This is a genomic window from Spirillospora sp. NPDC000708, assembly GCF_040299565.1.
Taxonomy (GTDB): domain Bacteria; phylum Actinomycetota; class Actinomycetes; order Streptosporangiales; family Streptosporangiaceae; genus Spirillospora.
On the sequence record NZ_JBEPCJ010000003.1, the window covers coordinates 74,996 to 129,398 of the forward strand.

Annotated in this window: 56 protein-coding genes and 1 tRNA gene (1 of these 57 only partly in view); 25 read left to right on the forward strand and 32 right to left on the reverse strand. The window is 73.4% G+C overall.

From position 1 onward, the window contains the following. The 4 genes from ABT299_RS03265 to upp all read right to left on the reverse strand — a co-directional run. Positions 1-443 (reverse strand): HAD domain-containing protein (locus tag ABT299_RS03265; RefSeq protein WP_500249618.1); only part of this gene is annotated, 443 nt, incomplete at its 3' end. 51 nt (positions 444-494) lie between these two features. Then, positions 495-1,025 (reverse strand): PH domain-containing protein, encoded by a 531-nt coding sequence (locus ABT299_RS03270; protein WP_151540952.1) that lies wholly within the window; start codon positions 1,023-1,025, stop codon positions 495-497. A 148-nt stretch (positions 1,026-1,173) separates the two neighbouring features. Continuing rightward, on the reverse strand, positions 1,174-1,434 hold the full coding sequence (locus ABT299_RS03275) for a hypothetical protein (protein WP_190863158.1): 261 nt from the start codon (positions 1,432-1,434) through the stop codon (positions 1,174-1,176). Between the two features lie 223 nt (positions 1,435-1,657). Further along, entirely contained in the window at positions 1,658-2,296 is a 639-nt protein-coding gene (gene upp / locus ABT299_RS03280; protein ID WP_190863156.1) for a uracil phosphoribosyltransferase, read from the reverse strand. An 85-nt stretch (positions 2,297-2,381) separates the two neighbouring features. On the opposite strand from upp, the gene ABT299_RS03285 reads away from it, so the two are divergent. Together ABT299_RS03285 and ABT299_RS03290 are read left to right on the forward strand one after the other, a co-directional pair. After that, positions 2,382-2,753, forward strand: a complete 372-nt coding sequence (locus ABT299_RS03285; RefSeq protein ID WP_190863228.1) for a hypothetical protein — start codon at positions 2,382-2,384, stop codon at positions 2,751-2,753. A 196-nt stretch (positions 2,754-2,949) separates the two neighbouring features. After that, positions 2,950-3,435, forward strand: coding sequence for a tRNA adenosine deaminase-associated protein (locus tag ABT299_RS03290; protein ID WP_190863154.1), 486 nt, complete (start codon positions 2,950-2,952; stop codon positions 3,433-3,435). Between the two features lie 4 nt (positions 3,436-3,439). Here the strand turns inward: ABT299_RS03290 and ABT299_RS03295 are convergent, their stop codons facing one another. Beyond that, positions 3,440-4,738 (reverse strand): alkaline phosphatase family protein, encoded by a 1,299-nt coding sequence (locus ABT299_RS03295; RefSeq protein ID WP_500249619.1) that lies wholly within the window; start codon positions 4,736-4,738, stop codon positions 3,440-3,442. A gap of 161 nt (positions 4,739-4,899) precedes the next feature. Between ABT299_RS03295 and ABT299_RS03300 the strand changes: the two genes are divergently transcribed. The 3 genes from ABT299_RS03300 (at position 4,900) to ABT299_RS03310 (ending at position 5,922) form a co-directional block, all read left to right on the forward strand. Then, positions 4,900-5,337: a tRNA adenosine deaminase-associated protein gene (locus ABT299_RS03300; RefSeq protein WP_190863150.1), complete on the forward strand. Its 438-nt coding sequence runs from the start codon at positions 4,900-4,902 to the stop codon at positions 5,335-5,337. Between the two features lie 49 nt (positions 5,338-5,386). Beyond that, positions 5,387-5,824: a tRNA adenosine(34) deaminase TadA gene (gene tadA, locus ABT299_RS03305; protein ID WP_500249720.1), complete on the forward strand. Its 438-nt coding sequence runs from the start codon at positions 5,387-5,389 to the stop codon at positions 5,822-5,824. 10 nt (positions 5,825-5,834) lie between these two features. Next, positions 5,835-5,922 (forward strand) — tRNA-Ser (locus ABT299_RS03310). An 80-nt stretch (positions 5,923-6,002) separates the two neighbouring features. Here the strand turns inward: ABT299_RS03310 and ABT299_RS03315 are convergent. From ABT299_RS03315 to ABT299_RS03330, 4 genes are all read right to left on the reverse strand, one after another. Continuing rightward, a complete protein-coding gene (locus tag ABT299_RS03315) occupies positions 6,003-7,679 on the reverse strand; it encodes a serine/threonine-protein kinase (protein WP_500249620.1) in 1,677 nt (558 codons plus the stop codon). Between the two features lie 122 nt (positions 7,680-7,801). After that, positions 7,802-8,683, reverse strand: coding sequence for an EamA family transporter (locus tag ABT299_RS03320; RefSeq protein ID WP_500249621.1), 882 nt, complete (start codon positions 8,681-8,683; stop codon positions 7,802-7,804). Next, the gene (locus ABT299_RS03325) at positions 8,683-9,348 is read right to left on the reverse strand and encodes a B3/B4 domain-containing protein (protein ID WP_190863143.1); all 666 of its coding nucleotides are present in this window, start codon (positions 9,346-9,348) and stop codon (positions 8,683-8,685) included. The genes ABT299_RS03320 and ABT299_RS03325 overlap by 1 nt, the downstream gene beginning before the upstream one ends. A 166-nt stretch (positions 9,349-9,514) precedes the next feature. Then, positions 9,515-9,979: a MarR family winged helix-turn-helix transcriptional regulator gene (locus ABT299_RS03330; protein ID WP_500249622.1), complete on the reverse strand. Its 465-nt coding sequence runs from the start codon at positions 9,977-9,979 to the stop codon at positions 9,515-9,517. Positions 9,980-10,066: 87 nt separating this feature from the next. Between ABT299_RS03330 and ABT299_RS03335 the strand changes: the two genes are divergently transcribed. Beyond that, the gene (locus ABT299_RS03335) at positions 10,067-11,269 is read left to right on the forward strand and encodes an alpha/beta hydrolase (protein ID WP_500249623.1); all 1,203 of its coding nucleotides are present in this window, start codon (positions 10,067-10,069) and stop codon (positions 11,267-11,269) included. A gap of 151 nt (positions 11,270-11,420) precedes the next feature. Next, positions 11,421-11,873 (forward strand): iron chaperone, encoded by a 453-nt coding sequence (locus ABT299_RS03340; protein ID WP_387025667.1) that lies wholly within the window; start codon positions 11,421-11,423, stop codon positions 11,871-11,873. Positions 11,874-11,948: 75 nt separating this feature from the next. On the opposite strand, the gene ABT299_RS03345 is transcribed toward ABT299_RS03340, so the two are convergent. Beyond that, positions 11,949-14,741 carry an ATP-binding protein gene (locus ABT299_RS03345; RefSeq protein ID WP_500249624.1) on the reverse strand — a complete coding sequence of 931 codons (2,793 nt, stop codon included), beginning with the start codon at positions 14,739-14,741 and terminating at the stop codon, positions 11,949-11,951. Positions 14,742-14,877: 136 nt separating this feature from the next. Here ABT299_RS03345 and ABT299_RS03350 point away from each other — a divergent pair, with 136 nt between their 5' ends. Together ABT299_RS03350 and ABT299_RS03355 are read left to right on the forward strand one after the other, a co-directional pair. Beyond that, complete coding sequence (locus ABT299_RS03350) at positions 14,878-15,360, forward strand: pyridoxamine 5'-phosphate oxidase family protein (protein WP_500249625.1); 483 nt, start codon at positions 14,878-14,880, stop codon at positions 15,358-15,360. A 109-nt stretch (positions 15,361-15,469) separates the two neighbouring features. Beyond that, positions 15,470-16,054, forward strand: coding sequence for a helix-turn-helix domain-containing protein (locus ABT299_RS03355; protein ID WP_500249626.1), 585 nt, complete (start codon positions 15,470-15,472; stop codon positions 16,052-16,054). A gap of 28 nt (positions 16,055-16,082) precedes the next feature. Here the strand turns inward: ABT299_RS03355 and dnaN are convergent, their stop codons facing one another. The 4 genes from dnaN to ABT299_RS03375 all read right to left on the reverse strand — a co-directional run bounded on the left by dnaN (position 16,083) and on the right by ABT299_RS03375 (position 20,407). Next, positions 16,083-17,234 carry a DNA polymerase III subunit beta gene (gene dnaN / locus ABT299_RS03360; protein ID WP_190863215.1) on the reverse strand — a complete coding sequence of 384 codons (1,152 nt, stop codon included), beginning with the start codon at positions 17,232-17,234 and terminating at the stop codon, positions 16,083-16,085. A 153-nt stretch (positions 17,235-17,387) separates the two neighbouring features. Further along, entirely contained in the window at positions 17,388-17,897 is a 510-nt protein-coding gene (locus tag ABT299_RS03365; RefSeq protein ID WP_500249627.1) for a methylated-DNA--[protein]-cysteine S-methyltransferase, read from the reverse strand. A 15-nt stretch (positions 17,898-17,912) separates the two neighbouring features. After that, positions 17,913-19,385 carry an AlkA N-terminal domain-containing protein gene (locus tag ABT299_RS03370; protein ID WP_500249628.1) on the reverse strand — a complete coding sequence of 491 codons (1,473 nt, stop codon included), beginning with the start codon at positions 19,383-19,385 and terminating at the stop codon, positions 17,913-17,915. Between the two features lie 50 nt (positions 19,386-19,435). Then, positions 19,436-20,407, reverse strand: coding sequence for a DMT family transporter (locus ABT299_RS03375; RefSeq protein ID WP_500249629.1), 972 nt, complete (start codon positions 20,405-20,407; stop codon positions 19,436-19,438). A 219-nt stretch (positions 20,408-20,626) separates the two neighbouring features. Here ABT299_RS03375 and ABT299_RS03380 point away from each other — a divergent pair, with 219 nt between their 5' ends. Beyond that, a complete protein-coding gene (locus tag ABT299_RS03380; protein ID WP_190863124.1) occupies positions 20,627-20,989 on the forward strand; it encodes a nuclear transport factor 2 family protein in 363 nt (120 codons plus the stop codon). A gap of 60 nt (positions 20,990-21,049) precedes the next feature. Here ABT299_RS03380 and ABT299_RS03385 read toward each other — a convergent pair whose 3' ends face one another. Together ABT299_RS03385 and ABT299_RS03390 are read right to left on the reverse strand one after the other, a co-directional pair. Continuing rightward, positions 21,050-21,811, reverse strand: a complete 762-nt coding sequence (locus ABT299_RS03385) for an SDR family NAD(P)-dependent oxidoreductase (RefSeq protein ID WP_190863122.1) — start codon at positions 21,809-21,811, stop codon at positions 21,050-21,052. A 58-nt stretch (positions 21,812-21,869) separates the two neighbouring features. After that, the gene (locus ABT299_RS03390; protein ID WP_500249630.1) at positions 21,870-23,276 is read right to left on the reverse strand and encodes an MFS transporter; all 1,407 of its coding nucleotides are present in this window, start codon (positions 23,274-23,276) and stop codon (positions 21,870-21,872) included. 92 nt (positions 23,277-23,368) lie between these two features. Between ABT299_RS03390 and ABT299_RS03395 the strand changes: the two genes are divergently transcribed. Continuing rightward, on the forward strand, positions 23,369-24,259 hold the full coding sequence (locus tag ABT299_RS03395; RefSeq protein WP_500249631.1) for a helix-turn-helix domain-containing protein: 891 nt from the start codon (positions 23,369-23,371) through the stop codon (positions 24,257-24,259). Positions 24,260-24,303: 44 nt separating this feature from the next. Here ABT299_RS03395 and ABT299_RS03400 read toward each other — a convergent pair whose 3' ends face one another. After that, positions 24,304-24,675, reverse strand: coding sequence for a YrdB family protein (locus ABT299_RS03400; RefSeq protein WP_387025687.1), 372 nt, complete (start codon positions 24,673-24,675; stop codon positions 24,304-24,306). Positions 24,676-24,722: 47 nt separating this feature from the next. On the opposite strand from ABT299_RS03400, the gene ABT299_RS03405 reads away from it, so the two are divergent. Continuing rightward, the gene (locus ABT299_RS03405; RefSeq protein ID WP_500249632.1) at positions 24,723-25,862 is read left to right on the forward strand and encodes a methyltransferase; all 1,140 of its coding nucleotides are present in this window, start codon (positions 24,723-24,725) and stop codon (positions 25,860-25,862) included. A 10-nt stretch (positions 25,863-25,872) separates the two neighbouring features. Here the strand turns inward: ABT299_RS03405 and ABT299_RS03410 are convergent, their stop codons facing one another. After that, positions 25,873-26,727: a helix-turn-helix transcriptional regulator gene (locus ABT299_RS03410; protein WP_190863111.1), complete on the reverse strand. Its 855-nt coding sequence runs from the start codon at positions 26,725-26,727 to the stop codon at positions 25,873-25,875. Positions 26,728-26,891: 164 nt separating this feature from the next. Between ABT299_RS03410 and ABT299_RS03415 the strand changes: the two genes are divergently transcribed. Both ABT299_RS03415 and ABT299_RS03420 read left to right on the forward strand, forming a co-directional pair. Then, positions 26,892-27,668 carry an alpha/beta fold hydrolase gene (locus tag ABT299_RS03415; RefSeq protein WP_500249633.1) on the forward strand — a complete coding sequence of 259 codons (777 nt, stop codon included), beginning with the start codon at positions 26,892-26,894 and terminating at the stop codon, positions 27,666-27,668. 92 nt (positions 27,669-27,760) lie between these two features. Next, positions 27,761-28,549 carry an SDR family NAD(P)-dependent oxidoreductase gene (locus tag ABT299_RS03420; RefSeq protein WP_190863107.1) on the forward strand — a complete coding sequence of 263 codons (789 nt, stop codon included), beginning with the start codon at positions 27,761-27,763 and terminating at the stop codon, positions 28,547-28,549. Between the two features lie 5 nt (positions 28,550-28,554). Here ABT299_RS03420 and ABT299_RS03425 read toward each other — a convergent pair whose 3' ends face one another. Continuing rightward, positions 28,555-28,944: a nuclear transport factor 2 family protein gene (locus ABT299_RS03425; RefSeq protein ID WP_190863105.1), complete on the reverse strand. Its 390-nt coding sequence runs from the start codon at positions 28,942-28,944 to the stop codon at positions 28,555-28,557. A gap of 89 nt (positions 28,945-29,033) precedes the next feature. Here ABT299_RS03425 and ABT299_RS03430 point away from each other — a divergent pair, with 89 nt between their 5' ends. Beyond that, the gene (locus ABT299_RS03430) at positions 29,034-29,492 is read left to right on the forward strand and encodes a MarR family winged helix-turn-helix transcriptional regulator (protein WP_387025698.1); all 459 of its coding nucleotides are present in this window, start codon (positions 29,034-29,036) and stop codon (positions 29,490-29,492) included. Next, positions 29,489-29,995: a GNAT family N-acetyltransferase gene (locus ABT299_RS03435; protein ID WP_347256943.1), complete on the forward strand. Its 507-nt coding sequence runs from the start codon at positions 29,489-29,491 to the stop codon at positions 29,993-29,995. Before ABT299_RS03430 ends, ABT299_RS03435 begins: the two co-directional genes overlap by 4 nt. Positions 29,996-30,001: 6 nt before the next feature. Here ABT299_RS03435 and ABT299_RS03440 read toward each other — a convergent pair whose 3' ends face one another. Continuing rightward, the gene (locus tag ABT299_RS03440; RefSeq protein WP_500249634.1) at positions 30,002-31,498 is read right to left on the reverse strand and encodes an alpha/beta hydrolase; all 1,497 of its coding nucleotides are present in this window, start codon (positions 31,496-31,498) and stop codon (positions 30,002-30,004) included. A 201-nt stretch (positions 31,499-31,699) separates the two neighbouring features. Next, the gene (gene dnaB / locus ABT299_RS03445) at positions 31,700-34,243 is read right to left on the reverse strand and encodes a replicative DNA helicase (RefSeq protein WP_500249635.1); all 2,544 of its coding nucleotides are present in this window, start codon (positions 34,241-34,243) and stop codon (positions 31,700-31,702) included. 335 nt (positions 34,244-34,578) lie between these two features. On the opposite strand from dnaB, the gene ABT299_RS03450 reads away from it, so the two are divergent. Further along, positions 34,579-35,898, forward strand: a complete 1,320-nt coding sequence (locus ABT299_RS03450) for an MATE family efflux transporter (RefSeq protein WP_387025704.1) — start codon at positions 34,579-34,581, stop codon at positions 35,896-35,898. Positions 35,899-35,972: 74 nt separating this feature from the next. Further along, the gene (locus ABT299_RS03455; RefSeq protein WP_190863092.1) at positions 35,973-36,161 is read left to right on the forward strand and encodes a hypothetical protein; all 189 of its coding nucleotides are present in this window, start codon (positions 35,973-35,975) and stop codon (positions 36,159-36,161) included. 30 nt (positions 36,162-36,191) lie between these two features. On the opposite strand, the gene ABT299_RS03460 is transcribed toward ABT299_RS03455, so the two are convergent. The 6 genes from ABT299_RS03460 to ABT299_RS03485 all read right to left on the reverse strand — a co-directional run bounded on the left by ABT299_RS03460 (position 36,192) and on the right by ABT299_RS03485 (position 39,591). Further along, a complete protein-coding gene (locus tag ABT299_RS03460) occupies positions 36,192-37,184 on the reverse strand; it encodes a peptidoglycan recognition protein family protein (RefSeq protein WP_500249636.1) in 993 nt (330 codons plus the stop codon). A gap of 336 nt (positions 37,185-37,520) precedes the next feature. Then, on the reverse strand, positions 37,521-37,967 hold the full coding sequence (gene rplI / locus ABT299_RS03465; protein WP_208265726.1) for a 50S ribosomal protein L9: 447 nt from the start codon (positions 37,965-37,967) through the stop codon (positions 37,521-37,523). 17 nt (positions 37,968-37,984) lie between these two features. Then, positions 37,985-38,221 carry a 30S ribosomal protein S18 gene (gene rpsR, locus ABT299_RS03470; RefSeq protein WP_019631633.1) on the reverse strand — a complete coding sequence of 79 codons (237 nt, stop codon included), beginning with the start codon at positions 38,219-38,221 and terminating at the stop codon, positions 37,985-37,987. Positions 38,222-38,309: 88 nt separating this feature from the next. Continuing rightward, positions 38,310-38,882, reverse strand: a complete 573-nt coding sequence (locus tag ABT299_RS03475) for a single-stranded DNA-binding protein (RefSeq protein ID WP_190863089.1) — start codon at positions 38,880-38,882, stop codon at positions 38,310-38,312. A 37-nt stretch (positions 38,883-38,919) separates the two neighbouring features. Further along, a complete protein-coding gene (gene rpsF / locus ABT299_RS03480; protein ID WP_151540987.1) occupies positions 38,920-39,210 on the reverse strand; it encodes a 30S ribosomal protein S6 in 291 nt (96 codons plus the stop codon). A 216-nt stretch (positions 39,211-39,426) separates the two neighbouring features. After that, complete coding sequence (locus ABT299_RS03485; RefSeq protein WP_190863087.1) at positions 39,427-39,591, reverse strand: hypothetical protein; 165 nt, start codon at positions 39,589-39,591, stop codon at positions 39,427-39,429. A gap of 258 nt (positions 39,592-39,849) precedes the next feature. Here ABT299_RS03485 and ABT299_RS03490 point away from each other — a divergent pair, with 258 nt between their 5' ends. The 3 genes from ABT299_RS03490 to ABT299_RS03500 all read left to right on the forward strand — a co-directional run bounded on the left by ABT299_RS03490 (position 39,850) and on the right by ABT299_RS03500 (position 41,693). Then, entirely contained in the window at positions 39,850-40,158 is a 309-nt protein-coding gene (locus ABT299_RS03490; protein ID WP_387025713.1) for a hypothetical protein, read from the forward strand. 106 nt (positions 40,159-40,264) lie between these two features. Next, positions 40,265-41,032: a deoxyribonuclease IV gene (locus ABT299_RS03495; protein WP_387025715.1), complete on the forward strand. Its 768-nt coding sequence runs from the start codon at positions 40,265-40,267 to the stop codon at positions 41,030-41,032. A 277-nt stretch (positions 41,033-41,309) separates the two neighbouring features. Then, positions 41,310-41,693, forward strand: a complete 384-nt coding sequence (locus ABT299_RS03500; RefSeq protein ID WP_433144348.1) for a DUF4190 domain-containing protein — start codon at positions 41,310-41,312, stop codon at positions 41,691-41,693. 25 nt (positions 41,694-41,718) lie between these two features. Here ABT299_RS03500 and ABT299_RS03505 read toward each other — a convergent pair whose 3' ends face one another. Next, positions 41,719-42,192, reverse strand: coding sequence for a barstar family protein (locus ABT299_RS03505; RefSeq protein ID WP_190863077.1), 474 nt, complete (start codon positions 42,190-42,192; stop codon positions 41,719-41,721). Positions 42,193-42,487: 295 nt separating this feature from the next. On the opposite strand from ABT299_RS03505, the gene ABT299_RS03510 reads away from it, so the two are divergent. Beyond that, positions 42,488-43,003 carry a hypothetical protein gene (locus ABT299_RS03510; RefSeq protein WP_500249637.1) on the forward strand — a complete coding sequence of 172 codons (516 nt, stop codon included), beginning with the start codon at positions 42,488-42,490 and terminating at the stop codon, positions 43,001-43,003. Positions 43,004-43,097: 94 nt separating this feature from the next. After that, positions 43,098-44,024, forward strand: coding sequence for a MerR family transcriptional regulator (locus ABT299_RS03515; RefSeq protein ID WP_500249638.1), 927 nt, complete (start codon positions 43,098-43,100; stop codon positions 44,022-44,024). Between the two features lie 62 nt (positions 44,025-44,086). Here ABT299_RS03515 and ABT299_RS03520 read toward each other — a convergent pair whose 3' ends face one another. The 4 genes from ABT299_RS03520 to ABT299_RS03535 all read right to left on the reverse strand — a co-directional run bounded on the left by ABT299_RS03520 (position 44,087) and on the right by ABT299_RS03535 (position 53,056). Beyond that, positions 44,087-45,529, reverse strand: a complete 1,443-nt coding sequence (locus tag ABT299_RS03520) for a glycosyltransferase family 87 protein (RefSeq protein WP_500249639.1) — start codon at positions 45,527-45,529, stop codon at positions 44,087-44,089. Positions 45,530-45,707: 178 nt separating this feature from the next. Further along, a complete protein-coding gene (locus tag ABT299_RS03525; protein WP_500249640.1) occupies positions 45,708-48,083 on the reverse strand; it encodes a transglycosylase domain-containing protein in 2,376 nt (791 codons plus the stop codon). Between the two features lie 730 nt (positions 48,084-48,813). Next, a complete protein-coding gene (locus ABT299_RS03530; RefSeq protein ID WP_500249641.1) occupies positions 48,814-51,372 on the reverse strand; it encodes a transglycosylase domain-containing protein in 2,559 nt (852 codons plus the stop codon). Positions 51,373-52,657: 1,285 nt separating this feature from the next. Next, positions 52,658-53,056: a DUF5318 family protein gene (locus ABT299_RS03535; RefSeq protein ID WP_500249642.1), complete on the reverse strand. Its 399-nt coding sequence runs from the start codon at positions 53,054-53,056 to the stop codon at positions 52,658-52,660. Between the two features lie 169 nt (positions 53,057-53,225). Between ABT299_RS03535 and ABT299_RS03540 the strand changes: the two genes are divergently transcribed. Together ABT299_RS03540 and ABT299_RS03545 are read left to right on the forward strand one after the other, a co-directional pair. Continuing rightward, a complete protein-coding gene (locus ABT299_RS03540) occupies positions 53,226-53,846 on the forward strand; it encodes a PadR family transcriptional regulator (protein ID WP_151545906.1) in 621 nt (206 codons plus the stop codon). A gap of 112 nt (positions 53,847-53,958) precedes the next feature. Then, positions 53,959-54,403 carry the beginning of an inositol-3-phosphate synthase gene (locus tag ABT299_RS03545; protein ID WP_190857600.1) on the forward strand. The gene runs 635 nt beyond the window's last position, so only the first 445 of its 1,080 coding nucleotides appear in the window; the start codon lies at positions 53,959-53,961; its stop codon lies off the right edge, out of view.

The window sequence follows — 54,403 nt, forward strand, 5'->3', positions numbered from 1 at the left end:
TCGGACGGGTCCGGCCAGTCGACCACCGCCAGCTCCGGCAAACCCAGCCGGGGGGCTATGCATTCGTTGGCGTCGGCCGTCCAGGTCGTCGCCCAGCCGACGAGGGTCCGCGTCTTCCAGTGCAGGCCGGCCCGCTCGTCCAACTCGTCCGCCTCGGACGGGTCCGGCCAGTCGACCACCGCCAGCTCCGGCAAACCCAGCCGGGGGGCTATGCATTCGTTGGCGTCGGCCGTCCAGGTCGTCGCCCAGACCACCTCGCACGGCAGGGCCGCCAGGCGCGGGCCGTGCGCGGGATCGAGCCTTGACAGAAGCGGATGCGCGGCGGTTTCCCGCGTTTCTGGACGATCCGTCTCATACGTCGGGTACGGCCGCGGCGAACCGAACGGAATGAGCGGACCGTCGACGTCGAGGAACAGCAGCGGACGCCGCACCGAACCGGTCATGACCGGACCGTAGCGCCCGGAATCGGGCGGCTGCGGGAGGTGTGCCCGGGGTCAGTCGTCGGCGGTGGCGTTCTTGTTCGGGAAGATCATTTCGCAGACCTCGAGGTAGAGCTGCTCCGGGTACGGCAGGTACGGGACGTTCGACAGCGCCTGCTCCTGGCCCGCGGACTCCAGGACGAACTCGCCGTAGCCGAGCATCCGGCCCGCGATCGTCCGCTTGAAGCTCATGTCGGTGACCTTCGCCAGCGGCATCATCGCGACCTTGCGGGTGATCAGGCCGGTGGTCAGCAGCATCCGCTGGTTCGTGATCACGAAGTAGTCGACCGACCATTCGGCGACCCGCCAGACGAACCAGGCGAGCAGGATCAGCCACGCCCACCAGATCCAGCTGATCACCGTGCCCGCCTGGCTGGCGACGGTGTTGCTCAGCACGCCCGCGACGATCAGCCCGCCGAGGACGAGCCCGACCGGGACCATCAGCACGGCCGGATGCCGGCGCACCGTGATCACCTGGTTCTCGTGCGGGAGGAGGTACTTGTTCACCGAGGCCGGGGCCGAGTCCCCCGGGGTCACCAGCCTCATCGCGGCCTCGGGCCGGAGCGGCGCCCATCGGGCGGGGCCGCCGCGGCCCTCGTCATGTGCTTGCTTGCGGGCACGGCTGCCTCCCGGAGCGTCGACCCACGGACCCCGGTTCAGTTTCGCACAGCCGCAACCCCCGGCAAAGCAAGGGCTATGGCGCGTTGTCGAGAGAAGATCGGCGCGCCCGGCGGCGCTTCTCGGCGGCGACCGTGGCGAGCACCTCCAGGTGCCGGCGCGCGATCCGCTCCACGAGGTCCGGCGAGGCTCCCCCGCACACCTCGTCCGCGCCGTGCCGCGCGGCGGACACGCACCGTTCCACGGTGTCGGACTGGTGGACTCCTTCGAACTCCTCGGTGAGCCGCTCGCCGATCGCGGCGTAGCGCGGCAGGTCGCCATCCCCTTGGTGAGTCATCGCGACTCCCTAGCCTCGCTCGCGCCGCCCGGTCCGTAACGGTCCCCTGTGCCGGGGCGGCGGAGGGGAACGCGCACTGACGTTCCGTAGCGCGTTCGTACCCCTTGCCACCAGGAACGAACATCCGGAACGCGGTGCACACCCGGATCGCTCTCCGCTGGCACCGCCGCTCCGCTCGGGGCGGCGGTCAGAACGCCGGTGGGGATCGCCTCCCGTGCTCCGGTCAGACGACGCCGTAGAGGCGGTCGCCGGCGTCGCCGAGGCCCGGCATGATGAAGCCCTGCTCGTTCAGGTGCGAGTCGATCGCGGCGGTGACGACGCGGATCGGCGCGGACGTCCCGGCGAACGCGTCCTCGAGGTACTTGAGGCCCTCGGGCGCGGCGAGCAGGCAGATCGCGGTGACGTCGTCGGCGCCGCGGTCGAACAGCAGCTTGATCGCGGCGGCGAGGGTGCCGCCGGTGGCGAGCATCGGGTCCAGGACGTAGCACTGCCGGCCGGACAGGTCGTCGGGGAGCCGGGTGGCGTACGTCTGGGCCTGCAGGGTGCCCTCGTCCCGGATCATGCCGAGGAAGCCGACCTCGGCCGTCGGCAGCAGCCGGGTCATGCCGTCCAGCATGCCGAGCCCGGCGCGCAGGATCGGCACCACGAGCGGCTTGGGGCTGGCCAGCTGGACGCCGTCGGTCTCCACCAGCGGGGTGGGCACGGTGACCGGGGCGACCCGGACGTCGCGGGTGGCCTCGTAGGCCAGCAGCGTGACGAGCTCGTCCGCCAGGCGGCGGAACGTGGGGGAGTCGGTGCGGACGTCCCGCAGCGTGGTGAGCTTGTGCGCGACGAGCGGATGGTCGACGGCGAGGGTCTGCATGCGCACACCGTAGCCCAAGGCCCGCGCGCGGCGGCCGGGCCGGCAATCTTGGATAGGACGCCATTGAGCTGGGCACCATGGCGTTATGAGCAGCGACAGCGAGCGGCGGCGGGAGCGCGCGGGCGAGCCCGCGCCCGATCCGCCCGGGCCGGGATCCGGCCCCGCGGAGAGCGCGCCGCCGGCTCCCGACTCCCTTGTCCCCCCGCCCGAACCCGTGCCGTTCCCCGTCGACGCCTCCGACGTCGACGAGGCGGTGAGGGATGTCACAGCGGGCCGCGAGCCCGGTGGCGAGGGCGACATCTCGCCCGAGCAGGTGCGCGAGCGGCTGCGCCGCCGGGCGATCTTCCTGCGGGAGCTGGCGGAGGCGCGGGAACTGCGCCGGCGCGTGACGCCGCACAGGTCACGGCGCGCCCGGATCCACGCGGCGCTGAGGCGCCGCACGTTCCGCATCAACTGAGCGGCGGGCCCGGAGGGGCCGCCCCCTTCGCGGGGGACCGTCAGGGATCGAGTAGGTTCGTCCCCTTGGGTACCGGAAAGCGGAGCCGACTCCCCGCTTCACCCGGCGGTGCGCCGCCGAGTTTGGCGGTGGGGCACGCGAGCACGCGCCGCATCTGCGACCATGCCCAGGCAGGAACGGCGCCGGTGGGGTGGAAATGACGGATGTGGACGCGACGGACTTCGCCGTCGTGGTGTACCGCGAGGACGACCGCTGGGAGGCCGAGATCCTCCCGGTGGCGCTGACCGAGGATCTCGCCGGGCTGATCCATGCCCTGCGGCAGCAGCCGAGCCTGGGCGGGACGATCGGGCTGGTGTCGGTGGGCGACGACTTCTTCGTGGCGATCCGCCTGCTCGGCGACGAGGTGATGGTGTTCCTGTCGGACGTCACGGCGTCGGTGGACTGGCCGCTCGCCGGGCAGGTCCTGGAGTACCTGGACATCCCGATCCCGGAGGACGAGGAGCTCGACCAGGTGCTGCCGGTCGGCGACATGTCGATCTTCGCGGACCTGGGGCTGGACGAGATGGAGCTCGGCGCGATCTCCGGCGACCTGGAGCTCTACCCGGACGAGATGCTGCTCAGCATCGCGGGCCGCGTCGGCTTCGCCCCCGCCTTCGAACGCGCCCTCGACGCGGTGTCCTGACCCGTCACCTGAACCCGTGGGTGAGGGCGTAGGCGTTGAGCTGGGCCCAGTCGTCGCCGGCGTGGGTGTGCCGCGGGTCGATGCAGCCGAGGGTGAGCGGGCGCGGGACGTCGTAGTGCGGCGCCTTCAGCCGGGGGGCGCTCTCGAAGTCGAGCACCTCGGCGATGTTGCGGGCGGCGGCGTCCCGCACGGACAGCGGTTCGAGGCCCCAGCGCCACTCGATCGCCTTCAGCACGGACGTGTGGTCGTACACCTCGTGGGCGATGGCGCCGCGCCGGGCGCGCGGTGAGATCAGCAGGCAGGGGACGCGGAAGCCGCGCAGGCCGGTGCCGAGGTCGGGACGCGGGTCCGGGCCGGCCGGCGGCGGGACGTGGTCGAAGAACCCGCCCCACTCGTCGTAGTTGATCACCAGCAGGGTGCGGGCCCAGTTCGGCGAGTCGATGATCGCCGTGTAGACCTTGTTGAGGAAGCTCTGGCCGAACCGGATGTCGGCGAGCGGGTGCTCGTCCTCCGACATTCCGGGCAGCGCCTCGCCGACGAAGCCCGGCTCGACGAAGCTGACGGCGGGGAGCCTGCCGTGCTTGGCGTCGTCGTAGAAGTAGTTGATGTGGCGGCTGATGTCGAGGTGCTTCAGGCCCCACAGCGCGGTGAACGGCACGTCGCTGAAGTAGTAGTGCGCGGGGATCTTCTTCTCCTTCAGCCGGTCCCAGACCGTGGTGAGCTCGGAGAAGGTGAAGGTGTTGGAGATCCGGTCGGTCTGCCCGGCGTGCTGGAAGATCCGGTTGGGGAACGTGGACGACATGATGGCGGCGAAGTAGCGGTCGCAGAGCGTCCAGTCGAGGGCGGCGCGGCCGTGGAAGCCGAGGTCGGGTCCCTTGAAGTAGCCGATGGAGAAGACGTCGTTCTCTCCGGCGCGGAGCCACCCGTCGCAGGCGCCGCCGTTGTACTCGGTGCGGCCGCCCTCGTAGGAGTGGTCGGGGTCGTTGAAGCCGCACCCGTAGGGGACCGTCAGGTGGTGGGTGTCGTGCGCGTCGCCCTGCGCGTCGGTGAACGTGAGTCCGGCCTGCTTGCCGTCGGCGCCGGGGACCCAGCCCATGTAGTGGTCGAAGGACCGGTTCTCCATCATGACGACGACGATGTGGTCGATGCCGGAGTCGCCGGGGTCGGGGAGCGGGGAGACGGGCGCCCGGACGGTCGCCGCCGCGTCGGCCGCCGTCCCGGCCGCACCGCTCGCCGCGATGAGCGCGGCGGCCCCGGCCGTGCCCGCCAGGAACCCGCGCCTCGTCAGTTCGTCCTTGCCCATGGTGCTCCTCCCGCCGCCCGGCCGGTGAGAAGTATCACGATCATTGGGGCACCAGGGGAAGAACCGGAGTGGACCACCATGGGACAAAACCCGAAATATCCTCATGACCGAAAGCGCGCGAGGGGTGTGACCGGAGCAACCCCGTGGGTCACAATGAGCAGGTGCCGTACTTCGCCGCCGTGTTCGCGCAGAGCCCGCAGGGCTGGGTCGGGACCGAGGCCGTGCTCGCCGAGGCCGAGCACGTCGACGACGTCGCCGACCTGATGCGGGAGGCCGCCGTCGAGTCCTACGGCGACCCGGTCGTCCTGCTGGTCGAGCAGGACGACGACTGGTTCGCGGTCGTCCGGCTGGACGGGGACGACGAGCCCCGCGCGTACGTGTCGACCGTCCGCGAGGACGGGCTCGCCGCGCTGTTCCACCAGCTCGTCGGGGAGGTCCCCGACGGCGACGCCGGCGGCGACCCGGCGCTGCTGGAGGACCTCGGGATCGCCCCGGAGCAGCTCAGCGACCTGGGCGAGCGGGCCCTGCCCGGGGACGCGCTGCTGGCCGTCGCCGAGCGCGCCGGGTTCGGCGAGGAGTTCGACCGCCTCCGTGACTGACCCCGTGACCGGCCCCGCCGCCGAACCGGACGAGGAGTTCGGCGCGGCGATGCGCTGGGCGCTGGACGAGGCGCGCGCCGCCGCCGCCGACGGCGAGATCCCGGTGGGTGCCGTGGTTCTGGACGGCTCCGGCACGGTGATCGGGACCGGCCGCAACGACCGGGAGCGGAGCGCCGACCCGACCGGGCACGCGGAGATCGTCGCGATGCGCGCCGCCGCGAGGGCACGCGGGGAGTGGCGGCTGTCCGGCTGCACGCTCGTGGTGACGCTGGAGCCGTGCACGATGTGCGCCGGCGCGTCCGTCCAGGCGCGGGTGGACCGGGTCGTCTACGGGGCGGTCGACCCGAAGGCGGGCGCCGTCGGGTCGCTGTGGGACGTCGTCCGGGACCGCCGCCTCAACCACCGGCCCGAGGTGTTCGCGGGCGTGCTGGCCGCGGAGTGCGGCGCGCTGCTCTCCGAGTTCTTCGTACACCGCAGAGTCCGGTAGGCTTCCCCGCGGTGGTGTCGCCTAGTGGACGAGGGCGCACGCCTCGAAAGCGTGTGAAGTGCAAGCTTCCGTGGGTTCGAATCCCACCACCACCGCCACCCGGCCATGACCTGGCCAGCGCGAGGGGCGGGACCTGTGGTCCCGCCCCTCGCGCTTTGTCGTCCGCCGCCCGCCCCGATCAGCGCGCGGGCAGCTTGAGCAGTGCCGTTGCGAGCCGGCCGGCGTAGGCGGCCTCGTTCTTCGCGGCGACCTCCGACTGCTCGCCGTCACTGATGCTGATGTCGGCCGTGAGATTGTCGACGCGGAACATCAACTGCGGCGCGGCGAAGGGGTCGGAGGCGTCGATGTAGTGCCCCTCGTCCCCTATTCCGGAGACGGGGTCGCCACTACCCGCGCTCATCACGGCCGCGTGCGCATTGGCGGTTCCCGACTCCCCGTCCTTCTCGCCGTACCGCTTGAACTCGACGGTGATGCTCCCCCGGTCGGCGAAGTCCTTGGGCAGGACCGACCAGGTGCACTGCACCGAGTCCTTGGTGCCCGGCGGACTCTTCGTCGGAGAGACCTCCGCGCCCTGGACGCTGGGTGCCGGGAGACGGTCGCAGGCGGGGGGCGCGGAGAACCTCCCCTCGTTCACCCGGGTCCCCGTGGCGTTCTGCAGCAGGAACCAGCCGCCCGCGACCACGGCGAGGATCGCGGCCGTCGCCAGGAGCCAGGCCCTCAGGGACATCGGCGAATCCTGGTCCACGGCGACCGTCGGAGGGGCCGGGGCGGCCGGTGCCTCCGTGACCGGCCTCGTCCGGAGGCCCGGGGGCGGAGGTGAAGGCGGGGGCAGCACCGACCCGGGCGCCGCCCCCTGCCCCGGAGGCGGAACCTGGTCCGGAGGCGGAACCTGGCCCGGGGGCGGAACCTGGCCCGGGGGCGGAACCTGGCCTGGAGACTGGGCCTGGCCTGGAGGCGCAGCCTGGCCCGGAGACTGGGCCTGCGCCGGAGGCGGGGCCTGTGCCGGGATCGGCGGTCGCGCCTCCGGCCGGGGCGCGGGAACGGCACGGAGCCGCTCGGCGACGGCGAGGGCGTCCGGCGGCCGGTCCCGCGGATCCTTCGCCAGCAGCGCGTGCACGAGGTTGTCGAGCTCTCCGGGCAGGTCCGGACGCACCTCGCGCGGCCTCGGCGGATCGCTGAGGACGATCTCGCGGATCAGCGCGTGCAGGCTGTCCCCGTTGAACGGCGTCCGGCCGGTGAGCAGCGCGAACAGCACCCCGCCCAGCGCGTACAGATCCGTCTGCGGCGTCGGCTCGTGCGCCTTCTCGAACTGCTCGGGCGCCATGTACGCGGGCGTCCCGAGGATCGCGCTGCCGGTCAGTTCCGTGACCTGGTCGGCGTACCGGGCGATGCCGAAGTCCATGACGGTCACCCGGTCACCGGGGTGGGCCATCACGTTGGCGGGCTTGACGTCGCGGTGCACCACCCCGCGCTGGTGAGCCGCGTGCAGCGCGTCGGCGATCCCCTCCGTCAGCCGCATCGCCCGGTCGACCGGCAGGCCCTGCGGGTGGCGCTTCAGCACCGCGGACAGGTCCTCACCGTCGAGGAGCTCCATCACCAGGAACAGCAGGTGCTCGTCCTCGCCGGCGTCATGGACGACGACGATCCCCGGGTGGCGGAGCCGGGCCATGATCTCCGCCTCCCGGCGGAACCGGTCGGCCAGCCGGGCGTCCGTCCCCGTCGGCGCCGTGAGGATCTTGACCGCGACCGGCCGGCCGAGCCGCTCGTCCAGGCCGCGCCATACCTCGCCCATCCCGCCGCGTCCCAGGAGGGCGTCGAGCCGGTACCTGTCCGCCAGTCTCAGCCCGGTGCGCACTGCCCCTCCCCTGGCCGTCCCGCGAGCATCCGATCATGGATACACCGCCGGACGCCCCCTTTTCCAGAGATCGGCCGGACCGCCGGGCCGACGGTGCGGCGGCTGCGCTCGCGCGGGCGGGGTCAGCCGACGGTGACGAGCGCCACCCCCGCCACCGCGATCGCCATCCCGACGCGCTGCACGGCGCGGAGCCGCTCGCTGTAGGCGATCCTCGCCAGCATCACCGTGATGGCCGGGTAGAGCGACGTCAGGACGGTGACGAGGCTCAGCAGACCGTCCTGGACGGCCAGGTAGTACAGGGCGTTGGCGCCGGAGTCGAGGATGCCGGACAGCAGCGCGAGGCCGATCAGCGCCCGGCCGCTCACCCACGGGCCCCGGTCGCCGCCGCGCGTCCGCAGGGCGATCAGCAGCGCCGTGGACACGACGGTCAGCGTGCCGATGCGGGCGGTGGCGATCGGCCAGAGCCCGGCGCCGTCCCCGGCCGCCTTCAGCACGATGAAGAAGACGCCGAAGCAGGACCCGGACACCAGCGCCATCAGCGGGCCGCTGTCCAGCGGCCGGCGGACGAGGGAGGCGGTCCCGGACGGCTCGGCCTCCCCGCCCTTCTCCATGCTGACCAGGGCGATCGCGAGCAGGCACAGCAGGACGCCGAGCAGGGCGGTCTCGTCCAACCGCTCGCCGCGCAGGACGCCGGCGCCGACCGGCAGGACCGCGGAGGCCAGCGCGGACACCGGCGCGACGACGTTCATCGGGCCGCGGGCGAGCGCGCGGTAGAAGGTGATGAGGCCGACGCCTCCGGTGAGCCCGCCGAGGAAGCCCCAGGCCATCGGGCCGGGCGCGGGTGCGCCGCCGGCCAGCAGCGCGGCCGCGACGGCGACGCACAGGCCCATCGGGGCGGACAGCGTCAGGGTCTTCAGCGCGGTGGACCGGCGCGAGACGGCGCCGCCGAGGAAGTCGGCGACGCCGAACGCGACGGCGGTGACGAGGGCGAGGGCGGTGACCATCACGCCCCGCCGACGAGCCGGCTCTCGATCCGGACGTCCGGGGAGATCTCGCGGAGCCGGGCGGCGAGGTCGTCGCCGGCGGCGTGCAGCCGCTCCAGCGGGTAGGGCGCGAGGCGCTCCAGCAGGAACAGGCCGTTCTTGGTGGTCTCGGTGAGCCGGGTCCGGACGCACTGCCGCCAGTTCCAGCGCCGGCAGGTGACGCCCGCGTCGTCGCGCCAGACGACCTCGCCGGCGTCCGGGTGCTCCACGGCGGGCTCACCGGCGGCGATCACGTCGAACGGCTCGTCGCCGGTGGCCCTGACCAGCCGGGCGGGGCCCTGGTAGGCGTCGAGGTCCTCGCCGCCGATCGGCAGGGCGTGGGCGACGCTGACGGCGTTGTAGGCGTCGACGACCTTGTTGATCGCGGGGAGCGCGTCGGCGCGGCGCAGCAGGGCGTCCACGGACGGGCGGGTCCGCTTCGGCTTCGCGCCGAACGCCCGGTACGCCTCGTGCCACGCCTCGACGTGCGGGTCCGCGGCGTCGGCGCGCTCGCCCGCCTCGCGCAGCCAGCCCTCGGAGACCGCGTCGCTCGGCCCGTTGTGCAGGCCCTCGGCGGTCATGACGAGCACGGCGAAGTCGGGACGGAGCTCCCGCACGGCCTCGTCCACGGTGATCCGCTCCAGCATCCCGGTGCTCCCCTTCTGACGGTCATTTAAGTGAACTTGAAAGTTCATCATACCGACCGAGGGAGCGTCAGGGGAAAGCCGTTATCTCCAACACGCGGAAGCGGCCGGTTGTTCTCGCCGGTTGTTCTCCCGGCGGGCCGGCATCCGCCCGGTCAGTCGGGGAGGGTCACTCGGGGCCGGGCGCGCCGGGCCGATCGTCCGGCTCGGGGAGCGCGCGGACTAGGTCGAGCAGGCGCCACAGGTCCGGCAGGACGCCGTCGAGGCCGGTCTCGGCGAGCGCGGCGGCCGCCCGCTCCAAGTAGGGCCGCCGGGCGGCGACGATGCGCTCGACGAGGTCCCGGCCGTCCGGGGTGAGGGTGAGGTCGGTCCGGCGGCCGTCGCGGGGCGAGGGGCGGCGGTCGATCCAGCCGGCCGCGGCGAGGCGGTCGGCGAGGCGGCTCGGATGGCCGGGGTCGGCGGCCATCCGGGCGCCGAGGTCGGCGATGGAGACCGGCTGCTCGTCGGCGATGATCAGCAGCGCCTCGGCCTGGACGGCGGTGACGCCGAGGGGCCGCAGCAGGTGGTTGAACCGCCGCTCGACCTCGCGTTGCGCGGTCTTCAGGGCCATGAGCAGTTCGAGTACGGGCTCCACGGGGGGAGTCTATTGCTTTATGTGTCATGACATGCATATGCTCGGCGCCGGGCAGATATGTGTCATGACATAGGAAATGGGGCCGCGATGCGCAGGATCAGGTTCTCCCGGACGCCCGCGTTCGACTTCGAGGCGCTGCGCGGGCTGTGGGCCGCGGCCTACGACGGCGGCGAGTTCGGCGAGGTCGCCGCCGTCATGGCACGCGTCCGCCGGGGCGGGTTCGAGTCGTGGTACCGGGAGTGGTCCGCGATGGCGGAACGGGTGGCGGCACGAGGACGCGCGTACGGCGAGCCCGTGTCCCGGGGCACCTCGCTGCTCAGGGCCGCCAACTACATGCGGCAGGCCGAGTTCTTCCTGGAGCCGGCGGACCCGCGCCGCACCGCGACCGCGGCGGCCTGCCGCGACCTGTTCGACGCCGGGCTCGACGCCCTCGGCACGGACATCACCCGCACCCGCATCCCCTACGAAGGCGCCGACCTGGAGGCGCTCTTCATGCGCCCTGCGGACCCGGACGCCCGCACGGTTCTGGTCGTGCAGGGCGGTTTCGACTCCACGCTGGAGGAGCTGTACTTCATGCTCGGCGCCGCGGCCGTGCGGCGCGGCCACTGCGTGCTGATGTTCACCGGCCCCGGCCAGGGGTCGGCGCTGCGCGAGCACGGCATGCCGTTCACCGCCGAGTGGGAGCGTCCCACCCGGGCGGTGCTCGACTGGCTGTCCGGCCTCGTCGAACCGCGGCTCCTGGTCGGCGCCGGCATCAGCTTCGGCGGCCACCTCCTCGCCAGGGCCGCCGCCTTCGAACCGCGCTACGACGGCGTCGTCCTGTACGACTACTTCCCCGGCATGCTCACCGCGTTCCTGCACAACGTGCCCCGCCCGGCGCGCGGCGCGTTCCAGCGCATGCCGTGGTGGATGCGGCGCGCCGTCCCCTTGTACGGCCGGTTCGACGCGCAGGCCCGCTGGGGGATCGGCAACGCGCTCTGGACGTTCGGCGCCGGAACCCTGCCCGGCCTGATCGACGCGATGCGCCCCTTCGACGACGGCGCCTGGGCCGGCGAGATCACCGCGGACGCCCTCGTCCTGCTGGCCGAGCGCGAGCACTTCTACGATCCCGCGCTCGGCCGCGACTTCGCCGCCCGCCTCACCGGCGCCCGCTCCGTGCGGGTCCACACCTTCGCCGAGGCGGACGGCGGGCACCTCCACTGCCAGAACGGCGCCCTCCAGCAGGCGCACGAAGTGATCTTCGACTGGGTCCACGGCCTGGCCGCCGCCGCGGCGCCGCACCCCGCGTGACCGCGCGGACCGGCACCGAGACCTCTCCGTGGTGGACATTCAGTGGTGAGCACGGAGGCGGCCCGCACTCCGGGTGCGGAACGCTGTGACCACGGCGATCGACCGGGAACGACACCGGCGAACGCGAGGAACCACCACTGAGGGAGCGGCTATGGCGGCCACGAAGGACAGCGGTTACGAGGGTTTCACGGCCGAGGAGCGGGCCGCGATGAAGGAGCACGCCAAGGAGCAGAAGAAGGCGGCGCGCCGCGCCTCGGAGGCCGAGAAGGCGGCGGAGGCGGAGCGGGACGTGCTCGAAAAGATCGCCGCGATGGACGACCCGGACCGCGTGATGGCCGAGCGGGTCCACGCCGTCGTCACGGCCGCCGCCCCCCAGCTCGCGCCGAAGACCTGGTACGGGATGCCCGCCTACGCGCTGGACGGCAAGGTCGTCTGCTTCTTCCAGAGCGCGGAGAAGTTCAAGGCGCGGTACGCGACGCTCGGGTTCAGCGACCTGGCGAAGCTGGACGACGGCCCGATGTGGGCGGCCGGTTTCGCGCTGACCGAGGTGACGGAGGAGGTCGAGGCCCGGATCGCCGAGCTGGTGAAGCGGGCGGTCGGCTGACCGCGCCGCACACCGCAGGCGGCACGCGGACGCCTGGGCGGCGCGGCCTCGCAGGCGGCTGGACGGCGCGGGGGGCTAGCTGACCGTCATGGGCGCGAGGCCGAGGTCGGCGAGCGCGGCCTGTCCGGCGGCGGCGTGCTCGCCCCCGGCGAGCACCAGCGTGCGGGCCGCCTGGTAGCGGCAGCCGGCCGCCTCGAACGCCGCGGCCGCGACGAGCTGGCGCGGCACGTCGCCGTCGAGCAGCGCCTCCGCCCGGTCCACCTGGGCGGAGGCGACCGGGTTGCCGGCGACCATGGTCCGGGCGGCGGCGATCCGGTCCCGGGCGGCGGCGTGCCCGGCGAGCACCGCCGCCTCCGCCCGCAGCGCCGCGTACCAGTGCAGCCACACCCAGCAGACCCACTTCCACACCTCGTCGGGCGCCGGAGCGACGCGTTCGAGCGCCGCGGCGGGGTCGCCGTGGTGGAGCCGGACCATGGCGTCGAAGACCGCGCCGTATCCGAGGCGGTGGTCCGCCTCCGGACCGGCCTCGTCGACGATCGCGAGCCACGCCTTCCGGGCGTCGGCGTCGCCGCGCAGGCCGTGGATCATCGCGACGGACGCGGCGGCGGGGCCGAGCGAGCGCGTGCGCAGCCGCCCGCTCTGCTCCCACGCGTCGCGGAACCGCAGGCTGTCGGCGAGGACCTCGGCGGCGTTCCCGGCGAACGCGTCCGCGACCAGCAGCCAGGACGTGGCGTGGTGGCCCGCCTCGGCCAGCAGCGGGTGCCCGGCGAGGCGCCCGCCGAACCGGCGCGCGTCCGGCAGCTCGCCCACGCCGACGGCGGTCCCGGCGGCCATCGCGAGCGCGTCCATCAGCTCGTGGGTCTCCGCCGGCCCGGACGGCTCGGCCGGCAGCAGGCCGATCCGGCGCCGGGCCGCGGCCGCCGCGCCGAAGGAGTCGCCCGCCCAGCTCAGGGCGCCGGAGAGCGCGTCGAGGGCGGCGGACTCCGCGACCGGGTCACCCGCGCGCCGGGCCAGCTCGACCGCCCGCTCGGCCTCCCCGACCGTCTCCTGCGCGGGGTTCTCCGGATCTCCCTGGACGGAGCCGAACGCGTCCGCGAGCACCGCCGCCTCGGCCAGCGCGACGGCCGCCCCGGCGCCCGCATCATCGCCGGACAGCGCGCGCGCCTCCGCGAGCATGGCGGTCACCTCGTCCACGGGCGGGACGTGCTCGAACGAGCTGGAAAAGCGGTACGCGACGGTCGCGGCCGTCGCCAGGTCGCGTCCGGCGGCGACGGTGTCCCCGGCTCGGCGGGCGGACTCCGCAGCGGCGCGGTACAGGCGGAACATGTCGCCGTCCACGCTGCGGCATCCGGCGACGGCGGCGGCCTGCCGCAGGGCGGCGGCGGCCTCGGCGCCGTCCGTAAGCCCGGCGGCCTGCTCGAACCGCTGCTGCGCCTCGCCGAGCAGCGTGCGCGCGAAGGCCAGCTCGCCCATCGACCGGGCGAGACGGCAGGCGTCCGCCCTGTGCTCCGGCTGGTCGGACGCCCAGGTGAGGGCGGCTCGCAGGTCCTCGGCGACGGCGTCGAACCGGACGCGCCAGTCCGCGCCGCCGGTGCCGGACAGGGCGCCGGCGGCGGCCAGGCACCACGCCAGATGGCGCGACCGGACGTCCGCCGCCTCGCCCGCGCCGGCGAGCCGCTCCGTCCCGTACTGGCGGATCGTCTCCAGCGCGTGGTAGCGGGTGCCGGTCTCCGACGGCGCCGCGGAGAGCAGGCTCTGCTCGGCGAGGCGGCCGAGCCCGTCGACGACCGCGGCCGGGTCCAGCGGGCCGAACCCGGCGACGTCCGCCGCGGCCTCCGCGGTGAACGGCGCGACGAACACCGACACCCGGCGCAGCAGCGCCCGGTCCTCCGGCTCCAGCAGGTCGTGGCTCCAGTCCAGCACCGCCCGCACCGACCGGTGCCGGTCGTCCGCGCGGGACCCGCCGGTGAGGATCCGCAGCTGGTCGGAGAGCCCGGCGGTCAGGCCGTCCAGGCCGAGCGTCGCCCACCGCGCCGCCGCCAGCTCGATCGCCAGCGCCATGCCGCCGAGCCGCTCGCAGACGGCCACGACCCCCTCGCTCACCGCCGGGCCCGGCGGCCACCCGACCGCCGCCGCCCGGTCCATGAACAGGGCCACCGCGTCCGACTCGTCGCCGCCCTCCCGCGACAGCGGCGGGACCGGCACCACCCGCTCGAACGGCACCATCAGCCGGGCGCGGCTCGTCACGAGCACCCGCAGCCGCGGGCAGGCGGCCAGCAGCCGCTCCACGAACGGCGCGACCCCGTCGCGCACGTGCTCGCAGTTGTCCAGCACCAGCAGCGCCCGGCGGTCCGCCAGCGCGGCCGGCACCGCGTCGTCGATGCCGCGGCCCGGCTGCTCGCCGACGCCCACGGCCGCCGCGACCGCCGCCCCCACCCGGCCCGGCTCGGTGACCGGGACGAGGTCGGCGAACCACACGCCGTCGGGGAAGTCGCCCGCCACGTCCGCCGCCACCGCCAGCGCCAGCCGCGTCTTGCCCACCCCGCCCGGGCCGGCCACGGTCACCAGCCGGTGCGCCTTCACCGCGCCGGCCAGCTCGCCGCGCTCGCGGACCCGGCCGATGAACGCGGTCAGCGGCGCCGGCAGCGCGGGCGCCGCCTGCGACTCCTCGGCGCGCGCGACCTCGGCGGCATGCCGGGCGAGCGCCCGCCGGTCCGGGAGTTGCAGCTTGCGCAGCATCGACGAGACGTGGGACTCGACGGTGCGCACGGAGATCACCAGCCGCGCGGCGATCTCCGCGTTGCTGAGGTGCTCCCCGAGCAGCGCGAGCACCTCGGCCTCCCGGGCCGACACCGCTGGACTGGACACCGGTTCATTATCCGTGGTCGATTCCGTGACCGGCACGGAGGCGGCCCGCGCCCCGGCGGGGAGAGGCTGGGACCACGCCGGCCGGCCCGGCGCGACGTCCCGGACCGGCCCCGAACCCACGACCACCGGAGCGACCATGACCAGCCCTTCCGCGCAGGAGACCCGGCCCGTTCCCGAGCCCCGGTCCCGCGACCGGCGCCGCCGCGACACCGAGCACCGCCTCGTCCACGACGTGGACGTCTGGGTGGCGACCGCCTCGCCCGACGGCGTCCCGTACCTGGTGCCGCTGTCCTTCGACTGGGACGGGGAGGCGCTGCTGATGGCCACCCCGGCGACCAGCCCCACCGGCCGGAACCTCGCCGCGGCCCGCACCGTCCGGCTCGGGCTCGGCCCCACCCGCGACGTCACCGTGATCGACGGCGACGTGGAGGCCATCGACCTGGACGCGCTGCCGCCCGAGCGGGCCGACCTGTTCGCCGAGCGCACCGGCTTCGACCCGCGAACTTCGGCGGGCGCGTACCGCTGGTTCCGCGTCACGCCGCGCCGCGTCCAGGCGTGGCGCGAGGTGAACGAGCTGGCCGGCCGCGACCTGATGCGCGACGGCCGCTGGCTGCCCTGACGCCGCTGTCCCGCACCGCGAACCGGAGGCCCGCCGTGACGCCGGGGATCGGTGATGGTGGGATCGTGGAGGGCGTCGGATCACGGGCCGGGCGGGCGGGAGGCCGGGGTTGAGCGGGCAGGAGAGCGGGTCGGGCGGGCAGGAGGCGATCGGCGAGGCCGTCGCGCGGACCGTCCGGGCGCTGCGGGCGGGGCACGGCTGGAGCCTGGACGAGCTGGCCGGGCGGTCCGGCGTCAGCAAGGGCGTGCTGGTCGGGCTGGAGCAGGGGCGCGGCAACCCCAACCTCGGCACGCTCATCCGGATCTCCGACGCGCTCGGCGTCCCGCTGACCCGGCTCGTGCAGGTGGAGGAGGAGCCGCCGGTGCGGGTGTTCCGCCCGGAACGGCACGTCGTGCTGTGGGAGGGCGCGGACGGCGGGACGGGCACGCTGCTCGCGGGCAGCGATCCGCGGCCGTCGCTGGAGCTGTGGCGGTGGGAGCTGCGGCCCGGCGAGGTCCGCGAGAGCGACGCCCACGTGCCCGGCACCAAGGAGATCGTCTACGTGGAGGCGGGCACGCTGACGCTCGGCGTGGACGGCCGCACCGACCTGCTGGAGGCGGGGACGGCCGCCGTGTTCGTCGGCGACCGCCCGCACTCCTACGGCAACTCCGGCGCCGACGACCTGCGCTTCGTCCTCGCCGTCCTCGACCTCTGACCGCCCCGCTTCGCCGCCGCGTTCGGGGTCAGGCGGAGAGGCGGACGGGCATGGCGAGGTAGCGGAAGCCGGTGTCGGACGGGGCGTCCGGGCCCGGCTCCTCGCCGTCCTCGCGGTCGGGGATGCCGGTGAGCAGGGCGGCCTTGGTGGGGCCGGCGCATTCGAGGCGGGCGTACTCGGTGTCGATGCCGGCGAGGCCGTCCAGCAGGTACTGCGGCGCGAACGCGATGTCGATGTCGTCGCCGGACAGCTCGACGCCGAGGCTCTCGTTGGCGCGGGCGGAGTCGCCGGCCGCGGCGCGGATGCGGACCTCGCCGGCGGTGAACCCGAGCCGGATCGGGGTGCCGCGCTCGGTGACCAGCGCGGCCCGCTTGATCGCCTCGACGAACGGCGCGGTGCGGATCTCCGCGACCGACGTCCAGTCGCCGGTGAGCCGGGACCGGTAGTTGATGTACTGGTCGTCGAGGAGGCGGCTGGTCATGCTGCGGCCGCCGCCGGAGACGCCGATCAGGGTGTCGGCGGCGCCGGTGAGGTCGAGGGCGACCTCGGCGCCGGGCCGGATCGCCTTGGCGGTGTCGGCGAGGGTGCGGGCGGGCACGACGACGCCGGCGGTGAACCCGGGCTCGGCGGGCGACCAGGTCAGCTCGCGGGCGGCGATGCGGTACCGGTCGGTGCAGGCGAGCCACATGGTGTCGCCGTCGAGGTCGATGCGGACGCCGGTGAGCATGGGGAGGGTGTCGTCGCGCCCGGCCGCCGGGACGACCTGGGCGACGGCGGCGGCGAACAGGTCGCCGGGAACGGTGCCGGCGCGGGTGGGCGGCTCGGGCAGCGTCGGGTAGTCCTCGACGGGCAGGGTGAGCAGGCCGAACTCGGCGGGGCCGCAGCGGACGACGACCTCGGCGCCCTTGGTGGTGAACTCCACGGGCTGCGCCGGCAGGCTCCGGACGATCTCGGCGAGGAGCCGGCCGGGGACGAGGGCGCGGCCGGGCTCGGCGACGTCGGCGTCCACCCGCGCGCGGGTGGACGCCTCGTAGTCGAATCCGGCGAACGCGAGCCCGCCGTCGGCGGTGGCCTCGACGAGCATCCCGGCGAGGACGGGCAGCGCGGGGCGTGCGGGCAGCGTCCGCGCCGCCCACGCCACGGCCTCGGCGAGCGTCTGACGGTCGACTCGGAACTCCACCTTGGTCTGCCTTTCCACGTTTCGCGTGCTCTCCGAGCACGGTAACTCCCGCCTCTGACAGAACGGTGGCCGCCCCGTCGAGGGGGAGTCCGTGCACGCGGCGGCGGAGCGGTCGGCGGAGCGGTCGGCGGAGCGGTCGGCGGAGCGGGTGACTCAGAAGAGCGCGGCCTCGACGCTGCGGGTCCCGCGCTCGAAGTCGAGGAGGTAGCGCTTGCGGTCGAGGCCGCCGCCGTAGCCGGTGAGGCTTCCGGTGGAGCCGACGACGCGGTGGCACGGGACGATGAGGCCGACGGGGTTCTTGCCGTTGGCGAGGCCGACGGCCCGGGACGCGCTGGGCTTGCCGAGTTCGACGGCGAGTTCCCCGTACGTGGTGGTCTCGCCGTAGGGGATCTCCTGGAGGGCGGCCCAGACCCGTCCTTGGAAGGGGGTGCCGCGCAGGTTGAGCGGGAGGTCGAACTCGGTCAGCTCTCCGGCGAAGTACGCGGTGAGCTGCTCGGCGGTGGCGGCGAACGGTTCGTCCTCGGGGTCTCCGGGGGCACCGAAGGACTCCTGTCGCGGACGGTGCCGCTGGTTCACCATGTACAGGCCGCATAGTGCGCCGTCTATGGCCACCAAGGTGAGCGGCCCGACGGGACTGTCCACGACGACATGCGTCGGTTCCATGGGTACGTCTCCTGGTCAGTTGGCGGGGAGAAGGTTGATGGGGTGGTCGCTGGTGGCCCACAGGTACTGCACGGCGTAGGCGCGCCATGGACGCCACTGTGCGGCGTGCTTGGTGAGAGCCGCCGGTGTGGCGGGGAGGCCGAGTGCCTTGGCGGCGTTCTTGATGCCGAGGTCGCCCGGTATGAACGCGTCGGGGTCTCCCAGCGCGCGCATGGCGATCGTCTCGACGGTCCAGGGGCCGAAGCCGGGGAGGGCGTAGAGGCGCGTCCGGGCCTCGTCCCAGTCGCTTCCCACGCCGAGGTCGATCTCGCCGTTGGCGAGCGCGTCCACGAGGGTGGTGAGGGTGGTGCGGCGCGTCTTGGGGAAGGCGAGCGCCTCGGGGTCCAGTTCCGCGAGCGCGGCAGGGGTCGGGAAGAGGTGGGTGAGGCCGCCTCCCGGGTCGGTGATGGGGTCGCCGTGCGCGGCGACGAGGCGGGCCGCGTGTGTGCGCGCGGCGGCGACGGAGACCTGCTGCCCGAGCACGGCCCGGACGGCGAACTCCGGGGCGTCCATGGTGCGCGGGACACGGCGCCCGGGTGATTTGTCGACAAGCGGTGCCATGGCGGGGTCCGCCCGGAGCAGGTCGTCGACGGCCACGGGGTCGGCGTCGAGGTCGAGCATCCAGCGGCAGCGGCTGATCGCGATGGTGAGGTCGCGCAGGTCGCTCAGCGTCAGCGTGCAGGCGACGTGGTCGGGGCGCGGGCTCAGGGCGGCGATGCCGTGCCCGTGGGGGAGCCGCATGGTGCGGCGGAACGCGCCGTCCCGCCACTCCTCGACGCCGGGGACGGCGGTGGCGGTGAGGTGCCCGAACAGGTTGTCGGGGCACAGCGGCGCGCGGAACGGCAGCCGCAGCGACAGCGTCCCCGAGCCGGCGGGCGGGTGGCCCTTGGCGACGCGGTCGCGCAGCTGGGTCGGGGTGAGGGCGAACACCTCCCGGACGGTGTCGTTGAACGCGCGGATGCTGGCGAATCCGGCCGCGAACGCGATGTCGCCCATGGGCAGCGGCGTCGTCTCGATGAGCAGCCGCGCGGTCTGGGCCCGTTGCGCGCGCGCGAGCGCGAGCGGGCCGGCGCCGAGTTCGGCGTTGAGCTGCCGTTCGACTTGGCGGGTGCTGTAGCCGAGGCGTCCGGCGAGGCCGGGCACGCCCTCGCGGTCGACGACGCCGTCCGCGATCAGCCGCATGGCGCGGGCGACGACGTCCGCGCGGTGGTTCCATTCGGGGGAGCCGGGGCTGGTGTCGGGCCGGCAGCGCTTGCAGGCGCGGAACCCGGCCTGCTGCGCGGCGGCGGCGCTGGGGTAGAACCGCATGTTCTCGGGCTTCGGCGGCACGACCGGGCAGCTCGGGCGGCAGTAGATCCCGGTGGTCACGACCCCGGTGAAGAACCATCCGTCGAAGCGCGCGTCCTTCGACTGGACGGCCCGCACGCACCTTTCTACGTCCTCGTGCATGCCTCCAGCATCACCGATGGTCAGGCATGTTCACTGGCGGAAAAACGACATCATCCCTCGGGGGTGGGACGGCCCGCGAAGGCGTAGAGGACGACCCCGAGCGCGATCGCGGCGATGCCCGTCCATGCTACGGCGCCGGGCGGGTCCGTGGCGGTGAACAGCGGTTCCAGCAGGGCGACGAACACCACCTCGGCGGCCTGCGTGGCCTCCACGGCGGCGAGCCGCAGCGGGTGCCGGCGGACGCGGTGCGTCGCGGCGAAGAACAGCGACGTCGCGATCACGCCGGAGCTGACCGCGACGACCAGGCTCGCGACGAGCTGCCCCGATGTCGGCGCCCCCGCCCGGACGCCCCCGGCCGCGGCGACGGCGATCCAGAACGGCAGGCTGCCGATCGACATGGCCAGCAGCCGCTGGAAGGTGTCCAGGCGGGCCCCGGCCAGCTCCATCGTCCGGCGGTTCCCGACCGGGTAGGCGACGGCGGCGACCAGCACGACCGCGACGCCGCCCGCCGCGCCCGCGGACGTCCCGCCGTGCCCGCCGGCCTGGCTGAGGAACACCCCGGCGAGGATCAGCAGCGACAGCGCGGCGCCCCGGCCGGGGATCCGGCCGCGCTCGTCGGCGTAGAGCAGCGGCGCGAGGAGCATCCCGCAGACGATCGTGACCTGCCAGGTCGCGGCGACCGTCCAGCCAGGCGCGAGGTCGGCGGCCAGGCACAGCGGCGCGTAGAAGAGCCCGAATCCGACGGTGCTCCACAGCGTCCAGGGGAGCGGGTCGGCGCGCAGCGCCCGCAGGACGGGCCGGACGCCGCCGCGCGCCCCGACGATCGCGAGGAAGATCGGCAGCGAGAAGAGGAAGCGGAGCGCGCCGGTCCACTCCCATGCGCCGCCGCCGACCGCCATCATCCGGTTCGCGATGAACGAGGCGGAGAAGAACAGCGCGCCGAGCACGCCCAGGCCGATGGAGGCGGTCGCGCCCGCGCGGCCGGTCGCGTGCAGGGGGTGCGCGGGGGCCTCGGCGGTCACTGCTGGAACGTTCCTTCCCAGGGGCGGGTCCGTCCCCCGCGGGGTGGCCGTCGCGGGGTGGCCGCCGGGGGAGTTCGCAGCCAGACACTATCCGGCACCAAGGCGGGCGAATCCGGTCGGACCCCGCATGACGTCCCAGGTAATCGATCTCCGGCCGCCGGCACGGCACTGTAGAGATCACCGGGGCGGATGACCCCGGTCGGATAAAGGAGAAGTGAGATGAGCGACGTTCAGCAGCGGGTCGAGCAGTACCTGGCCGCCTGGAACGAGACCGACCCCGCCGCCCGCCGTGCCGCGATCGACGCGCTGTGGACCGAGAACCCCGTCTACGTCGACCCGCTGGGCGTCGCCGAGGGCCGCGACGCGATCGACGCGTTCATCGGCGCCGCGCAGGGCCAGTTCCCCGGCCTGGTGTTCCGGGCGGCGGGCGCCGTCGACGCCCACCACAACGTGGCCCGGTTCACCTGGGAGCTCGGCCCCGAGGGCGGCGAGGCGATCGTGGTCGGCTTCGACGTGGCGACCTTCGACGACGACGGCCGCTTCGACCGCGTGACCGGCTTCCTCGACAAGGTCCCCGCCTGAAGGACGGGGATGGGCCGGGCACCCCGCGCCCGGCCCATCGCCTCGCGGCCCCCGCCGCGCTCAGAGCTGCCGGAGGGCTCCCCCGTCGACGGCCCATTCGGCGCCCGTCACCTGGGCGGACAGCGGCGACAGCAGGAACGCGATGACGCGCGCCACGTCCTGCGGCGCGCCGAGCCGCCCGGTCGGGAGCCGGCGCTCCTCCCGGACGAACCGGTCGATCGCCTCCTCCACCGGCAGCCCGTACTGCGCCGACAGCTGCTCGGCGAACCCACCCGGCTCGTCCCACAGCCGGGTGCGGGTGGGCCCCGGCGTGACGACGTTGGACCGGATGCGGCACCGGCCGAACTCCCCCGCCAGCGTCTTCGACACCGACAGCAGCGCCGTCTTGGACGCCGCGTAGTCGACCAGCGGGGTGTCGGGGAACCGCCCCGCCTCGCTGGACACGTGCACCAGGCTGCCCGCGCCCTGGTCGATCAGCGCGGGGAGCGCGGCGCGCGCCATCCGGACGGCGGCGTGGAAGTTCAGCTCGAACGTGGCGTGCCACTGGTCGTCGGTGACGTCCAGGAAGCCGATCCGCGCGTCGAGCGCCCCGGCGTTGTTGACGAGGCCGTCGAGGCGGCCGTGCCGGTCGAGCGCCGCGTCCACGATCCGCTGCGCGGCGGACGGGTCGGTGAGGTCGGCGGCGACGCCGTCCCCGTGCGGGGTGCGGGCGACGCCGACGACCTGCGCGCCCTCGTCGGCGAGGAGCCGCGCGGTCGCCGCACCGATCCCGGCGGACGCGCCGGTCACGATGAACACCTTGCCCGCGAGTTCGAGATCCATCGGATTCGTCCCTTCCGGGGGTTCAGGAGCGTCCAGGGGTTCAGGAGCGTCCGGGGGTTCAGGGGCGTCCAGGGGTTCGGGGGCGGCGCAGGAACAGCCCGACGAGGGCGCCGCCCGCGACCGCGATCAGCGCGTTGACCAGCGTCGCGGCGTGGACGCCGCCGAGGACGGAGGCGTGCGCGGTGGCGACGGCGCTCATCACCGGGATGCCGAGGGTGATCGCGACCTGCTGCGTCATGGTGGCGAGGCCGGTCGCGAGGCCCTGCTCGCCGTCCGGCAGCCCGGACGTCGCGGTCCCCATGAACGCGACGATCGCGACGAGGTTCCCGAACCCGCCGATCGCGGTCGCGGCGAGCAGCAGCGGCAGCGCCGAGCGGTCCGCGCCGAGGCCGAGCAGCGCGGCCGTCGCGGCGGCCTGCAGGACGAGCCCGCCGACGAGCGTCGCGCGGCCGCCGAACCGGCCCATGATCCGCGGCGCGGCGACGCCGCCCGCGAACGTCCCGGCGCCGAGGACGCCGAGCGCGAGGCCGGTGGTCAGCGGCGAGAAGCCGAGGACCTGCTGCAGGTAGAGGGTCATCAGGAACACCAGCGACGTCTCGGTGGCGAACGCCACGAACCCGCCCGCGTTGCCCCAGCTCACGCTGCGCCGGGTCAGCACGTTCAGCGGCGCGAGCGGGGCCGGGGAGCGCCGCTCGACCAGCACGAACGCGACCAGCAGGACGACGGCGGCGGCCAGCGCGGCCAGCGCGACCGGGTCGGCCCAGCCGTGCTGCCCGGCGGTCGTGATCCCGTAGACGAGGGCGAGGAGGCCGCCGGTGACGGTGACCGCGCCGGGGACGTCCAGCCGCGCGCCGTCCCGCGCCCGGCTCTCGGCGACCAAGGCCGGCGTCACCGCCAGGATCAGCACCGCGACCGGCACGTTGACCAGGAACGCCCAGCGCCAGCTCAGCAGGTCGGTGAGCACGCCGCCGAGGACCGCGCCGACGGTGAACCCGGCGGACATCAGCGCGCCGCTCAGCCCGAGCGCCCGCGTCCGCAGCGGCCCCTCGGGGAACGAGGTGGTCAGCAGCGACAGCGCCGCAGGCGTCGCGATCGCGGTCGCGAGCCCTTGCAGAACGCGGCCCACCAGCAGCATCGCGGGGGACGCGGCGAGCCCGCCGACCAGCGAGCCGGCGGCCAGCAGCGCCATCCCGGCGAGCAGCATGCGGCGGCGTCCGGCCAGGTCGGCGACGCGTCCGAACAGCAGCGTGAACCCGGCGGCGGGCAGCGCGAACGCCGTCGCGATCCACTGCAGCTGCCCGAGGCCGAAGCCGAGTCCCTTGCCGACGACCGGAAGCGCGACGTTGAGGATGGAGAAGTCGATGGCGAGCATGAACTGCGCGCCGAGCAGCAGGGTCAGGATCAGCTTGTGCCGCGGGGACATCCGCTCGGAGGCGGTCACCGCGGCGCTCGTGAGAACGCTCATGGCAGCGACTCTCGCGCCGCGCCGCGCGCACACCCAGCCCCCGCCCGTTCGTACCACCGGCAGTAGCAGGATCACCGGATAGCCTCACCGGCATGGCGCGCAACACCGAACTCGGCGAGTTCCTGAAGTCGCGGCGGGCCCGGCTGCGCCCCGAGGACGCCGGGGTCGCCGCCTACGGGACCCGCCGCCGCGTCCCGGGCCTGCGGCGCGAGGAGCTGGCGCAGCTCGCGGGCGTGAGCGTCGCCTACTACATCCGGCTGGAGCAGGGCACCGCGGACGGCGTGTCCGCCGAGGTCCTCGACGCGATCTCGCGGGCGCTGCGGCTGGACGCCGTCGAGCACGCCCACCTGCACCGCCTCGCGCACCCGCCGCGCCGGCCCCGCCCGCACGCGCCCGCCCGGCTGCGCCCGCCGCTGCAGCACCTGCTCGACTCGATCACCCACGCGCCCGCGTACGTCGTCGGCCATTACACCAACGTCGTCGCGTGGAACCGGCTCACCGCGGCGATCTTCGTGGACCTCGCCAACGTGCCGCCGGACGAGCGGACCTGGTCGCACCAGATCCACCTCAACGCCGACTACCAGGCGCGGCTCGGCGACAACTGGCCCACGGTCGCCCGCCGCAACGTCGCCTACCTGCGCTTCCGTTCCGGGCAGGATCCCGACGACCCGCACCTGCGCGCGCTCATCGACGACCTGCGCGCGCGCAGCCCGGAGTTCGTGCGGCTGTGGTCGGCGCACCACGTCACGGAGCTGACGCACGGCGAGGCCCGCATCGACCATCCCGACGTCGGACGGCTCGTCCTGCCGTTCGAGACGCTGCACCTGCCCGGCGACCCCGAGCTCAGCCGGCTGATGCTGTACGCGGCCGAGCCCGGTTCGCCGTCGGAGGCGGCGCTCCGCAAGCTCGCCGAGACGTCCCGGCACCTGTCCAGCGCCGACCTCGCCGCCGCCACCGAGGAGTCCGCGGAAGCCGCCGACTGACCTCGGCCGATTCCCGGCCCCGCGGGCGCGTGCCGGGGATCAGCTCATGGGGAGGCGGTGCGGAAGGCGGCGTCGCGATCGAGGGTGGCGAGGGCGGTGTTGAGGAGCGCGACGACGGCGAACGCGACCGCGAGGGCCGGCCGGTCGACGCCGTAGAGCGCGAGCGCCCCGGCGCCGAAGACGACCGCCTTCACCAGCAGGACGAGCGGCAACGCGACCTTGAAGCGGGCGCGGGGAGCGGCGAACATCCCCCACAGGACCATCGCCGCCACGGGCGTCCCGAGGCCGAGGACGACGTGCACGATCACGTTCCCGCCCGCGGTGAAGCCCCACCACGCCAGCGCGGCCAGCGCGGCGAGCTCCAGGACGAAGGCCAGGCCCTCGTTCAGCACGTGCAACGGACCTGGTAGACGCATGGGGTGATCGTCCCATCGGCCCCCTCGCCGCCGCTACCCTGCTCGGTGTGGACGAGCGGACCGTGATCGGCTGGCGCGAGGACGGCCGGGACCGCTCGGCGCGGTGGCGGTCGGAGAGCGGCGCCGCCCCGCCCCGCCGCGTGGTGATCGCCGACGACGCGACGCGCGCGGACGAGGCGTACCGGCTGGCGTGCGAGGGGACGGCGCTGCTGTGGCGCGGCGACTTCCAGAACGCGCGGCAGCTGCTCACGGCGATGGCGCGGCGCGCCGACCGGACGCCGCGGAAGCGCAAGCGGAAACCCGAACCGTCGCAGGTGCAGGCGTTCCACCTCTACCGGCAGGCGCGCGCGCAGCGCGCCCGTACGCTCGGCATGCTGCTCATCCCGTTCGAGCCCGGCCACACGATCCCCTTGCGGCGCGCACCGGACGTGGCGCAGGCGTGCACGGAGGCGTACGGGCCGGACGACGAGCCTTACGTCATGTCCCTGCGGGAGCTTCTCGGCCTCATCGGCGCGCACGAATGGCGCGAGAAGGGCGTTCCGATCCCTGCGCTGGGAGGCGACCGTATCCACCCGCACTACGGGGTGTTCTCCCCTGTGCGGGGCGAGTACGTGGACCTGGTCGCGCAGGCGCCGCTGCCCGCGACCACGGTCGCGTTCGACATCGGTACGGGAACCGGTGTGCTCGCGGCGGTGCTGGCACGCCGTGGAGTGCAGCGCATCGTCGCGACCGACCAGGACCCGCGCGCGCTTGCGTGCGCCCAGGAGAACATCGAGCGGCTGGATGTCGCGAAACACGTCGAACTCGTCGAGGCTGACCTGTTCCCGGAGGGGCGCGCCCCGCTCGTCGTGTGCAACCCGCCGTGGGTTCCGGGGAAGCCGACCACGCCGCTGGAACGCGCCGTGTACGACCCGGAGAGCCGGATGCTCCGCGGTTTCCTCGCCGGCCTCGCGGACCGCCTGGAACCGGGCGGCGAGGGCTGGCTGATCCTGTCCGACCTGGCCGAACACCTCGGCCTGCGGACCCGCGACGATCTGCTGCGGCTGGTCGACGCGGCCGGGCTGGCCGTCGCCGGGCGCCTCGACACCCGGCCCGCGCACCCGCGCGCCGCCGATCAGGACGACCCGCTCCACGCCGCCCGGTCGTCCGAGACCACGTCGCTGTGGCGGCTCGTGGCCGCCCGCTAGGCGTCGCCGGTCACGCGTGGCTGCGGTGCGCGGTCTCGGGGCCGATGACGCGCAGGAGTTCGAGGGCCTCGATGCTGGCGGTGCCGGGCGGCGGGGTGAACACGAACACCCGCTGGTCCTCGGCCGGGGTGAGCAGGGCCTCGGTGTCGAACTCGATCGCGCCGACCTCGGGGTGCAGGACCTTCATGCGGCTGCTGCGGTGCACGGCGACCTCGTGCCGTTCCCAGAGCCGGGTGAACTCCTCGCTCGCGCCGTGCAGCCGTTCGACCAGCGCGGACGCGGCGGCGTCGTTGCCGCGGCGGGCCGCCGCGGCGCGCAGGTGCGCGACGTGCAGGCGGCTGTAGTGCTCGTGCTCCTCCTCGGGGTACGCCGACCGGACGAACGGGTCGGTGAACCACCGCCACACGATGTTCCGGTCCGGCTCCTCGACCGTGCACACGCAGCCGAAAAGGGCCTGCGCGAGGGCGTTCTGCGCGAGCAGGTCCCCGAGGTCGCCGATGATCTGCGCGGGTGTCTCGTGCAGCCGGTCCAGCAGGTAGAGCAGGCTCGGCCGGACGTGCTCGCCCGCGAACGGCCCGGCGGGCGGCCGGTGCCCGGCGAGGAGGTACAGGTGGTCGCGCTCGTCCGCGGTGAGGCGCAGCGCGCGGGCGAGCGCGCCGAGCAGCTGCACCGACGGCTGCGGGCTGCGGGCCTGCTCCAGCCGCATGTAGTAGTCCGCGGACATGCCCGCGAGCTGCGACACCTCCTCGCGGCGCAGGCCCGGCGTGCGGCGGCGCGGCCCCGCGGGCAGGCCGACCTCCTGCGGGCGCAGCCGCTCGCGCGAGCGGCGGAGGAAGTCGGCGAGCTCCGTCCGGTCCATCTCCATGCCCCCATGATTCCGCCCCGGACGGCAGGTCAGAACGGGCGAGACTGGGATCGCTTGTCCTAGCCAAAGCGGTCCGCTCCTCATCGCGGACCGCCGGTGGCAGCGTCGAGAACGTCCGGACCCGATCCGGACAGGAACGACCACCACCGAAAGGACGGCCGAAAATGGCGACGCTCACCGTCGGGAACGCCCGCGTGCCCTACCGCACCGAGGGTTCCGGCCCCGCGCTGCTCCTGGTGCACGGCGCCGGACCCGGCTCGGTCATGTGGGACGGGCTCCTCGACCGGTTCACCGGCCACCGCACCGTGATCCTGCCCGACCTGTCCGGCAGCGTCCCCGCCGAGGACGACGGCGCCCCGCTGACCATCGAGACGCTCGCCGAGCAGGTCAACGCGGTGATCGAGGACGCGGCGGCGGGCCCGGCCGACGTCGTCGGGTTCTCGCTCGGCGCGCCGACCGTCGCGGCCGCGGCGGCGCTGCGCCCCGACCTCGTGCGGAGGCTGGTGCCCGTCGCGGGCCTGACCCACGCGGGCGACGAGTACGTCCGGCAGCACATGACCACCTGGCTGGCCCTCGCGGACGTCCCGGACGGGTTCGGCCGGTTCGCGACGCTGACCGCGTACAGCCGCCCGTTCCTCAACCAGATCGGGCACGACGCCGTCGAGGAGGCGAACGCGTTCATGCGGCCCACCGAGGGCCTGCTCCGGCAGCTCGACCTCGTCCGGCGGCTCGACATCCGCGGGCTGCTGCCGCGGATCACGGCGCCGACGCTGGTGGTCGGCGCGACCCGCGACCAGACGATCCCGGTCGAGAACCACCGGGAGCTGTTCGCGGCCATCGCGGGCAGCGAGTACGCCGAGCTGGACACCGGCCACGTCGTGATGGCGGAGCGCCCCGACGAGTTCGTCAAGCTCGTCCGGGACTTCCTCGACCGGCCGTGACCCGCCCGCCCGGGGCCGTCCAGCCTGGTGGTCCGGATACCAGGCTGGGCACGCCCTGGTTACGTCCGCCGCCGGCCGAGCACGATGGGATCATGCGTCCCATCGACCAGCAGACCATCCTGATCACCGGCGCGACCGACGGACTCGGCCGCGCCCTGGCCGGCGAGCTCGCCGCCGAGGGCGCGACGGTGCTGGTGCACGGCCGCGACGACCGGCGCGGCGCGGAGACCCTCAAGGAGATCGGCGGCAGGGCGTCCTGGTACCGGGCGGACCTGTCGTCGCTCGCCGAGACCCGCGCGCTCGCCGAGGCGGTCCGCGCCGACCATCCCCGGCTGGACGTCCTGGTCAACAACGCGGGCATCGGCACCGCGGGCCCGCGCCGCGAGAGCGCCGACGGCCACGAGCTGACCTTCCAGGTCAACTACCTGTCCGGGTACCTGCTGACCCGGCTGCTGCTGCCCACGCTGACCGCCTCGGCGCCGGCCCGGATCGTCAACGTCAGCAGCCTCGGCCAGACCGCCATCGACTTCGACGACCCGATGATCACTCGCGGCTACAGCGGGACGCGGGCGTACTGCCAGAGCAAGCTCGCGCAGATCCTGTTCACCATCGACCTGGCCGACGAGCTGGCCGGGACGGGCGTCACCGCGAACGCCCTGCACCCCGCCACCTACATGCCGACGAAGATGGTCGCCTCGCCGATCAGCACGCTGGAGGAGGGCGTCCGCGCGACGCACCGGCTCGTCACCGACCCGGCCCTCGACGAGGTGTCCGGCCGGTTCTTCGACGGGCTCCGCGAGTCCCGCGCGGACGGCCAGGCCTACGACCCGCGGGCGCGCGCCCGCCTCCGCGAGCTGTCCGAGCGGCTGACCGCGCCCTGACCGGGTCAGGCGGCCCGCAGGTCCCAGATCAGGGTCGAGCGGACGCCGGCGACGCGCCAGCCGTCCGGTGTCCGCGCGGCCTGGAGGTCGTAGCGCTCGCCGAGCACGCGCGGGCCGTCCTCGTGCGCGAAGACGACCAGCAGGTTGGCGCCGATGGCGGCCCGGTCGCCGTCGATCTCGATGAGCGGGTTGGTGACGAAGTGCTGGGTCGGGACGGTGTGGTTGCGGCGGGCCTGCGCGGCGAGCGCGTCGGCCCCCTTGGACGTCCCGCCGGGGGTCGTGACCTCGGCGTCCTCGGTGAAGACGGCGCGCGGGTCGTCGAAGTGCTTGCCGTCCAGCCACAGCCCGAGCCGCCCGATCAGGTCGGTGAGCTCGTCGCGGTCGCGCTGTTCCATGACTCCTCCTAGTTCGTTGGCATCGCCAACGTTGGTAGAGCCAACAGTACAGCTATTCATTGGTGATGCCAACAAGTAGACTGGTCCGCATGATCACCGACGACGCCCGGCAGCCCGAGCGGCTCCGGCACGCCGCCAGCTGGCTGATCAACCAGGCGTCCGCGCACAGCCACCGGCTCGTCGCCGACCGCTTCGCCGCCGCCGGCGCCCGCGGCTACCACTACCGGCTGCTCGCCACGCTCGAGGAGTACGGCCCCGCCAGCCAGGCCGACCTCGGCCGCCGCGCCGCCATCGACCGCAGCGACGTCGTCGCCGCGCTCAACCAGATGGCCGGCAAGAAGCTCGTCGAGCGCGCACCCGACCCCGCCGACCGGCGCCGCAACATCATCACGCTCACCCCCGCCGGGCGCCGCCACCTGCGCGAACTCGACCGCGTCCTCGACGGCATCCAGGACGAGCTGCTCGCGCCGCTGTCCCCGCCGGAACGCGCCCAGCTGACCGAGATGCTCACCCGCGTCACCGACCACCACGCCAGGAGCCGCCCGTGACCCTCCGCTTCGTCGAACTGCCGCCCCCCGTGATGACCGCGCTGCTGGACGGCGACCTCGCGACCGCCTCCGCCCTCGCCGGAGCCCCCCTCACCGCGTACTTCCTCGGCGAGGACGCGCGATTGCTGTGGCGGTACCGGCTCGACCAGCTGGAACGGTCCCCCGAGGACGCCGCCTGGATCGTCCGCGCCGCCGTCGCCGAACCCGAGGGCGCCGTCGTCGGCCACGCCGGCTTCCACTCCGCGCCCGACGAGGACGGCACCGTCGAGATCGCCTACTCCGTCGACCCCGCCCACCGGCGCCGCGGCCACGCCACCGCGATGCTCGCCGCGCTCCTCGCCCGCGCCGCCGCCGAACCGTCCGTGCGGACCGTCCGGGCCACGATCAGCCCCGACAACGCCGCGTCCCTGGCGACGCTCGCCGGCAACGGATTCCGCCACGTCGGCGAGCAGTGGGACGAACAGGACGGCCGCGAGCTCATCTTCGAACGCCCCGCCCGCTGAGGCCGGTCAGCCGATCGGCATCGTCACGGCGATCGGCCAGGCCAGCAGGACGCCGCCGACCAGCGCCGGCACCCACACCGGCGCCCGGACGGCGCGCAGCGCCGCCGCCTGGACGCCCTGCCAGACCAGCAACCCCGCGATCAGCGGCGCCACCAGGAGCACCAACCACGACACCAGCCCGAACACCGCGGCGACCCCCAGACCCGCCAGCGCGCCCGCCGCCGTCCACGCGTGGATCAGCACGGCGGCGCGCGCACTGTAGCCGTCGCACAGCAACTCGATCCCGGCGAAGAACACCATGGCGCACACGGCGACCGGTATCAGCACCCACACCCTCGGCCCCACCGGAACGGCGTGCGCCCACCCCAGCTGAGCGGGCACGGCGAACGACACCACGGTCAGCACGACCAGCACGGCGGCGGACGCGACGATCCGCGGCCGTCCGCCGTCACGCCCCTTCCCCTGCATGACGGGCAATGCGGCGCACAGGAGACCGACGACGCCGAAGAACCCGGCCAGCGGCCCCGCGATCCCGACCGGAAGCACCCCACGCGGAATCGCCCCGACGACCCCGACCGCCGCAAGAACGGCCACCACCGGCACCCCCAGCACGAGCCTCAAAGGCAACTTCGCGCGCGCGCCGCGCTCACCAGTGGGCCGTCCCAGAAGCGCCGACGCGATCGCCGCGAAGCTCAGCACCGCCGCCAGATGCAGCAGCATCGCCGAACCCGCTCGCTGGAAGGGCCGGATCCCGACGCGGGGCGTCCCACCGCCACGCCCGAACGCCCGGTCGAACCACGCCGCGACCTCGCGGTGCGTCCGCGGCTGGAAGAGGACGCCCACATGCTCGGCGCCGCCCACGATGACGGCCCGCCGCGCCGTCCCCGCACGCGGATCCCCGTACGTGACCCCCGTCCGCCCCTGCGGATACGCCGCCCGCAACCCGCCGACGGCCCCGTCGCGGTAGCCGGCGAACTCGAACCCGCCCGCGACCAGCAGCAGATCCCGCGGGCTCGTCGCCGCGAACGGCATCGTCCCCTGCGAGATCGCCACGGTCGCCCCCACGTCCGGATGCGCGCTCGCGTAACGCACCGCAGCGGCCGCGCCCATCGAATGCCCGAGCAGACCGATCCGGCCTCCATCCACCCCCGGCGCGGCCCGCAGATGCCGGACCGCGACGTCCAAGTCCCGGTCCAGCCGCGCCTCCGCCGCCGGCCCGTCTCCCAGGCCCGGCAACCGCTCCGTACTGGCGCCGCCGCCCGCCAGGTCCACCAGCTCGACCACGTACCCCCGCCGCGCCAGCGTGTCCGCGAACCCCCGCATGAGCTGCATGCTCGCCGACAGCCCGGGCGCGACCACCACTCCCGGAAGCCGTCCCGCCGCCCCGTCCGGCCGCACCACCTCGACCGGCACCCCGGACACCACCGCGGACCGCCGCTCGATCCCCCGGTCCGCCGTCCCCAGCCCGACGGCCCCCGCCACCGCCGCGACAACGGCCACCACGCACGCCCACCGACTCCCCCGCACCCTCAGATGGACGCGACCGAATCCACGCAAGTTCCCCCGAACACCCGCATCACTAGAGTCGTGGCGTGGCGACCCGCAAGAACCGCTGGCCGAAGACGCAGGACGGCATCGAGGACGCCGCCCTGCTCATCCTGGACGTCACGTCCCCGCTGGTCCCGGGGCCTCGGGGACGTGGGGTTACTGGGCCATGTCGACGAAGCGGCTGTAGTGGCCCTGGAAGGCGACCGTCACGGTGGCGGTGGGGCCGTTGCGGTGCTTCGCGACGATCAGATCCGCCTCGCCTGCGCGCGGCGACTCCTTCTCGTAGGCGTCCTCGCGGTGCAGCAGGATCACCATGTCCGCGTCCTGTTCGATGGATCCCGATTCGCGCAGGTCGGACACCATGGGCTTCTTGTCGGTTCGCTGCTCGGGGCCACGGTTGAGCTGCGACAGCGCGATGACGGGGACGCCGAGTTCCTTGGCGAGCAGCTTCAGCGAACGGGAGAACTCCGACACCTCGACCTGGCGGCTCTCGACCCGCTTGCCGGACGTCATCAGCTGCAGGTAGTCGATGATCACCAGGCGGAGGTCGTGCTGCTGCTTCAGCCGCCGGCACTTCGCCCGGATCTCCATCATCGACATGTTCGGCGAGTCGTCGATGAACAGCGGCGCCTCGGCGACCTCGCTCATCCGGCGGGCGAGGCGCGTCCAGTCCTCGTCCTGCATGGTGCCGGAGCGCATGGCGTGCAGGGCCACGCGCGCCTCCGCCGACAGCAGCCGCATCGTGATCTCGTTGCGGCCCATCTCCAGGCTGAAGAACGCCGAGGTCAGGCCGTGCTTGATGGACGCGGCGCGGGCGAAGTCGAGCGCCAGCGTCGAGTTGTGCGTCGGGACGCAGGACCGCCCGGCGAGGTACATGTGGTCGGCGTTGTCGACCTGGACGCACCGCACCGGCACGCTCGCGACCGGCCGCACGTCCACGATGTACCGCACTCGCGCCGGGCGGTGCCGGTCGGCCTCGCGGCGGGCCCGGAACACCGGCTCGTGCGGGGTGAAGGCGACGTGGTGCACCGGCTCGTCGCGCGGGTCGAGGGCGGCGAGGTGGCCGAGGCCCACGAGGAGTTCACGGATCCCCCCGGCGAGCCGCGCGGACGGGAGGGCGACGTCGACGCGCCCGGCCGGGGACGTCTTGCCGCACACGTCGAGCAGCCCGGCCAGCAGCGCGCGCCGCTGGGCGGAGGACGCCCGCAGGTAGGCGGCGGGGACGTGCCTGCCGTCCAGCAGGCCGAGGGCGGCGAGCCGGCCGTCGAGGCCGGGCAGGGCGTAGCAGCCCGGGAGGGGTTCGGGGACGACCGGCTGGCCGGTCAGCTCGATCTGGGCGATGACGGCCCCGTCGAGGCAGGCGATGCGGCCGTCGCCGTCCTCGCCCGCGCCGAGCCACACGCCGAGGACGTACGGGTCGACGGGCAGGTCGGCGTCGGGCAGGTCGAACGCGGCGGCGGCCTCGACGGCGTGGCGCGCGCCGCGGCGCAGGTCGGAGAAGATCTCCTCGGTCGTCCGGATCCGGGCCCGTCCTGACGGGGCGCCCGCGCGCGCGCCGGCGCGGCGGTCGCGGCAGGCGGTGCCGCTGTGGCGGGCCGCCTCCACGGTGACCTGGGCGGCCCGCGGAGTCACGGCGGCGCCGACCGGGACAGGGGTGCGGGCGGTGAGGTGCGCGGCGGCCCTCCGGCGCGGGGCCGCGCCGTGCCGGGCGTGCGGGCCCCAGCCGGTGGGCGGTGTGCCGTCCCGAGGTGCGGGGTGCTCGGCCGTTCCGGTGCCGTGCGCGCGCGCCGTGAAGAACGCGCCGTGCCCGTCGTCGGTGATGGTGCGCCACTGGTGCTCGGCGTCGGCGACGATGACCTCGCCGTCGGAGAACTCGACCTCGTAGCAGGGGCGGCCGTGCATCACCTCGGTCGCCGCGACGACGCGGGTGGGCCTGCCGTCGGCCCCGATGAGCCGGTCGCCGACCTTGACCTCGCCCATCGTCGTCCAGCCGGTGGGAGTCGGGAGCGGCGTGTCCAGCTCTAGCGCCTTGCCCATGGCAGGTCGTGCTGCGACGACGATCATCTGGCCGGGGTGCAGGCCGTTGGTGAGGGCGTCGAGGTCGGCGAAGCCGGTGGGGCAGCCGACCATCTGGCCGCCGCGGCTGCCGATCGCCTCGATCTCGTCGAGGGCGCCGGGCATGATCTCGCTGAGCGGCACGTAGTCCTCGCCGGCGCGCTTCTCGGCGATGGCGAAGACCTCGGCCTGGGCGCGGTCGAGGACCTCGTCGGCGTCGGCGCCGTCGGCCGCGTAGCCCATCTGGACGATGCGGGTGCCGGTCTCCACGAGGCGGCGCAGCACCGAGCGCTCGTGGACGATCTTGGCGTAGTAGCCGGCGTTCGCGGCGGTGGGCACCGAAGAGATGAGCGTGTGCAGGTAGGGGGCGCCGCCGATGCGGCCGATCTCGCCGCGCTTGGTGAGCTCGCCGGCGACGGTGACGGCGTCGGCGGGGTCGCCGCGGCCGTACAGGTCGAGGACGATGTCGTAGATGATCTGGTGCGCGGGGCGGTAGAAGTCCTGGGTGCGGAGCACCTCGACGACCTCGGCGATGGCGTCCTGGGAGAGCAGCATGCCGCCGAGGACGCCCTGCTCGGCCGCGATGTCGTGCGGTGGGGTGCGTTCGAACTCCTGCTCGTGCGGTCCGAGCTCGGTCACGCTCACCTGGCGCACCCCCTTCCTCCCGGCCGCCGGGCGCCCCGTCCGCCCATCGCCGACCGTTCCTCATCACGTCTACCTCAGGCGTCCGACATTCTCCCGAGCCCACGCGGGCGGGGGCAAAGCAGCGTGTGGACGAACCTGTGGAATACCTGTGCAGACACGCGGGACACGTTGTGCACGACCTGTGGACAACTCTGGGGAAAGTTCGCCCGCTGCTTTTGGCGGCAGGTCGTGAGCTGCGGAAACGTCGTCCACCGGGTGTGGGGAAGAGAAAGTCGGGCGATCCGGGTGCTGTAAGGTGTGAACTTCTTTGAAGAGTTACAGAGGCCGGGGAGCGCATGGTGAGGTTCCGGGCGAGCCGGCACGACCGGGAGATCCTGCGGCTGGCGGTGCCGGCGTTCGGCGCCCTCGTCGCGGAACCGCTGTTCCTGCTGTCGGACTCGGCCATCGTCGGCCATCTCGGGACGGCGCAGCTCGGCGGGCTCGGCGTCGCCGGGCAGGCCCTGAACACGCTGGTCTACCTGTGCGTCTTCCTCGCCTACGGCACGACGGCGGGCGTCGCGCGGCAGATCGGCGCGGGGGACCGGCGGGCGGCGGTGCGGCAGGGCATCGACGGGATGTGGCTGGCGGTCGCGATCGGCGCGGTGCTGATCGCGGCGGGCTGGCCGCTCATCCCGCCGATCGTGGACGCGTTCGGCGCGTCCGCGTCGGTGGCGCCGTTCGCGGAGACGTACCTGCGGATCAGCCTGTTCGGGATCCCGTCGATGCTGCTGGTGCTCGCCGGGACGGGCGTGCTGCGCGGCCTGCAGGACACCCGGACGCCGCTGGCCGTCTCGATCGGCGGGTTCACCCTGAACCTGCTGCTCAACGCGGTGTTCGTGCTGGTCCTCGGGTGGGGGATCGCCGGGTCGGCGTGGGGCACCGTGCTCGCGCAGACCGGCAGCGCGGCGGTGTACGTGGCGGTGGTGCTGCGCGCGGCGCGGCGGGAGGGCGCGCCGGTCCGCCCGGACTGGGCCGGGCTGCGGACGTCCGCGACGGCCGGCCTCGGGCTGCTGCTGCGGACGGCGGCGCTGCGGATCGTGCTGATCGTCGGGACGTCGATCGCCGCGCGGATGGGTGACGCGGAGATCGCCGCGTACCAGGTCGGGTTCCAGGTGTGGACGCTGCTGGCGTTCGCCCTGGACGCGATCGCGATCGCGGGCCAGGCGATCACCGGACGGTACCTGGGCGCGGCGGACGTGTCCGGGACCCGCGACGTCACCCGCCGGATGGTGGGCTGGGGCGTGGCGTGCGGGGTGGTGTTCGGGCTGGCCGTGCTCGCGGTGCGGCCGTGGCTGCCGGACCTGTTCACCTCCGACGGCGACGTCCGGCGCCTTCTGCTGGCGTCGCTGCTGCTGGTGGCGGTGCTGCAGCCGGTCGCGGGCGTGGTGTTCGTCCTCGACGGGATCCTGATCGGCGCGGGCGACGGCGCCTACCTGGCGGTGACGACGCTGGTCGCGACGGTCGTGTTCCTTCCGGCGGCGCTGCTGCTGTACCGGGCGGACGCGGGGATCGTCGGGCTGTGGGGGGCGATCGGGCTGTGGATGGCGACGCGGATGGTCACGCTGGGCCTGCGGGCCCGGGGCGACCGGTGGATGGTGACGGGCGCCGTCCGGTAGCGGTGCCGGGCGGGGCGGCGGAGGATTTCCGGAAGCCCACCCGCCTCCCCCGCCCCACTCGCTACTATTCGAACATGTGTTCCACCCACGGCGAGCGGATGGCCCGGCTCACGCAGGCGATCGACGACCTGGCGGCGGAGGGCCTGGCCGGGCTGCCGCCCGAGACGCTGGTGGAACGCGTCGCCGGCATCTGGTCGCTGGTCGAGGGCATCGACCCGGAGATCGCCCGCCGCCGCACCCGCTACACCACGCCCGAGAACTGACCGGCCCGCCGCCCGCCGCCCCGCAGGCGATCACCAGTTCAGGTTCAGCAGCCCCGGCCAGTCGTCGTCGCCCTGGTAGTACTGGCTCGGGTTCCCGTAGTCGTCGCCGCCGTTCGGCTTGTGCTTCGGCTTGTGCTTCGGCTTCGGCGGCGCCTTGGGCTTGCCCTTCGGCTTGCTCTTCGGTTTCGGCGCCGCCGCCGAGCCCTCCAGCCGGTCCGCGACCGCCCGGCGCAGCGCCGGCAGCCGCGAGTACAGCACGTCGCCCGGACACGAGGTCTCGTTGTAGTCGCGGTGCCCGACGATGGCCTCGGCCGGGTCCAGGTCGTACGCCCGGCAGAGCCACACGCACACCTCCATCAGGGAGGTCCACAGGCGGTCGGGAGGCGCCGTCGTCATGTAGTTGCCCTCGTTCTCGATCCCGAGGGTGTGCTCGTTGTTGTGCAGCACCTGGGCGCCCACCGCCAGGTCGCCGGCCCGGATGGACGCCAGGCTGCGGTTGCGGCCCTCCATCACGGCGCCGCCCCGGCTGATCGTGAGGTGCTGGCCGCTGTCGTCCCAGCCGCGCTTGTCCATGTGGAAGTTCTGGATGTACCGGGACAGGCTGAACGCGTGCCCGACCGAGAGGTCGGTGGAGTTCCCCGTGTCGGTGTGGTGCACGACGATGTGGTCCGGCGCGCGGTCCAGGACCTTCGCCGCGCGCTTGGGCGGCCGGGCCGACCACTGGGCGCGCGTGTAGATCTGCGGTGCGTCCGCCGTGAACAGGGGCGCACGCCGGTCGAGCAGGCGGCCGGCCGCCGCGTCGGGCGGCACCGTGCCGGTCACGCCGTCCAGGTCCGGGCCCGCCGGGGCGTCCTGCGCCATCGCCCTCTCCCCGAGCGGCGACCCGAACGCCAGTGCCTCCAGCAGCCCGGCCCCCACCACGCCGCCGATCACCGACCGCCGCGTCACCGCCGACCGCCGTGTCACCGCCGTCCCGTCGCGTTCCCGGTCGGCCGCGCCGTCCCCCGAATGCGCGATCAACACCGTCCCCCTTCGCCCCCCGATGATCTTTGATCACGGAACGTAATGGCCGCTCAGACGATCACCCAAACACCGGGCGGTTCAGGGACGTTTCACATGAAACCCAGAGAGATCCGGGACGGGGCAGCCCTGTTCTTGTGCAAGAGATTGCGGGGACAAGGGACGACCCGGACCGGGAGCGGACGCCCGGCCGGAACGCGAAACGACCCCCGCGCCCGGGTTGATCCCGGTACGCGAGGGTCGTTCTGAACGCGGTGCGCCGACGGCCGACGCGAGCCTCGGCGACCTCGGACCCCCGCCGTCAGGCGGGGGTCTCCGGTCTCGGCCCTTCAGGCGGCCTCAGGCCTCGACGACGTTGACGTCGATCGTGGCGTTGACGTCGCTGTGCAGCCGCACGCTGACGCGGTGGGTGCCGACCGTCTTGATCGGGTTGCCGATCTCGATCCGGCGGCGGTCCAGCTCGGGGCCGTCGGCCGCGCGCACCGCGTCGGCGATGTCCGCGGCGGTCACGGCGCCGAACAGGCGTCCGTTGCTGCCGGTCCGGGTGCGCAGCGTCACCCGCAGGGCCGCCAGCTGGCCGGCGACCTCCTTGGCGTGCTCGACGGTCGCGATCTCGCGGGCCGCGCGGGCCTTCTTGATCGAGTCGATCTGCTTCTCGGCGCCGCGGGTCCACTGGATCGCGAATCCGCGCGGGACGAGGTAGTTGCGGCCGTAGCCGTCGCGGACCTCGATGACGTCGCCGGGCTCGCCGAGCCCGGAGACCTGCTGGGTCAGGATGAGCTTCATGATCGTTACCCCCGGCCTCAGCGCGCGGTGCTGGTGTACGGCAGCAGCGCCATCTCGCGGGCGTTCTTGATCGCCGTGGCGACGTCCCGCTGGTGCTGGGTGCAGTTGCCGGTCACCCGCCGGGCACGGATCTTGCCGCGGTCGGAGATGAACTTCCGCAGCAGGCCCGTGTCCTTGTAGTCGACGTAGGAGATCTTCTCCTGGCAGAAAACGCAAACCTTCTTCTTCGGCTTGCGGGGAGGTGGCTTCGCCATCGTGGTGCTCCTTCGAGAGAGCCCCGCTCACGCGGGAATGGACGTGGATGTGTCGTTCGGTCTTGCCGGGCGCGGTCTTGCCGGGCGGCTAGAACGGCGGGTCGTCGGAGAAACCGCCGCCCCCACCGCCGCCGCCGCCGGTGGCCCAGGGGTCGTTGGCCGGAGCGCCCTGCTGGCCGCCGCCGAAGCCGCCGCCACCCTGGCCGCCGTCACCGAAACCGCCGCCCTGGCCACCGCCGCCGCCGAAGCCGCCGCCGCCCTGGCCGCCGCCTCCGAAGCCGCCGCCGCCACCCTGCCGCTGGGTCTTGTTGACCTTGGCGGTGGCGTTGCGCAGCGACGGGCCGACCTCGTCGACCTCGATCTCGAAGACGGTGCGCTTCTCACCCTCGCGGGTCTCGTACGAGCGCTGCTTGAGCCGCCCCTGCACGATCACCCGCATGCCGCGCTGCAGGGTCTCGGCGCAGTTCTCGGCGGCCTGCCGCCAGACGTTGCAGGTGAGGAAGAGCGCCTCGCCGTCCTTCCAGTCGTTCGACTGGCGGTCGAAGAACCGCGGCGTCGACGCGATGCGGAAGGACGCGACCGCCTGGCCGCTGGGGGTGAAGCGCAGGTTCGGGTCCTCGACGAGGTTCCCGACGATCGTGATTACGGTGTCGCCTGCCATGGGGCTCGCTCCGGCTGGTGTGAGGGCTGAGCCGGGCTCAGTGGACCTCGGGGCGGATGACCTTGGTACGGAGGATCGACTCGCTCAGGTTGAGCTGCCGGTCGAGCTCCTTGACCGTGGCAGGCTCAGCCGACAGGTCGACCACCGCGTAGATGCCTTCGGACTTCTTCTGGATGTCGTACGCCAGGCGCCGCCGGCCCCAGACGTCGACCTTCTCGACGCTGCCGCCGCCGTCCTTGACGACCTTCAGGAACGGGTCGAGCGCCGCGTTCGCGGTGCGCTCGTCGATGCCGGGGTCGAGGATCGCCATCAGTTCGTATCGACGCATGCTGTGTCCCTACCTCCTCTGGACTGGCGGTCACGGTCTCTCCGTGACAGGAGGGCTCTTGCGTCCCCCGCGGCCGCGCCGGACCCGGATTCGCCGGGCGCACCTGCCGCGGGACCGGTACAGGCTACCAACAGTCGGCAGCGTACGAGCCGGTTCCGGGTCGGCCGGGGGACCGGCGACGGCCGGCGCCGGGCGGCCGGGGGGACCGGACGGCGGCTAGCGGCGGGCGGCCGGATGGCCGGGCGCGCTGCGGCGCCGCCGCTCCAGCTCCGCCATGATGTCGGCCATCCGGGCCCGCATGCGGGCGGTCTGGGTCGTCAGCATGGACAGCTCCTCGACGAGCTCCGCGTCGCCGATGACCCCGAGTTCGCTGGAGTTCATCGCCTCGCCTCCGCTCCCCGGCCCGCGCGGGCCGGCACGCTCTCCCTCACGTCGTGCTCCTCCCGGACCCGGCGTCCCCCCGGATCCCGGCCGGTGTTCTCGAATCCATGTTCGACCGTACCGGGTGCCGCCGACATTTCCGAGCGCCCCTTCCGGTTGATCTTCCGCTCCGCTGGGCATTCCTTTACGCACATGGTCCGTCAGGTCCCGCGTCCACCATGCGCACCGCGCGGGGCACCACGAAGTGAGGAGGTCCGGATGCCAGAGCAGGTAGCCGGCAGTGGGCACGCGACCGCGGAGAGCCGGACCGAGACCGAGAGCCACCGGCTCCAGGACGTCCTCGCCGTCCTGGCGTTCACCCTGGGGATCGCCGCGCTCGTCCTCGGCGGGGGCGTCCCCTCGGCCCACTTCGTCGGCCTGGTGGTCGGCATCATCGGCCTGCCGCTCGCGCTCGTCTCGCAGATGATCTCGGCGACGACCAACGAGCGCTGGCTGAACGTCATCGGCATGGTGGGGTCGTTCGTCGGCGCCGGCTTCGCGATCAGCCACGGCGGCTTCTCGCTATGACCGCGCCGCCCCGGCGGAGCGCATAGCCCCCGGCGGAGCGCATAGCCCCCGGCGGCGGAGCGCGTTGCGGAACGAAACGTCGGACGGCGCGGCTAACCTCGGTGCCATGCGCATCGGAGCCCACGTCGACCAGACCAACCCGCTCGACAACGCCCGCGCGGTCGGAGCCGACGTCGTCCAGTTCTTCCTGGGCGACCCGCAGGGCTGGAAGAAGCCCGTCCTGCCGCAGGGCGTCGAGGCGCTGGAGGGCTCCGGCGTGGACGTCTACGTGCACGCGCCCTACACGATCAACGTGGCGACGTCGAACAACCGGATCCGGATCCCGAGCCGCAAGAACCTCGCGCAGCAGCTCGACGCGGCCGCGTCGATCGGCGCGAAGGGCCTGATCGTGCACGGCGGCCACGTGCTGAAGGACGACGACCCGGAGACCGGCTTCGAGAACTGGCGCAAGGTGTTCGAGCGCACCGAGTGCCCGATCCCGGTGCTCATCGAGAACACCGCGGGCGGCGGCAACGCCATGGCCCGCAAGTTCGACCGGATCGCCCGGCTGTGGGAGGTCCTGTCCGGCGTCCCGGGGCTGGACGACAAGCTCGGGTTCTGCCTCGACACCTGCCACGCGCACGCCGCCGGCGAGGAACTGGTCGACGCGGTCGACCGGATCAAGTCCATCACCGGCCGCATCGATCTCGTGCACTGCAACGACAGCCGGGACGCGTTCGGCTCCGGCGCCGACCGGCACGCCAACCTCGGCAGCGGCAGCATCGACCCCGAGCTGATCCTGACCGTGGTGCGGGCGGCGGACGCGCCGGTCGTGGTGGAGACGCCCGCCGCCGGCCAGGCCGCCGACATCTCCTGGCTGCGCGACGAGCTCTGACCTTCCCCGGTCTCCGGCGCGGCCCGGCGGACACCCGCGGGGCCCGGCGGACACCTGCGAGGCCCGGCGGGCTCGGCGCCGCGCGGCGGCCGAACGCTCTTGGCAAGATCAGGCCAAGGGTGGAACCCGGAGGCCCCGCGGGGCATCCAACCCAGTGACGACCGGCATGGCGACAAACTCGCGATGGCACGTCACACTGGCATAATCCGGAACCTCAGCCCATCAGCGCACGCGCGTCCTCTCGGCGGCGGGCGCGCGAACCGATCGGGAGCCCCCCATGGCCCAGCCCCCGTACGATCCCTACGGCTACGGGTCGAACGACCCCTACGCTCCCCAGCCGTACTCCCAGCCGCCGGTCCAGCACCACTACTACGGCGGCCCGGCGCCGGTCAGCCGCGGGACCAACGGCATGGCGACCGCGGCGATGGTCCTGGGCCTGGTCGGCATCGTCAGCTGCGGCACGACGTCCATCCTGGCGATCATCTTCGGGCACGTCGCGCAGAGCCAGATCAAGCGGACGCACGAGGAGGGGCAGGGCATGGCCACGGCCGGCCTGATCCTCGGCTACATCGTGACCGGCCTCTGGCTGATCGTCTGGGTCTTCTACCTCTGGCTGTGGGCGATCGTGTTCGGCAGCGCCGCGGGCAGCACAACCTACTAGGACCCGCGCCCCACCAGCGACTTCTTCACTCGAACGCAAGCCGGGGGACGCCTGCGACCTCCACGCCCACGCTCGCCAGCAGCACCACCATGGGCGTGGGGGTGTCGCGCCACGCCTTGACCGCGCTTCCGAAGACGTCGAGGACGGTCCGGAACGCGCTCTGGTCGGCGTCGGCGAGCTCCGACCACGACTCGTAGAGGACGAGGTAGCCGCTCTTGGCGGGCGTCCAGGACAGGTCGGACAGGCAGTCCTCCAGGGCGTCCCAGTTGCCGCCGAACCAGTCGGGGAACTCGAAGGCCTCCGCGCACACCCGCAGGAACCCGTCCTTGTCGCGGGCGCGGCGGCCGTCCAGGTGGACGGCGTGCCAGCCCGCCTCCTCGGCCCGTTCCGTCCAGGTCGTGTCGCCGACCGCGCCGGGGACGGCGGGCGTCCGCCACTGGTAGACGCCCGGCCGCAGCCGTCCGGCGAGCAGCTCGTCCAGTGCTCGATTCGCGTTCACGTCGTCTCCCGGCAGTCGTCCTCCCCGCGCGCGGGGCACTCCGGACCACGCGCCCCGCCGGCCGCGATCATCCCCGGCATTCACCTACGAAATCCTCAAGACGCCGCAATCGTCCCGGCGATCCCGTGGCGTCCTCGCCCCGCCTGCCGCGACGCGGGCGGGGCGGCCCGGATCCGACGGCACCGAGGGTTGACGGGCGCCACCCCCTGCTCTAATCTCTCTTCTATAGAGAGACTCTTTCAAAGAGCGACTCTTAGAGCGAGGTAGTTGCCCGATTCCGCGAAGGAAGCCAGAGATGAACACCACGCCCACCACCACCGGCAGCACCACCACCGACAGCACCGACAGCACCGACACCGCCGCCGACCAGGCCACCGAGCGTGTCCACGCCTACTACGGCTCCGTCAAGAGGCTCGGCCACTGGACCGGCGCGCGCCGCTTCGAGGTGCGCGCCCGCCGCGCCTCGGCCGTCCTCGACCTGCGCTCCCCGCACATCCCCGACGGCGACATCGAGATCGAGGTCGGCATCGACCACTCGATGGTGAAGCTGCTCGTCCCGCAGGACGCCGAGATCGACCACTGGGACCTGCGCTACACCGGCCGGGGCCGCGTCAAGGACTGGACGGGGGAGAACGGCGGCGGGCGCCGGATCCGGATCACCGGCGAGATCAAGCACGGCGAGATCCGCGTCCACCGCGGCGGCGTCGCGACCCTGTCCGCGCTCTTCACCAAGGAGTTCGTCCAGGACGCCCGCCGCGCCCGCCGCGAGGGCACCACCCCGGTCGTCGCCGACCCGTCCCACGCCGGCTGACCGATCCCCCGGCAGAGAGCGCGCGCGGCACACCCGTGCGCGCTCTTTGGCTGTGCTTGAGTCTCCACCGACTGGAACCCGCAAGGTGGAGGACATGGACGGCGACACCCTGTACACGATCGGGGAACTGGCCCGGCGGACCGGTCTCCCGGTCCGGACCATCCGGTTCTACTCCGACTCCGGCGTGGTGCCGCCGACCGACCGGTCGCCGGCCGGCTACCGGCTCTACGACATCGCGGCCGCCACCCGCCTCGACCTCGTCCGCACGCTGCGCGACCTCGGCATCGACCTCGACACCGTGCGGCGGGTCCTGACCCGCGAGGTGACCGTCGGGGACGTCGCGGCGACGCACGCCGAGGCGCTCGACGCGCAGATCCGCACGCTCCGGCTGCGCCGGGCCGTGCTGCGCGCGGTGGCGAAGCGCGGTTCCGCACCAGAGGAGGTCCAGCTGATGCACAAGCTCGCCAAACTGTCCGACGAGGAACGCAACCGGATCATCACCGGATTCGTCGACGAGACGTTCGCCGGGCTGGAGGTGCACCCGGAATTCGCCGCGAAGATGCGCGCGGCGCTGCCGGAACTGCCCGACGACCCGTCGCCCGAGCAGGTCGACGCGTGGGTGGAGCTGGCGGAACTGGTCGGCGACCCCGACTTCCGCGCCGCCGTCCGGCGGATGGCGGAGTTCCAGTCCGAGGAGTCCGCACGCGGCGCCTCCCGAGAGGGCGGGCAAGAGCTCACCGCCGTCACGGTCGAGAGGGTGAGCGCGGCGATCGACGACGGCGTGGACCCGGCGTCGGACGCCGCCCGCCCCGTCGTGGACGCCCTCGCCGCCGCCTACGCCGGCGCGTTCGGCGAGCAGGACGGCCCGGACTTCCGCGCCCGGCTGCTGCACCGCCTGGAGGTCGGCAGCGACCGGCGCGCCGAACGGTACTGGCAGCTGCTCGCCGTGATCAACGGCTGGCCCGTCCCGCCCTCGCTGGTCCCGGTGTTCGAGTGGTTCATCGCCGCGCTGCGCCACTGACCCGCCGCTGACGCGGCACCGCGCCGCCGACGCCGCGCCCCGGCACCGCCCCGGGCGCGGTGTCAGACCGCGTCGGCGGCGAGGTGCCGGGCGCCGCGCCACCGGCGGAGCGACACGACGTCGTCCGCGCCGTCGAGCACCCCGCCCGCCGGGTCGTCCTCGCCGCCCGTCCGCACGATGTCGCCGGACGGGCGCAGGACGTCCCACACCACCAGCACCGCCATCGCCAGCACGGTCACGAACCGGGCGAGCAGCGCGAGGCTGTACACGTCCTGGCTGATCCCTCCCGCCGGGGCGTCGAGATGCGCGACCGCCGACAGCGTCGCCGACAGGTCCGCGCCCGGCAGCTGCAGCGACACCGACATCAGGTACCACCAGATGCCGAAGAAGTAGATGATCTCCCCGGCCTGCCAGACCACGAACGCCGGCACCTTCGGGCGGGCCAGCACCGCGAGCGGCAGCAGCCACAACACGTACTGCGGCGACCAGACCTTGTTCGGCAGCATGAACGCGACCAGCACCAGGAACATCAGCTGCGGCAGCCGCGGACGGCGCGGCGCGGCGAGCGCCAGCACCGCGATCCCGGCGGCGAGCACCAGGAACGTGCCCGTCCCCGCGAGGTTCAGCTGGTCGGTGTCGGACGCGAGACCGGACAGCCCGTGGTCCTGCAGCACGAAGAAGATCGAGCCCCAGTCGATGCCGCGCTTCTGGCTGAAGCTGTAGAACTCGACCCAGCCGTCCCACGCGAACACCATCACCGGCACGTTCACGGCCAGCCACGCCCCGGCGGTGCCCGCGAGCATCCGCCCCATCGCCCGCCACTGACCGGCGCGGACGCACAGCAGCACCAGCGGCCCGAGGAACAGCAGCGGATAGAACTTCGCCGCGATCGCCAGCCCGAGCATCGCGCCCGCCAGCGCCGGGCGCCGCGCCGACCACGCCGCCAGCCCCAGCGCCGCCAGCGCCACCGCCAGCAGGTCCCAGTTGATGTACGCGGTGAGCAGCAGCGACGGCGACAGCGCCACCATCAGCCCGGCGCGCAGCGACCGGCGCCCCGCCGCGTACGCCGTCGCGAGCACCGCGACGATCGCCAGCACCGCCAGCAGCAGCGCCGTGACGTTGTAGAACGCCATCCCGCGCTCGCCGGCCCCGAACGGCTTGACCAGCCACGCGGCGAGCTGCATGAAGCCGCCGCTCAGCACCGGGTACTCGACGTGGTGGATGTCGGAGCCGGTGAACGAGTCGAAGTACGGGATCTTCCCGTCGTTCAGCCCGCGCACGTAGTACAGCGGATACACGTCCGTGTAGCAGGCGTTCTTCGTCGTCTGGATGAAGTCGAACTTCACCGAGGCGCACGGCTGCTTCTGCAGCCAGCCGAGCGCGCACACGACGGCCGCGGCGCCAGCCAGGACCGGCGCGAGCCGCGCCACCCGGCCGTGTTCCCGCGCAGGCCCCTTCCCGGCCCCGGCGCCGGCCATCGCGACCCTCTCAAAAGACGACGACATGGACAGCAGACTATTGGTCGGCGCGCAAAGAACGCGCCCGCGCACCGCCCGCGCCTCCGGACGTCCGGGAAACCCTCGGGAAAGACCTCCGGCGAATCCCCAGGAAAGCGGAACGGCCCGGAGCCGCCGTGGGCTCCGGGCCGTTCCGCTCACTCATCGGCGCGGCACGCGGTCGCGCTCAGTTGGTCCCGTTCGGAGTGGTCGGGTCCTGCTCCTTGGTGCACGCCTGGTTGTTCGGGTGCGTCCTGCACCACCGCTTCAGGTCGTTCGGATCGTTCGGCGGCAGGTTCGGGTCGCAGCCGAGCGGCATGCCCATGCTGTTGCAGGGCTGGCCCGTCCCGCTCGGAGCCGTCGGGGTGTTCGTCGGGTCCGGCGACTTGGTGTGGCAGGGCCGTCCCTGCTGCTGCCCCTGACCGTTGTTGGTGCAGGTCGGCGTGTTCGTCGGCGAGGTGGACGTCGTCGGCGACGTCGTCGGCTCCGGCTTCGCGGCCGCCCAGGGGGCGATGCTGCCGCCGTAGACCGCCGGCGGGAACGGCGTGATGTCCTTGCCCTCCAGCGCCTTGGTCATGACCATCTTGAACAGCTCGGCCGGGACGGTACCACCGTAGACCTGGCTGTAGCCGCCGACGCCGACCAGGGACTTCTGGGTCTTGCCGTCCTTGCTCGACCGCCACATCCCGACGGACGTCACGAGCTCGGGCGTGTAGCCGACGAACCAGGCGGACTTGTTCTGCGACGACGTACCGGTCTTACCGGCGACGGGGCGGGCGCCGAGGCTCGCCTCCGTACCGGTGCCGTGCGTGACGACCCCGCGCATCGCCTCCGTGGCGTCCGCCGCGACACCGGAGTCGAAGACCTGCGTCTGCTGCTTCGCCCACGGCTCCTTCTTCACCGGCTTGCCCGCGTCGTTCAGGACGGGGTTGCCGTTCGCGTCCGTGATCGACTGGATCACGTGCGCCGGCCGGTGCACGCCGCCCGCGGCGAACGTCTGGTACACCGACGCCATCGTGACCGACGTCGCGGTGATGACACCGAGGGGCAGCGAGGTGTAGTCGGGGTTGAGGCCCGGCGTGTTCGCGGGAATGCCCATCTTCTTGGCCATGTCCACCACCTTGTCCAGCCCGACCTTCTGGCCGAGGTCGACGTAGGCGGTGTTGATGGACTTCGCCGTCATCTCCTTCAGGTCGAAGACGCCGTTCTCCGACGGGCTGTCGTTCGTGAACTTCGCCCCGTTGATGGTGCGGCGGTAGTGGCCGTCCATCGTCGTCTTCAGGCTGACGCCATTGTCGAGCGCGGTCGCCAGCACGATCGGCTTGAACGACGAACCCGGCTGCACCGCGCCCTGGAAGGAGTCGTCGAACTGCTGCTTCTGGTAGCTCGGGCCGCCGTAGGCGGCGATCACGCCGCCGGTCTTCGGGTCCACCACGGTGAGGCCGAAGTGGATCGTGCTGTTGAAGTGCTTCTCCTGCTTCAACTGCTTGACGGCCGTGGCGGTGTAGTTCTGCAGGTCCTGGTCGAAGGTCGTCTTGATCCGCAGGCCGGCGGTCTCGACGCGCTGCTGGGAGATCCCGAGCGTCTTGAGCTCGGCGATGACGCGGTCGGTGAGGTACCCGGTCTGGCCCGTGTCCTTGATGTCGCTCCACTGCTTCTGCGTCTGCGGGAACTTCGCCTTGGCCCGCTCGTCCGCCGGGAGCCACTGCTTCTTCACCAGGCCGTCGAGAACGTAGTTCCAACGGGAGATGAGCGCCTGCTTGGCCGGGTCGGAGTCGGGACCGTAGGACTTGAAGTAGCTCGGCCGCTGGATCATGGCGGCCAGCATCGCCGCCTCCGGGGCGGTGATGTCCTTGACGGGCTTGTGGAAGTAGGCGCGGGAAGCGGCCTGGACGCCGTACGCGCCGCGCCCGAAGGGCACGGTGTTGAGGTACTGCTCCAGGATCCAGTCCTTCTTCTTCTCGTTGCCCATCCGGACCGAGATCAGGATCTCCTTGAGCTTGCGGCTCACGGTCCGCTTCTGGCTCAGGCCCTGGTAGTAGTTGCGCGCCAGCTGCTGGGTGATCGTCGAGGCGCCGTTGACGTCGCCGCCCGTCGCCGCCCGGTACACCGCTCCGGCGATGCCGGTCGGCGAGATGCCGGGCTCGTTGTAGAACTCGCGGTCCTCCGCGGCGAGCACCGCGTGCTGCATGATGGGCGGGATGTCCTTGAGCGGGAGGATCTCGCGCTTCATGCCGACCCGCGCGAGCGCGGTCTTGCCGTCGGAGTAGGTGATGACCGACGCCTGCTTGGTCGCGTCCGCCTGCGTCGCCGTCGGGATCGGGGTGTTGGCGTAGGCGACGGCGACGAGCGCCGCCGACCCGAGGATCGCCACCGTGACGACCGCGACGACGATCTTCCAGTTCGGGACGTACTTCCGCCAGCCGGTCTTCTCCGGCTTGTCCTTGCGCCGCCCGCGCCGGCCGCTGCGCCCGCCGCCCCCGCCGGGGCCGCCCGGCCCTCCGGGGCCCCCGGGGCCGCCCGGACCACCGGGGCCGCCCGGGCCGCCGGGACCGGATCGCACCGCGTTCGGCGGCGCGGCGCGGCGCCGCCCGCCGGGACCGCCGGGGCCGCCCGGGCCGCCGGCCCGCGGGGGGCCCGCGCCCCGCCCGCCCGGCCGTGCCCCGGGCCGCGGCGCGGCCCTCCCGGGCGTCGGCGCGCCCATCTGCGAGCCACGCGGCGCCCCCTGGGCTCCGCGCGGCGGCATGCCCTGACCCCCGCGCGGCCCGCCCTGGGACATGCCCGGGGCGCCGGGGCGGGGGGAGCCCCTCCTCGGAGGGGGGCCCTCTCCGTATTCGGGTCCGTAACGGCTTGGGTTGCTCACGCGACCTCATCAACTGGGGTACGGCTTTGCGTCGTCCGAGCGTACTGCTCACCCGGAGGCGTGGGGGGCGGGGGAGGAACGACGCCCTCCCCCGTCCCGGACGAACGCACTGGAACGTGCCCGACAAGTCCGGGATGTCCGGACCGCTGGCGGGCGGGGCCGGCACGGCGGGACGACCAGCCCCGCCATGGCCCGGCCTGCCCCGGCGGATCGGGGTGCGCGACGTCCGCCACCGCGCCGCACGGCGTTCCGCGGACATGGCTCATGTCACACCCCGATCCGTCGAGGGGGGCTCTGGTCGCGGCCGGGGCGGGCCGGGTCCCGTCTCCCTGCGGACGGGTCCCGGCCGTCGGCCATGAATACGTGCGCGGACGCCCCCGCCGGTTCATCCCCGGCCGGTTCGCTCGTGCCCGGTTCGGTCGCCGCCGGTTCATTCGGGCGGCCTCGTGAGCGGCAGCAGCGGTGCCACCGCCGCGCTGTTCGGCTGGTTGCCGCCGCCCCGCTGCTTGCGGCACGCGGGGTCGCCCCGGTGGATCGTGCACCACCACTTCGGCGGCGGGTTGCTCGGCGGCTTGTTCGGGTCGCAGTCGGTCTGGAACGGCGACTGGCACGGCTGCCCGTTCCCCTGGCCTCCGCCACCGCCGCCGTCGCCCTTGCAGCGCGGGTCGTACTTGCCGATCGGGCTGTTGCACCACGGCGGCCGGTCGTCGTGCTTCTTCTTCTTGGGCGGCAGCTTCGCCCACTTCTGCACGATGCCGCCCCAGACCGGGTTCGGGAACGGCTCGATGTCCATGCCCCGGGTCGCCTGCGCCATGTAGGACCGCCAGATCCGCGCCGGGATCGTCCCGCCCTCGACCTCGCCGATCTGCGGCAGCACCACCGACTGCTTGCGGTGGTCCGGCCCGAGCTTGTCGTTGTACATCGTCACCGCGGTCGACACCTGCGGGACGAACCCGATGAACCACGACGACACGTTCCGGTCGGTGGTCCCCGTCTTGCCCGCGGCGGGGCGGCCGTCCGGCAGCGCCGCCGCCGTCGCCGTACCGCTCTTGATGACCTGCTGCAGCGCGTACGTCGCGTCCGCCGCGACCTTCGGGTCGAACACCCGCCGGGACCTGACCTTCGGCTTCAGCCGCGGCGTCCGGTTGTCGCTCTGCTTGACGATCCGGATCACGTGCGGCTCGTGGTACACGCCGCCGTTGGCGAACGCCTGGTAGCCCGCCGCCTGCTCGACCGGCCGGATGTCGTTGACGCCCAGCGCCAGGTTCAGCTGGTGCTTGTAGCCCTCCAGCATGGTCGACGCGACCCCGGCGTCCTCCGCCGTCTCGATCGTCTCCGGAACGCCCACCTTCGCGATGAGCTGGATGAACGCGGTGTTCACCGACTCCTTCAACGCCGTGACGAGGTCGACGGCCGGCGCCACGTCATGGCTGTTCGGCACCACGACCGCGCCCGGCGTCCCCTTCGGGACGACGTTGCCGGTGGAGGGATCGATCGGGGTGTCCGACTTGCCCTCGACCATGCTCTTCAGGCTGTAGTTCTGCTTCAGCGCCGTCGCCAGCACGTACGGCTTCATCGCCGACCCCGCCTGCGCCGACCCGCTCCACACGTTGTCGAACGCCTGCTGCAGGTAGTCCGGCCCGCCGTAGAACGCCACGACCTCGCCGTTCGCGGTGTTCACCGACACCAGCCCGACCCGGATGCCCTTCTTCGCGAGCTTCTTCGGGTTCACCTGGGTGACGGTGTGCTCGGCGGCCTGCTTGGCCATCGCCATCCGCTTGCGGTCGAACGTCGTGTAGACCCGCAGGCCCTTGGTCGTCAGCTCCTGCTGGTCGATGCCCTGCCGGCGCAGCTCCTCCTTGGCGCGCATCAGCATGTAGCCGCGCTGGCCGCCGTACAGCTGGTCGCCGGTGCCCGCGCCCTTCACCTTCGGCACGTGCTGCATGTACCTGTCGGCGTCGGCCTTCGACATCTTCCCCATCGAGACCATGCCCTTGAGCGTGTACTGGTACCGGCTCGTCACGTACGCCTTGTTGGCCTTGTCGGCGGGGTCCCGGTTCGCGTCCTGGATCATGCCGCCGAGCAGCGCCGCCTGGTCCGGCTTGAGCTGCCACACGTTGACGCCGAAGTACTCGCGGGACGCGGCCTGGATGCCGTAGGTGTCGCGGCCGAAGTAGATCGTGTTCAGGTACAGCTTGAGGATCTCGTCCTTGGAGCGGCTCTTGTCGAGCTTCACCGCGATGAACAGCTCCTTGAACTTCCGGCTCATCGTCCGGTTGTTCGGGTCGGAGTAGTAGTTCTTCGCGAGCTGCTGCGTGATCGTCGAGCCGCCGCCGTGGCCGCCGGTCAGGTTCACCCAGACCGCGCGCCCCGTGCCCTTGATCGAGAACCCGGGGTCGGTGCGGAAGCTGCGGTTCTCCGCCGCCAGCACCGCGTCCTGGACGAAGGGCGGGACCTGCTTCAGCTCGACGCTCTGCCGCTTCTTGCCGATCCGGCCGATCTCGGAGCCGTCGGTGTAGTAGAAGATCGACGCCTGGTCCTCGACGCCCGCGACGGTCGGCTCCGCGGGAGTCGGCGTGTTCGCGTACGCCACTCCGATCATGGTGACGACGCCCGCGACGCCGAGCAGGAAGACCCCGGTCACGAGCTTCCACGACGGCAGGAACCGCCGCCAGCCGGTGCTGCGCGACCGCAGATGGTCGACGAAGCTCTTCTTCGCGGCCCGCCGCCCGGGACCACCGGGACCACCGGGCCTGCCCGGACCGCCGGGTCCACCCGGGCCGCCGGGTCCACCCGGGCCGCCGGGTCCACCGGGACCTCCCGGGCCGCCGGGTCCACCGGGGGTGCCGCCGCTGCGGAACTTGGCGAGGACGCCGGTGACGGCGCCGAGCGCCGCGGTGACGCCCGCGCTCACACCCGCGCCGGCACCGGAACCGCCCGCGGCGCCCGCACCACCGGCGCCGCCGGGTGCGCCGAAACCGGCGGGCATGCCGGGCGAGTTGAATCCGGCCGGCCCGCCGGTACCGCCCTGCATCCCCGGACCACCGGGACCCGCCGGACCGCCCGGCCGTCCCGGACCACCGGGACCCATCGGACCGCCCGGGCCGCCGGGACCACCGGGGGAGCCCATCGGACTGCCCATCGGGCCGTTCGGGATGCCAGGCCCTGCGGGGCCGTTCGGCTGCGGTGCGCCGGGCGCGGATCCGGGACCGGACGGGCCAGGATGCGGCGAGACCGCGGCGCCGTGGAGGTCGGGCATGGTGAAAGGCCCGGGATCGCCGCCCGGCGGGGGACCCGCGTTGGCAGGGGGAGCGCTGAGCGGGTCGGGGGAACCGGCGCCGCCGGACGGGCCGGGAGCGCCGGGCCCGGACGGGGCGGGAGCGCTCAGCGGGCCCCGGCCGAGGGGATCCCCGACGGGACCGGCGGACGGGCCGGGCGCGGGCGCAGCGGACCCGAAGGCCGGGCCCTGCCCGAGCGGGTCACCGCCGTAGTCGTTAGGGGTGCCGCCTCGGCCCGCGGCGGCCCCGCCGCCCTGGCCACCGCTTGCGGCGGCGCCGCCCATGGAGGAGGAGCCGAGCGGGTCGTCCGGCAGGAAGGCGGCGCCCGGCTGCGGGCTCATCGGCGCGCCCGGCTGCGGGCTCATCGGCGCGGGCGGCCCGGAGGGGCTCGCCGGGCCGGGAGGCGGCGGCGCGGGGGCGGCTGGCGGCTGGAGCCCGGACGTGCCGGTGTTCGGCGTGCGCTCGGCGTCGACGTTCTGCGGGGCCCCGGAGGCCGGTGGCGCGGGCTCGGCCGCGCCCGGACCCGATGGAGCGGGCGGGCCGGACGGCGGGGGGCCGAAGACGGCGGTCGCGTCGAGTCTGATCCCCGCGGGGTCCACGGGCGGCGGCGGGGAGCCGAGCGGCCCGGGGCTCTGGCCGGGCGAGGCCGGCGGAGGCGGGGGCGTCGGTCCGCCGGCGTCGGCGTCACCGGCACGGCGCCGGGCGTCCGGAACCTCCGGTTCGCCGGTTCGGCCGAGACGGGGGATCTGGTGCCCGCCCGGCCCTGGCGACCCGGACTCCGGTCGGGGCTGGCTTGGATTACTCACGCGACCTCATCAACAGGGGACGACGACGGGCGGCGGGCCGTGCGCACCGAAGGGGGCTCCGGTGCCGCGGCGGCTCGTGCGCCGTCCGAAGAGTACTGTGCGGGCTGGTGAGCGGGGGGAGCACGGTGCAGGGGCGGAGACCGTTCCTGCTGGTCGGACGCCCTCTCCTCGGCTGATCCTCCTTAGCTGGTCACCGCTCGGGGCGCTGCTCCCCGCGGCCGAGGACGTAGGACACGGTCAGGTGGTTCCAGGCGCAACTTTGGCATACTTCCACCACATACACCCTGAATTCGCCGTATTCGCGGTCCATCTCGGCGAGCTCCGCGGTCGCCTTCACCCGTCCGGCGTAGCGGCCCAGCTCGTCTCCGTACACGTAGGTGACGTGGGTGAGATGCACCCGCCCGCACACCGGGCAGGGGGTCTGCGTGGGCTCGCCGTGGTATCGGGCCGCGCGCAGCAGGTAGGGGTGCGCGTCGCACGCGTCGTCCCTCGCGAGGGCCCCGGTCCGCAGGTCCGCGAGCGCCGCGCGCTTGGCCAGCCCGTAGTCGACGACGAGCCGGCGTCTCATGGGCGGCTGCGACCCCGGCATACGAGCAGGGTAAGCCGCGCGCGCCGGACCCGGTAGATCACCGCGAGCCCCCTGTTTTCGGCGCGCGGCTTGCCAGGATGCGGTGCGGTACGTATCTTGTCGATGTATCGAGCCGATACATTCACTCGATACATCGAACGGAGACATCGACTCTGCGGAGGGACTCGCGATGGCGGGCAAGAAGGGCGCGGGCGTGCTGGAGCTCGCCGTGCTCGGCCTGCTCCACGAGTCCCCGATGCACGGGTACGAGCTGCGCAAGCGGCTCAACACCCTGCTCGGCATGTTCCGCGCCTTCTCGTACGGGACCCTCTATCCGTGCCTCAAGCAGCTCCTCGCCAACGGGCTGATCGTCGAGGACCGGCCGGAGGAGCCGAACGCGACGCTCGCGCTGCAGAGCCGCCGCTCGAAGATCGTTTACAAGCTCACCGCCGACGGCAAGGAGCGGCTCCAGAACCTCCTGACCGAGGCCGGTCCGGCGTCGTGGGAGGACGAGGGGTTCGGCGTGCACTTCGCCTTCTTCTCGCACACCCGCGCCGACGTCCGGCTGCGGATCCTCGAAGGCCGGCGCAGCCGGCTCGAGGAACGCCTGGAAGCCGTCCGCGCCGCCCTCGGCCGGACCCGGGAACGGGTCGACTCCTACACCCTGGAGCTGCAGAACCACGGGCTGGAGTCGGTCGAGCGCGAGGTCCGCTGGCTCAACGAGCTGATCGGGCGCGAGCGGGCCGAGCAGGAACAGCAAGCCAGATCTTTCGAAAGCAACAAGGACATGCCTCGGGACAAGGGCCGCTGAGGAGCGGCCCCACCTGGGACGGGTGAACTCCACCTCAGGTCCCGCCAGTGGTGGCGTTCGCCCTCCGGGGCGGGCGAGGATCGCAACCGCAAGAGAGTTAAGGAGCAATCGGATGGGTTCCGTGCGCGTAGCCATCGTGGGTGTGGGCAACTGCGCCTCTTCGCTCGTCCAGGGTGTCGAGTTCTACAAGGACGCGAGCCCCGAGACGCGGGTCCCCGGCCTCATGCACGTCCAGTTCGGCGACTACCACGTCGGCGACGTCGAGTTCGTCGCCGCGTTCGACGTGGACGCCAAGAAGGTCGGGATGGACCTGTCCGAGGCCATCCACGCCAGCGAGAACAACACCATCAAGTTCGCGGACGTCCCGCCGACCGGCGTCACCGTCCAGCGCGGCCACACCTTCGACGGCCTCGGCGAGTACTACCTCGACATCATCGAGGAGTCGGACGCCGAGCCGGTCGACGTCGTGCAGGCGCTGAAGGACGCGCAGGTCGACGTGCTGGTGTCGTACCTGCCGGTGGGCTCGGAGGAGGCCGACCGCTTCTACGCCCAGTGCG

What these genes read in the sequence shown, in the direction of transcription:
- ABT299_RS03270 (WP_151540952.1), bottom strand. Translation starts at nt 1,025, where the DNA reads ATGAGGCTGGTGACCCCGGGGGACTCGGCCCCGGCCTCGGTGAACAAG.
- ABT299_RS03275 (WP_190863158.1), bottom strand. Translation starts at nt 1,434, where the DNA reads ATGACTCACCAAGGGGATGGCGACCTGCCGCGCTACGCCGCGATCGGC.
- upp (WP_190863156.1), bottom strand. Translation starts at nt 2,296, where the DNA reads ATGCAGACCCTCGCCGTCGACCATCCGCTCGTCGCGCACAAGCTCACC.
- ABT299_RS03285 (WP_190863228.1), top strand. Translation starts at nt 2,382, where the DNA reads ATGAGCAGCGACAGCGAGCGGCGGCGGGAGCGCGCGGGCGAGCCCGCG.
- ABT299_RS03290 (WP_190863154.1), top strand. Translation starts at nt 2,950, where the DNA reads ATGACGGATGTGGACGCGACGGACTTCGCCGTCGTGGTGTACCGCGAG.
- ABT299_RS03295 (WP_500249619.1), bottom strand. Translation starts at nt 4,738, where the DNA reads ATGGGCAAGGACGAACTGACGAGGCGCGGGTTCCTGGCGGGCACGGCC.
- tadA (WP_500249720.1), top strand. Translation starts at nt 5,387, where the DNA reads ATGCGCTGGGCGCTGGACGAGGCGCGCGCCGCCGCCGCCGACGGCGAG.
- ABT299_RS03320 (WP_500249621.1), bottom strand. Translation starts at nt 8,683, where the DNA reads ATGGTCACCGCCCTCGCCCTCGTCACCGCCGTCGCGTTCGGCGTCGCC.
- ABT299_RS03325 (WP_190863143.1), bottom strand. Translation starts at nt 9,348, where the DNA reads ATGCTGGAGCGGATCACCGTGGACGAGGCCGTGCGGGAGCTCCGTCCC.
- ABT299_RS03335 (WP_500249623.1), top strand. Translation starts at nt 10,067, where the DNA reads ATGCGCAGGATCAGGTTCTCCCGGACGCCCGCGTTCGACTTCGAGGCG.
- ABT299_RS03340 (WP_387025667.1), top strand. Translation starts at nt 11,421, where the DNA reads ATGGCGGCCACGAAGGACAGCGGTTACGAGGGTTTCACGGCCGAGGAG.
- ABT299_RS03350 (WP_500249625.1), top strand. Translation starts at nt 14,878, where the DNA reads ATGACCAGCCCTTCCGCGCAGGAGACCCGGCCCGTTCCCGAGCCCCGG.
- ABT299_RS03365 (WP_500249627.1), bottom strand. Translation starts at nt 17,897, where the DNA reads ATGGAACCGACGCATGTCGTCGTGGACAGTCCCGTCGGGCCGCTCACC.
- ABT299_RS03370 (WP_500249628.1), bottom strand. Translation starts at nt 19,385, where the DNA reads ATGCACGAGGACGTAGAAAGGTGCGTGCGGGCCGTCCAGTCGAAGGAC.
- ABT299_RS03380 (WP_190863124.1), top strand. Translation starts at nt 20,627, where the DNA reads ATGAGCGACGTTCAGCAGCGGGTCGAGCAGTACCTGGCCGCCTGGAAC.
- ABT299_RS03385 (WP_190863122.1), bottom strand. Translation starts at nt 21,811, where the DNA reads ATGGATCTCGAACTCGCGGGCAAGGTGTTCATCGTGACCGGCGCGTCC.
- ABT299_RS03390 (WP_500249630.1), bottom strand. Translation starts at nt 23,276, where the DNA reads ATGAGCGTTCTCACGAGCGCCGCGGTGACCGCCTCCGAGCGGATGTCC.
- ABT299_RS03395 (WP_500249631.1), top strand. Translation starts at nt 23,369, where the DNA reads ATGGCGCGCAACACCGAACTCGGCGAGTTCCTGAAGTCGCGGCGGGCC.
- ABT299_RS03400 (WP_387025687.1), bottom strand. Translation starts at nt 24,675, where the DNA reads ATGCGTCTACCAGGTCCGTTGCACGTGCTGAACGAGGGCCTGGCCTTC.
- ABT299_RS03410 (WP_190863111.1), bottom strand. Translation starts at nt 26,727, where the DNA reads ATGGAGATGGACCGGACGGAGCTCGCCGACTTCCTCCGCCGCTCGCGC.
- ABT299_RS03415 (WP_500249633.1), top strand. Translation starts at nt 26,892, where the DNA reads ATGGCGACGCTCACCGTCGGGAACGCCCGCGTGCCCTACCGCACCGAG.
- ABT299_RS03420 (WP_190863107.1), top strand. Translation starts at nt 27,761, where the DNA reads ATGCGTCCCATCGACCAGCAGACCATCCTGATCACCGGCGCGACCGAC.
- ABT299_RS03425 (WP_190863105.1), bottom strand. Translation starts at nt 28,944, where the DNA reads ATGGAACAGCGCGACCGCGACGAGCTCACCGACCTGATCGGGCGGCTC.
- ABT299_RS03430 (WP_387025698.1), top strand. Translation starts at nt 29,034, where the DNA reads ATGATCACCGACGACGCCCGGCAGCCCGAGCGGCTCCGGCACGCCGCC.
- ABT299_RS03450 (WP_387025704.1), top strand. Translation starts at nt 34,579, where the DNA reads ATGGTGAGGTTCCGGGCGAGCCGGCACGACCGGGAGATCCTGCGGCTG.
- ABT299_RS03455 (WP_190863092.1), top strand. Translation starts at nt 35,973, where the DNA reads ATGTGTTCCACCCACGGCGAGCGGATGGCCCGGCTCACGCAGGCGATC.
- rplI (WP_208265726.1), bottom strand. Translation starts at nt 37,967, where the DNA reads ATGAAGCTCATCCTGACCCAGCAGGTCTCCGGGCTCGGCGAGCCCGGC.
- rpsR (WP_019631633.1), bottom strand. Translation starts at nt 38,221, where the DNA reads ATGGCGAAGCCACCTCCCCGCAAGCCGAAGAAGAAGGTTTGCGTTTTC.
- ABT299_RS03475 (WP_190863089.1), bottom strand. Translation starts at nt 38,882, where the DNA reads ATGGCAGGCGACACCGTAATCACGATCGTCGGGAACCTCGTCGAGGAC.
- rpsF (WP_151540987.1), bottom strand. Translation starts at nt 39,210, where the DNA reads ATGCGTCGATACGAACTGATGGCGATCCTCGACCCCGGCATCGACGAG.
- ABT299_RS03485 (WP_190863087.1), bottom strand. Translation starts at nt 39,591, where the DNA reads ATGAACTCCAGCGAACTCGGGGTCATCGGCGACGCGGAGCTCGTCGAG.
- ABT299_RS03490 (WP_387025713.1), top strand. Translation starts at nt 39,850, where the DNA reads ATGCCAGAGCAGGTAGCCGGCAGTGGGCACGCGACCGCGGAGAGCCGG.
- ABT299_RS03495 (WP_387025715.1), top strand. Translation starts at nt 40,265, where the DNA reads ATGCGCATCGGAGCCCACGTCGACCAGACCAACCCGCTCGACAACGCC.
- ABT299_RS03500 (WP_433144348.1), top strand. Translation starts at nt 41,310, where the DNA reads ATGGCCCAGCCCCCGTACGATCCCTACGGCTACGGGTCGAACGACCCC.
- ABT299_RS03510 (WP_500249637.1), top strand. Translation starts at nt 42,488, where the DNA reads ATGAACACCACGCCCACCACCACCGGCAGCACCACCACCGACAGCACC.
- ABT299_RS03515 (WP_500249638.1), top strand. Translation starts at nt 43,098, where the DNA reads ATGGACGGCGACACCCTGTACACGATCGGGGAACTGGCCCGGCGGACC.
- ABT299_RS03520 (WP_500249639.1), bottom strand. Translation starts at nt 45,529, where the DNA reads ATGTCGTCGTCTTTTGAGAGGGTCGCGATGGCCGGCGCCGGGGCCGGG.
- ABT299_RS03530 (WP_500249641.1), bottom strand. Translation starts at nt 51,372, where the DNA reads ATGCCCGCCGGTTTCGGCGCACCCGGCGGCGCCGGTGGTGCGGGCGCC.
- ABT299_RS03535 (WP_500249642.1), bottom strand. Translation starts at nt 53,056, where the DNA reads ATGCCGGGGTCGCAGCCGCCCATGAGACGCCGGCTCGTCGTCGACTAC.
- ABT299_RS03540 (WP_151545906.1), top strand. Translation starts at nt 53,226, where the DNA reads ATGGCGGGCAAGAAGGGCGCGGGCGTGCTGGAGCTCGCCGTGCTCGGC.